At 63.4% G+C, this 57671-nt stretch carries 50 protein-coding genes, 1 tRNA gene and 5 pseudogenes (1 of these 56 running past the window's edge); 12 read left to right on the top strand and 44 right to left on the bottom strand.

Features of this window, described 5'->3' with window-relative positions; translation table 11 throughout:
• The 5 genes from rmuC to amaB form a co-directional block, all read right to left on the bottom strand.
• Positions 1–966, bottom strand: the 5' portion of a protein-coding gene (gene rmuC / locus JHD77_RS16835; protein WP_073647918.1) for a DNA recombination protein RmuC. The gene continues 396 nt to the left of window position 1, outside the view; only the first 966 of its 1362 coding nucleotides appear in the window; its start codon is at positions 964–966; its stop codon lies off the left edge, out of view.
• Between the two features lie 767 nt (positions 967–1733).
• Positions 1734–2489, bottom strand: a complete 756-nt coding sequence (locus JHD77_RS16830) for an RES family NAD+ phosphorylase (RefSeq protein ID WP_003112528.1) — start codon at positions 2487–2489, stop codon at positions 1734–1736.
• A 134-nt stretch (positions 2490–2623) separates the two neighbouring features.
• A complete protein-coding gene (locus JHD77_RS16825; protein ID WP_003086329.1) occupies positions 2624–2992 on the bottom strand; it encodes an antitoxin Xre/MbcA/ParS toxin-binding domain-containing protein in 369 nt (122 codons plus the stop codon).
• Between the two features lie 72 nt (positions 2993–3064).
• Positions 3065–4351, bottom strand: coding sequence for an L-pipecolate oxidase (gene amaA / locus JHD77_RS16820; RefSeq protein WP_003163134.1), 1287 nt, complete (start codon positions 4349–4351; stop codon positions 3065–3067).
• A 55-nt stretch (positions 4352–4406) separates the two neighbouring features.
• Positions 4407–5900, bottom strand: a complete 1494-nt coding sequence (amaB, locus tag JHD77_RS16815; protein ID WP_031755661.1) for an L-piperidine-6-carboxylate dehydrogenase — start codon at positions 5898–5900, stop codon at positions 4407–4409.
• Positions 5901–6074: 174 nt separating this feature from the next.
• Between amaB and JHD77_RS16810 the strand changes: the two genes are divergently transcribed.
• A complete protein-coding gene (locus JHD77_RS16810; protein WP_003112531.1) occupies positions 6075–6551 on the top strand; it encodes a GreA/GreB family elongation factor in 477 nt (158 codons plus the stop codon).
• A gap of 2 nt (positions 6552–6553) precedes the next feature.
• On the opposite strand, the gene JHD77_RS16805 is transcribed toward JHD77_RS16810, so the two are convergent.
• From JHD77_RS16805 to JHD77_RS16745, 13 genes are all read right to left on the bottom strand, one after another.
• Complete coding sequence (locus tag JHD77_RS16805; RefSeq protein WP_169057979.1) at positions 6554–6829, bottom strand: zinc ribbon domain-containing protein; 276 nt, start codon at positions 6827–6829, stop codon at positions 6554–6556.
• 98 nt (positions 6830–6927) lie between these two features.
• Positions 6928–8178 carry an OprD family porin gene (locus tag JHD77_RS16800; protein WP_031670667.1) on the bottom strand — a complete coding sequence of 417 codons (1251 nt, stop codon included), beginning with the start codon at positions 8176–8178 and terminating at the stop codon, positions 6928–6930.
• Positions 8179–8256: 78 nt separating this feature from the next.
• On the bottom strand, positions 8257–9243 hold the full coding sequence (locus JHD77_RS16795; protein ID WP_003120636.1) for an NADH:ubiquinone reductase: 987 nt from the start codon (positions 9241–9243) through the stop codon (positions 8257–8259).
• A 15-nt stretch (positions 9244–9258) separates the two neighbouring features.
• Positions 9259–10176, bottom strand: coding sequence for an SDR family NAD(P)-dependent oxidoreductase (locus tag JHD77_RS16790; RefSeq protein WP_003120637.1), 918 nt, complete (start codon positions 10174–10176; stop codon positions 9259–9261).
• A 40-nt stretch (positions 10177–10216) separates the two neighbouring features.
• Positions 10217–11362 (bottom strand): acyl-CoA dehydrogenase family protein, encoded by a 1146-nt coding sequence (locus JHD77_RS16785; RefSeq protein ID WP_003120638.1) that lies wholly within the window; start codon positions 11360–11362, stop codon positions 10217–10219.
• Position 11363: 1 nt separating this feature from the next.
• On the bottom strand, positions 11364–12125 hold the full coding sequence (locus JHD77_RS16780; protein WP_003086299.1) for an enoyl-CoA hydratase/isomerase family protein: 762 nt from the start codon (positions 12123–12125) through the stop codon (positions 11364–11366).
• Entirely contained in the window at positions 12125–13189 is a 1065-nt protein-coding gene (locus tag JHD77_RS16775; RefSeq protein ID WP_031755659.1) for an acyl-CoA dehydrogenase family protein, read from the bottom strand. The genes JHD77_RS16780 and JHD77_RS16775 overlap by 1 nt, the downstream gene beginning before the upstream one ends.
• Before the next feature lie 140 nt (positions 13190–13329).
• A complete protein-coding gene (locus JHD77_RS16770) occupies positions 13330–13737 on the bottom strand; it encodes a PaaI family thioesterase (protein ID WP_019725930.1) in 408 nt (135 codons plus the stop codon).
• Between the two features lie 23 nt (positions 13738–13760).
• Positions 13761–15116 carry an MFS transporter gene (locus JHD77_RS16765; RefSeq protein WP_004353325.1) on the bottom strand — a complete coding sequence of 452 codons (1356 nt, stop codon included), beginning with the start codon at positions 15114–15116 and terminating at the stop codon, positions 13761–13763.
• 81 nt (positions 15117–15197) lie between these two features.
• Positions 15198–16064 (bottom strand): MaoC/PaaZ C-terminal domain-containing protein, encoded by an 867-nt coding sequence (locus JHD77_RS16760; protein WP_003112540.1) that lies wholly within the window; start codon positions 16062–16064, stop codon positions 15198–15200.
• The gene (locus JHD77_RS16755) at positions 16048–18195 is read right to left on the bottom strand and encodes an acetate--CoA ligase family protein (RefSeq protein WP_015648316.1); all 2148 of its coding nucleotides are present in this window, start codon (positions 18193–18195) and stop codon (positions 16048–16050) included. Before JHD77_RS16755 ends, JHD77_RS16760 begins: the two co-directional genes overlap by 17 nt.
• Before the next feature lie 109 nt (positions 18196–18304).
• Positions 18305–19456, bottom strand: coding sequence for a thiolase (locus JHD77_RS16750; RefSeq protein WP_003112542.1), 1152 nt, complete (start codon positions 19454–19456; stop codon positions 18305–18307).
• Entirely contained in the window at positions 19453–19839 is a 387-nt protein-coding gene (locus JHD77_RS16745; RefSeq protein WP_011666727.1) for a Zn-ribbon domain-containing OB-fold protein, read from the bottom strand. The genes JHD77_RS16750 and JHD77_RS16745 overlap by 4 nt, the downstream gene beginning before the upstream one ends.
• Positions 19840–19996: 157 nt before the next feature.
• On the opposite strand from JHD77_RS16745, the gene JHD77_RS16740 reads away from it, so the two are divergent.
• Positions 19997–20797, top strand: a complete 801-nt coding sequence (locus JHD77_RS16740) for an IclR family transcriptional regulator (RefSeq protein WP_003112543.1) — start codon at positions 19997–19999, stop codon at positions 20795–20797.
• Positions 20798–20836: 39 nt separating this feature from the next.
• Here the strand turns inward: JHD77_RS16740 and wapB are convergent, their stop codons facing one another.
• From wapB to dapA, 6 genes are all read right to left on the bottom strand, one after another.
• Positions 20837–21829, bottom strand: coding sequence for a 1,2-glucosyltransferase WapB (gene wapB, locus JHD77_RS16735; RefSeq protein WP_004348414.1), 993 nt, complete (start codon positions 21827–21829; stop codon positions 20837–20839).
• Positions 21830–22179: 350 nt separating this feature from the next.
• Positions 22180–22269, bottom strand: a tRNA-Ser gene (locus JHD77_RS16730).
• Between the two features lie 93 nt (positions 22270–22362).
• Entirely contained in the window at positions 22363–23073 is a 711-nt protein-coding gene (gene purC, locus JHD77_RS16725) for a phosphoribosylaminoimidazolesuccinocarboxamide synthase (RefSeq protein ID WP_003123204.1), read from the bottom strand.
• 28 nt (positions 23074–23101) lie between these two features.
• The gene (locus JHD77_RS16720; RefSeq protein ID WP_003123205.1) at positions 23102–23860 is read right to left on the bottom strand and encodes an MBL fold metallo-hydrolase; all 759 of its coding nucleotides are present in this window, start codon (positions 23858–23860) and stop codon (positions 23102–23104) included.
• The gene (gene bamC / locus JHD77_RS16715) at positions 23799–24989 is read right to left on the bottom strand and encodes an outer membrane protein assembly factor BamC (RefSeq protein WP_003086271.1); all 1191 of its coding nucleotides are present in this window, start codon (positions 24987–24989) and stop codon (positions 23799–23801) included. The genes JHD77_RS16720 and bamC overlap by 62 nt, the downstream gene beginning before the upstream one ends.
• 17 nt (positions 24990–25006) lie before the next feature.
• Positions 25007–25885: a 4-hydroxy-tetrahydrodipicolinate synthase gene (dapA, locus tag JHD77_RS16710; RefSeq protein WP_003086270.1), complete on the bottom strand. Its 879-nt coding sequence runs from the start codon at positions 25883–25885 to the stop codon at positions 25007–25009.
• A 183-nt stretch (positions 25886–26068) separates the two neighbouring features.
• Between dapA and JHD77_RS16705 the strand changes: the two genes are divergently transcribed.
• Both JHD77_RS16705 and JHD77_RS16700 read left to right on the top strand, forming a co-directional pair.
• Complete coding sequence (locus tag JHD77_RS16705; RefSeq protein WP_003086267.1) at positions 26069–26626, top strand: glycine cleavage system protein R; 558 nt, start codon at positions 26069–26071, stop codon at positions 26624–26626.
• Positions 26627–26637: 11 nt separating this feature from the next.
• Complete coding sequence (locus JHD77_RS16700) at positions 26638–27111, top strand: peroxiredoxin (protein ID WP_019485402.1); 474 nt, start codon at positions 26638–26640, stop codon at positions 27109–27111.
• A 59-nt stretch (positions 27112–27170) separates the two neighbouring features.
• Here the strand turns inward: JHD77_RS16700 and JHD77_RS16695 are convergent, their stop codons facing one another.
• Together JHD77_RS16695 and JHD77_RS16690 are read right to left on the bottom strand one after the other, a co-directional pair.
• Positions 27171–28244: an AI-2E family transporter gene (locus JHD77_RS16695; protein WP_003108615.1), complete on the bottom strand. Its 1074-nt coding sequence runs from the start codon at positions 28242–28244 to the stop codon at positions 27171–27173.
• Between the two features lie 33 nt (positions 28245–28277).
• Positions 28278–28529 carry a sulfurtransferase TusA family protein gene (locus JHD77_RS16690; protein ID WP_003086258.1) on the bottom strand — a complete coding sequence of 84 codons (252 nt, stop codon included), beginning with the start codon at positions 28527–28529 and terminating at the stop codon, positions 28278–28280.
• Positions 28530–28691: 162 nt separating this feature from the next.
• Here JHD77_RS16690 and JHD77_RS16685 point away from each other — a divergent pair, with 162 nt between their 5' ends.
• Positions 28692–30125, top strand: a complete 1434-nt coding sequence (locus tag JHD77_RS16685; protein ID WP_003112546.1) for a tetratricopeptide repeat protein — start codon at positions 28692–28694, stop codon at positions 30123–30125.
• 108 nt (positions 30126–30233) lie between these two features.
• Here JHD77_RS16685 and nadA read toward each other — a convergent pair whose 3' ends face one another.
• The gene (nadA, locus tag JHD77_RS16680; protein ID WP_003112547.1) at positions 30234–31292 is read right to left on the bottom strand and encodes a quinolinate synthase NadA; all 1059 of its coding nucleotides are present in this window, start codon (positions 31290–31292) and stop codon (positions 30234–30236) included.
• A gap of 755 nt (positions 31293–32047) precedes the next feature.
• Here nadA and mvfR point away from each other — a divergent pair.
• A complete protein-coding gene (gene mvfR, locus JHD77_RS16675; RefSeq protein WP_003108614.1) occupies positions 32048–33046 on the top strand; it encodes a multiple virulence factor transcriptional regulator MvfR in 999 nt (332 codons plus the stop codon).
• Here the strand turns inward: mvfR and phnB are convergent.
• From phnB to pqsA, 7 genes are all read right to left on the bottom strand, one after another.
• A complete protein-coding gene (phnB, locus tag JHD77_RS16670) occupies positions 32999–33601 on the bottom strand; it encodes an anthranilate synthase component II (RefSeq protein WP_003112548.1) in 603 nt (200 codons plus the stop codon). The genes mvfR and phnB overlap by 48 nt on opposite strands.
• Entirely contained in the window at positions 33579–35171 is a 1593-nt protein-coding gene (locus JHD77_RS16665) for an anthranilate synthase component 1 (protein ID WP_003123211.1), read from the bottom strand. The genes phnB and JHD77_RS16665 overlap by 23 nt, the downstream gene beginning before the upstream one ends.
• A gap of 117 nt (positions 35172–35288) precedes the next feature.
• Positions 35289–36194: a 2-aminobenzoylacetyl-CoA thioesterase PqsE gene (gene pqsE, locus JHD77_RS16660; protein ID WP_003086247.1), complete on the bottom strand. Its 906-nt coding sequence runs from the start codon at positions 36192–36194 to the stop codon at positions 35289–35291.
• Positions 36188–37201, bottom strand: a complete 1014-nt coding sequence (gene pqsD, locus JHD77_RS16655) for an anthraniloyl-CoA anthraniloyltransferase (RefSeq protein WP_003117014.1) — start codon at positions 37199–37201, stop codon at positions 36188–36190. Before pqsD ends, pqsE begins: the two co-directional genes overlap by 7 nt.
• Before the next feature lie 42 nt (positions 37202–37243).
• A complete protein-coding gene (pqsC, locus tag JHD77_RS16650; RefSeq protein WP_003108612.1) occupies positions 37244–38290 on the bottom strand; it encodes a 2-heptyl-4(1H)-quinolone synthase subunit PqsC in 1047 nt (348 codons plus the stop codon).
• The gene (gene pqsB, locus JHD77_RS16645) at positions 38283–39134 is read right to left on the bottom strand and encodes a 2-heptyl-4(1H)-quinolone synthase subunit PqsB (RefSeq protein WP_003108611.1); all 852 of its coding nucleotides are present in this window, start codon (positions 39132–39134) and stop codon (positions 38283–38285) included. The genes pqsC and pqsB overlap by 8 nt, the downstream gene beginning before the upstream one ends.
• Positions 39128–40681: an anthranilate--CoA ligase gene (gene pqsA, locus JHD77_RS16640; protein WP_003112552.1), complete on the bottom strand. Its 1554-nt coding sequence runs from the start codon at positions 40679–40681 to the stop codon at positions 39128–39130. Before pqsA ends, pqsB begins: the two co-directional genes overlap by 7 nt.
• A 557-nt stretch (positions 40682–41238) precedes the next feature.
• Here pqsA and JHD77_RS16635 point away from each other — a divergent pair.
• Positions 41239–41760, top strand: coding sequence for a methylated-DNA--[protein]-cysteine S-methyltransferase (locus JHD77_RS16635; RefSeq protein WP_003086236.1), 522 nt, complete (start codon positions 41239–41241; stop codon positions 41758–41760).
• Between the two features lie 79 nt (positions 41761–41839).
• Here JHD77_RS16635 and JHD77_RS16630 read toward each other — a convergent pair whose 3' ends face one another.
• The 4 genes from JHD77_RS16630 to JHD77_RS16615 all read right to left on the bottom strand — a co-directional run bounded on the left by JHD77_RS16630 (position 41840) and on the right by JHD77_RS16615 (position 46663).
• Positions 41840–44359, bottom strand: a complete 2520-nt coding sequence (locus JHD77_RS16630) for a fimbria/pilus outer membrane usher protein (RefSeq protein WP_031755410.1) — start codon at positions 44357–44359, stop codon at positions 41840–41842.
• A 100-nt stretch (positions 44360–44459) separates the two neighbouring features.
• The gene (locus tag JHD77_RS16625; protein WP_003120653.1) at positions 44460–45173 is read right to left on the bottom strand and encodes a fimbrial biogenesis chaperone; all 714 of its coding nucleotides are present in this window, start codon (positions 45171–45173) and stop codon (positions 44460–44462) included.
• Between the two features lie 57 nt (positions 45174–45230).
• A complete protein-coding gene (locus tag JHD77_RS16620; RefSeq protein WP_003163144.1) occupies positions 45231–45842 on the bottom strand; it encodes a fimbrial protein in 612 nt (203 codons plus the stop codon).
• Positions 45843–46285: 443 nt separating this feature from the next.
• Positions 46286–46663, bottom strand: coding sequence for an Hpt domain-containing protein (locus JHD77_RS16615; RefSeq protein WP_025324792.1), 378 nt, complete (start codon positions 46661–46663; stop codon positions 46286–46288).
• 598 nt (positions 46664–47261) lie between these two features.
• On the opposite strand from JHD77_RS16615, the gene JHD77_RS16610 reads away from it, so the two are divergent.
• Together JHD77_RS16610 and JHD77_RS16605 are read left to right on the top strand one after the other, a co-directional pair.
• On the top strand, positions 47262–47900 hold the full coding sequence (locus tag JHD77_RS16610; protein WP_031755412.1) for an NUDIX hydrolase: 639 nt from the start codon (positions 47262–47264) through the stop codon (positions 47898–47900).
• Between the two features lie 386 nt (positions 47901–48286).
• Entirely contained in the window at positions 48287–48847 is a 561-nt protein-coding gene (locus tag JHD77_RS16605) for a hypothetical protein (RefSeq protein ID WP_003108605.1), read from the top strand.
• A gap of 120 nt (positions 48848–48967) precedes the next feature.
• Here JHD77_RS16605 and JHD77_RS16600 read toward each other — a convergent pair whose 3' ends face one another.
• The 4 genes and pseudogenes from JHD77_RS16600 to JHD77_RS16585 all read right to left on the bottom strand — a co-directional run.
• Positions 48968–49372 carry an acyl-CoA thioesterase gene (locus tag JHD77_RS16600; protein WP_003108604.1) on the bottom strand — a complete coding sequence of 135 codons (405 nt, stop codon included), beginning with the start codon at positions 49370–49372 and terminating at the stop codon, positions 48968–48970.
• Positions 49373–49764: 392 nt separating this feature from the next.
• The gene (gene spcU / locus JHD77_RS16595) at positions 49765–50178 is read right to left on the bottom strand and encodes a CesT family type III secretion system chaperone SpcU (protein ID WP_031755414.1); all 414 of its coding nucleotides are present in this window, start codon (positions 50176–50178) and stop codon (positions 49765–49767) included.
• A complete protein-coding gene (gene exoU, locus JHD77_RS16590) occupies positions 50175–52238 on the bottom strand; it encodes a type III secretion system effector cytotoxin ExoU (protein WP_003134060.1) in 2064 nt (687 codons plus the stop codon). Before exoU ends, spcU begins: the two co-directional genes overlap by 4 nt.
• A 136-nt stretch (positions 52239–52374) precedes the next feature.
• Positions 52375–52998, bottom strand: a pseudogene (locus tag JHD77_RS16585) (integrase core domain-containing protein); the annotation flags it as partial.
• Positions 52999–53197: 199 nt separating this feature from the next.
• Here JHD77_RS16585 and tnpC point away from each other — a divergent pair.
• Positions 53198–54205, top strand: a pseudogene (gene tnpC / locus JHD77_RS16580) (IS66 family transposase); the annotation flags it as partial.
• 2 nt (positions 54206–54207) lie between these two features.
• Here tnpC and JHD77_RS16575 read toward each other — a convergent pair.
• Positions 54208–54658 (bottom strand): annotated as a pseudogene (locus JHD77_RS16575) (GNAT family N-acetyltransferase).
• A 64-nt stretch (positions 54659–54722) separates the two neighbouring features.
• Between JHD77_RS16575 and JHD77_RS32380 the strand changes: the two are divergent.
• Positions 54723–54875: pseudogene (locus JHD77_RS32380) on the top strand (DsbA family protein); the annotation flags it as partial.
• Here JHD77_RS32380 and JHD77_RS16570 read toward each other — a convergent pair.
• Positions 54872–55090 (bottom strand): hypothetical protein, encoded by a 219-nt coding sequence (locus JHD77_RS16570; RefSeq protein ID WP_031755419.1) that lies wholly within the window; start codon positions 55088–55090, stop codon positions 54872–54874. The pseudogene JHD77_RS32380 and the gene JHD77_RS16570 sit on opposite strands and share 4 nt — an antisense overlap.
• A gap of 2001 nt (positions 55091–57091) precedes the next feature.
• Between JHD77_RS16570 and JHD77_RS16565 the strand changes: the two are divergent.
• A pseudogene (locus JHD77_RS16565) lies at positions 57092–57671 on the top strand (IS3-like element IS222 family transposase); the annotation flags it as partial.

The raw sequence follows: 57671 nt of genomic DNA, 5'->3' as shown, positions 1-57671 counted from the left end.
CGTCGAGAAAGCCGCCTCGATCGGCATGAACAGCAGGACGAAGTCGAGGCTGTGCAATCCTTCCAGGCGTCGATAGTCCTTGCCGGAGAGGCCTTTCACATGGTTGCGCAACGACGTTACGTGCTGCTTCAGCGCCTGCTGGCGCAGCAGATCGTCGTCAGCGGCGATGTACTGCTGGTAGGCCGTGAGACTGACCTTGGCATCCACCACCACCTGCTTGTCGCCGGGCAGGCGGATCAGCACGTCCGGCTGGAAGCGTTCGCCCTCGGCACCCTTCAGGCTGACCTGGGTCTCGTATTCCCGGCCTTTTTCCAGGCCTGCATGCTCGAGCACCCGCTCCAGCACCAGTTCGCCCCAGTTGCCCTGGGTCTTCTGGCCCTTGAGCGCGCGGGTCAGGTTGGTCGCTTCCTCGCCCAGGCGCAGGTTGAGCTGCTGCAGACGCTCCAGTTCCTTGCTCAGGGAGAAACGCTCGCGCGCTTCCTGCTGGTAGCTTTCCTCCACCCGCTTCTCGAACGCCTGGATGCGCTCCTTCAGTGGATCGAGCATCTGCCCCAGGCGCTGTTGGCTGGTCTCGGCGAAACGCTGTTCGCGCTCGTCGAAGATCTTTCCCGCCAGTTCGGCGAACTGTGCCCGCAACTCGTCGCGGGCCGACTGCAGGTCGGTCAGGCGCTGCTGGTGGCTTTCCTGCTGCTCGCGCAGTTCCGCAGCCAGCGCAGCCCGTTCGGAAGCCAGGCGACGCAATTCCTCTTCCCGGCCCTGGCGCTCGCTGGCCCAACGTGCCTCCGCCTGGGACGCCCGTTGCCGCTCCTCCCCCATCAACTCGGCTTCCCGACGCAGCGCGGCGACCTCACCGGCGAGCCTGGCATGGCGCTCGCCGAGTTGCTGGTAAGCCTCCCTGCTGGTCTCCAACTGCGCATTCAGCCCGTCCTGGGCCAGTTGCGCGGTCGCCAGTCGCTCGCCGAGCAAGGCTATCTCGCGCTCCGCCAGGCTGGCCCTTCTCTGTAGCTGCCATGCCAGGCCGGCCAGGGGAATCGCGGCAGCCAGCAGGCCAAGCAACAGGTTCGGTAGATCGACGGGCATGGGGCACTCCAGCGGAAAACGACGCAACACCCGCCTGGCAGGCGCGCGTGCAGCGGATTCTAGGTTCTTGGGAAAAGACCGTCGAGCGAATAGCGCCGCGCCGAACGAGCACTCCGCTTCCGAGCTGTGCGTACCCCATGCGCAGGACATCTCAGATACTTCCGTAACGGAAGCCATCGCCCTGCGCCCTTCGCCGCCAGGACATTTCTGCTTCCACGGCATTTTTGTCGCGGCTACAGGGCTTGCCTTGGAGCGTGCGATGTGCTGTCGAGCAAGCGCTTGGGAAATCCACAGATCCTGTGGATAACCCAGTGGAAAAGCCCCTAAAAAACTGCCGAACCCCCGATGGAGTGGGGCTATGGGACAGATTGACGATTTTTTCACCAACTATTTTTATCGTTATTTTTCAATAAGTTACGTTTCAAACATGAAAAATCAAGCGTTTAGAGCCTAACGCTCTCAACCCTTGACAAGCTGCTTTCCATTTGTGCACAAATTTTCGCCGAAGCCTCTTGCCGCCCCATTGCAGGGCAATGCCGTTCGAAATCCTCAGCCACTCTTTCCCTCGGGGCATGCAGGCCAGCCCTGCCCAACAGGCAGGTGGCGGCCTTCAGACGGTGCCCCCGGATCGCTGGCAACCGAGCCCCCTCCACTCACGCCGGATGCGGCAACTTTCCGTCCACCAGGAACAGCTCCCAGGAGAAGATTTTCGGCGACCCCGGCACATGCGCCGGCTTGAAGGCCACGTAACCGGCCGTGGTTTCGCACAGCCAGGGCGTCAGGTTGCGAGGACGCTTTTCGGTGAAGGCCGCGGGCGTGAACAGGGCGACATTGCAGCCGCGCTCCGGGCAACGCGCCGAACGGTATTCGAATGCCTGCACCCCGGCGCTGCGCATGGCACTTCCCAGTTCCTGGGGAGCGCGGTAGTCGGCGATGTCGGTCAGCGCAGCCTCGTGATCGGAGAAAGGCGGCGCCTGCAGACGGATTCCCCGCTCCACCTTCCAGCCCGCCTCGAACGAAGCGTGCTCGGACAGAATCCTCCCGCTCGGTGGCGGCACCACCATGCCACTCCACAGGACGCAACGGTAATACGCGCTTTCGGCCATGGCCGTTTCCAGCTTCAGCGCGGCGTAGAACAGGCTTGGCTCGTGGCGACGGCCAAACCGCGACCCCCAGCGCAAGGGCGGATAACGGAACGGGGTCTTCAACAGGTAATGCAATGGCTCGGCATCCGCCGGCACCGGCGGCTTGCTCGACTCGAGCAGTTCCTCGAGCAACGCCTGTTCTTCCAGGGTGTCGACCAATTGCAGGGTCGCCACCTGCTCCTGGCTCTCCACCAACCGCACCAGGCGCCCCTGGAGCGGTCGGATATGCCGCTCACCCTTGCACTGTCGCCAGATCTCGCTCACCTTCCGCCCCTCGCTTCCTGTGGTGTCGGATGCCAGCGTAGCGGCACCGCAGTCTCCATTCAGCCAGGCTTGTCGCCTCTGGCTGCCAGCCTTTTCCGTGACAGGCGTAGGCCCCCGTACAGGCGCGCCGGGTATCAGACCTTGCCGCGGATCGCATCGAGGTATTCCAGCACATGAACCAGGCCCTGCACCTGTCCCATCAGTGCCAGCGGCTCGCCCGCCAGGTGATGGTTGGGAGTGCGCAGGAAGTGGCGCATGTCCTCCTGCTGCCCGCCGAACAGGGCATACAGTGCGCGATAGACTCGCACCAGCAGCAGAGCCAGCTCGCCGGTCTTGCTGTCCACCCGCAGGCCCTGGGTCTTCCAGCGGCTGATGGCGCTGCGATCGACGCCGACGATGCCGGCCAGTTCGAGCTGCGTCAGCCCCAATTGCTCGCGCGCGGCCAGGACGGCCTTGGCCAGGACGGCATCGGCGCTGGGACGTTCCTTGATGAGAGCGCTCATGACGACCTCCTCATGTGTGTTTACAACAAACTATCATTATTTTGCTGAAAACACACCTTGATTCGGTCGAGCCTAGAGAACCACGCGCAAGCATTGACCGGCGTGATAGAGAGAAAAACCCATCTCGTAGGCGCAACTGCGCAGCCTGGCCGCGGGGACGGGCTTCATGTCACTGAACGGCAACGGCAATGTCGCTCGCTCGCCGCTCAGCAAGTAGTCGGCGAACGCCTTGCCCACTACCGTACCGGTGGTCACGCCGCGTCCGTTGTAGCCGGTCACCGCCAGCAAGCCTTCCGCAGGCTCGAACAGGCGCATCAGATGATCGGGGGTGAAGGCGATGCAACCCGTCCAGCTGTACTCCCAGTTGACCTGGCCCAGGTCGGGAAAGTAATGGCTCTGGATTCGATCGGCCCATTGCCGCAGGAACCAGGCGGGCTTGTTCGCGCCATTGCCGAGGCTTCCCAGCAACAGGCGACCCTGGGCATCGCGACGGATGCTGCTGAGCACCGTCCTGGTATCCCAGGAACCCTGGCCGTGAGGCAGGATGCGCTCGGCCGCGGCGCCGTGCAGCGGCGCCGAAGCCACCTGGTAGTAGTAGCCGGGAAAGAAGTGCCGCCTCAGGTTGGTCCACTCGCCCTCGGTATAGGCGTTGGAGGCGATCACCACCTGTTCCGCCAGTACCGCCCCCGCGGCGCTGCGCACCGCCCACAGCGCGCCCTGCCGCTCCAGGGCGAGCACCGGCGAGCGCTGGTACAGTTGCCCACCCCGCTGTACGACGGCGGTAGCCAGTCCACGCGAATAGGCCATGGGATTGAGAGTGCCGGCGCGTCGGTCGAGCAACGCCGCGCTGATTCGCCGGGTGCCGCAGGCCTCGTGGCAAGCCGCGCCGGTCAGCAACTCCAGCGGAGCGCCGCGGCGCGTCCACTGCGCGTGACGGCGTTGCAGATCGGCCACGCCGCTGGCGTTGTGCGACATGTGCAGGGTGCCCTCGCGGCGCAACTGGCAATCGATGCCGAGGCGTTCGATGGTCTCCATCACCAGCGCCGGCGCCCGCCCCAGCACGGCGTTGAGCTTTTCTCCCTGCTCGGCGCCGAGGGTGGCGACCACCTCGTCCGGGGGAATCCAGGTGCCGGCGTTGATCAATCCGACATTACGTCCCGACCCGCCGTGGCCGACCTCGTACGCTTCCAGCACGCACACCGAACGGCCGGCCTCCAGCAGGTGGAGCGCCGCCGAAAGCCCGGTGAAACCGGCGCCGATCACACATACGTCGGCGCGCTGCTCGCCGTTCAGGCTCGCCGCTCCGGACAGGCGAGGCGTAACCACTTCCCACAGACACCGTTGCTGCAAACCGCCCATGCGCGACTCCGCTGCCAGCCTAATTGCCATGCGGCGGGAGCCCGCCGCGCCCCGTTCAATCGAAGGTGATGCCCTGTGCCAGCGGCAGCTCGCGGGAATAGTTGACGGTGTTGGTCTGCCGTCGCATGTAGGCCTTCCAGGCGTCCGAGCCGGACTCGCGACCGCCGCCGGTCTCTTTCTCGCCGCCGAACGCCCCGCCGATTTCCGCCCCGCTGGTGCCGATGTTGACGTTGGCGATCCCGCAGTCACTGCCCGCCGCGCCCTGGAACAGTTCCGCCTCGCGCAGGTCGGTGGTGAAGATGCACGACGACAGTCCCTGGGGAACCTCGTTGTTCAGGCGCAGGGCCTCGTCGAAATCGCGGTAGCCGACCACGTACAGGATCGGTGCGAAGGTCTCCGTGCGCACCACTTCGGTCTGTCCCGGCATCTCGACGATGGCCGGCGACACGTAGTAGGCATCCGGATAGCGCTCCTGCAATTGCCGCTCGCCGCCGAACACCCGCCCCCCCTGCTCGCGGGCTCGCGCCAGGGCGTCCTGCATGGCCAGGTAGCTGCGTTCGTCGATCAGCGGCCCGACCAGGTTGCCCTCCAGCGGATGACCGATACGGACCCTGGAATAGGCTGCCTTGAGACGCTCGACTATCTCGTCCTTCACCGACTCATGGGCAATCAACCGGCGCAAGGTGGTGCAGCGCTGCCCGGCGGTGCCCACCGCGCCGAACAGGATGCCGCGCACCGCCAGGTCGAGGTCGGCGCTTGGCGCCAGGATCATCGCGTTGTTGCCGCCCAGTTCGAGGATGCAGCGAGCGAAACGCGCCGCCACCCGCGGCGCCACTTCGCGCCCCATGCGAGTGCTGCCGGTGGCGCTGACCAGGGCGACGCGACGGTCGTCCACCAGCGCTTCGCCGGCCTCGCGGTCGCCGGTCAGCAATTGGCTCAGGTGCGCCGGCGCATCGCCGCCGAAGGCCCGCGCGGCACGCTCGAACAGTGCCTGGCAGGCCAGTGCGGTGAGGGGGGTCTTCTCCGAAGGCTTCCAGACCACGGAATTACCGCAGACCAGCGCCAGCGCGGTATTCCACGACCACACCGCGACTGGGAAGTTGAACGCGCTGATCACGCCTACCACGCCCAGCGGGTGCCAGGTCTCGCGCATGTGGTGGCCGGGACGCTCGGATGCGATGGTAAGACCGTATAACTGGCGCGAGAGGCCCACCGCGAAGTCGCAGATATCGATCATTTCCTGGACTTCGCCGAGGCCTTCCTGGGTGATCTTGCCCGCCTCCCAGGACACCAGTTCGCCGAGTTCGGCCTTGTGCCGACGCAATTCCTCGCCGAACAGCCGCACCAGTTCACCACGGCGCGGCGCCGGCACCTGGCGCCAGGCGCGGAACGCCTGTTCGGCGCGCTCGACCTTGGCGGCAACGGCGGCGCGCCCCTCCAGTCGCACCGCAGCCAGGCGACTGCCGTCGATGGGGGTATGCACGGCAAGCTCGCCATCGCGAAAGGCATTGGGGTCGAGGCCAAGACTGCGCAGCAATCCGTCGATCATGTGAGGTTCTCCTGGCTGTTCGTTTCCGCTCGTTTTAGTCGGTTTGCCCGGTAGCAACAAACGACCTTTATTCGCCACGTCATTCCGAGTTTTCATACTGGCTCCGAGCTGTCGCGATCCGCCGTGTTTCCCGTACCATGCACGCCTTCGCCGGCCAGCCCCCGCCTACCCGACATGGACAAGAAAAAGCTGTTGCGCCTGATCACGGAAAAGCTCGCCGCGGACCTGGAAGTCGCCGTCCGCGCCGCGCAGACCGCCCATGAGACGGCAACCCACGAAGAGAACGTCGCCGAGAACAAGTACGACACCCTCGGCCTGGAAGCGGCCTACCTGGCCGCCGGGCAGTCGCGCCGGGTCGAGGAGATCCGCCAGGCGCTGGGCCTGTACCGCAACCTGGTGCTGCGCGATTTCGACGAGGAACAGGGCATCCAGCTCACCGCGCTGGTCACCCTGCTGAACGCCGACGGCAGCCGGCGAACAGTGTTCCTCGGCCCCGAGGCGGCCGGGCTGAAGATCGATTGCGAAGGTCGCGAGGTGTTGGTCATCACGCCTCGCTCGCCACTGGGCCAGAGCCTGATCGGCAGGCACCCGGGCGACGAGACCGGGGCGAAGGACTCCCCCCTTGCGGTGGAAATCCTCGCCGTCGACTGAGGCTACTGCTGCGGCGCACCGCAGGCGCCGCAGAACTTCGCGCCCGCCGCGAGATCGGCGCTGCAGGCGATACAGCGCAGCGGCGCCAGGGCGCCGCCGCAGCCCTGGCAGAATCGTGCCGTCGCCGCATTCGCGGTGCGGCAGGCGGGACAGGCCATTCCCGCCGCGACTGGCGCCGGCGGATAGCCGCCCTGACCGCGGTGATGACCGCCGCCGTGATGACCACCGCCCTGTCCATGATGACGCCCACCCATCAACAACCGTTCGAAGAACCCCATGGCACAACCCTCTCGTCTGGATCTGACGGCTTCCAGTGAAAAGGCTGTAGCCACTACAGGGTCAATGGCGCGGAAACATCGGGAAACTCAAGTCCGCTTCACCACAGCGGCAACGCGTAGCTGACGATCAGCCGGGTCTCGTCGATGTCGTTGCCGAAATCGCTGCGGAAGGTGCCGTTGCGCAACTTGATCCCCAGGTTCTTCAGCGGCCCCGATTGCACCAGGTAGGCGATATCGGTGTCCCGCTCCCATTCCTTGCCGCGCCCACCGCCGTCCAGAAGGTCGATGTGTTCGCCACGCAGGTAGCGGCTCATGAATGTCAGGCCGGGCAGGCCGATGGCGGCGAAGTCGTAGTCGTAGCGCAACTGCCAGGAGCGCTCGTCCTTGTTGGCGAAATCGCCGATCTGCACGAAGTTGACCAGATACGGATCGGTCCCGGCCAGGTAGGCGAAGCCGCTGTCGCCGGACATGCGCTGGTAGCCGAGGCCGAAGGCGTGGCCACCCAGGCGATAGGTGAACAGCGCATTCAGCGCGCGATTGTCGACGCGGCTGCCGCCCTCGTCGGTGGAACGCGCCCAGCGGATGTCGGACTTCAGCGACTGGTCATCGGCGAGCGGCAAGAGGTGCTGCACGCCGAGATAATGCTGACGGTAGAAATCCTCCAGGTTGGCGTAGTGGTAGCTGCTGCTCAGGCGCTCGCTCCAGCGGTAGGTACCGCCGGCGAAGTCGAAGCGGTCGCTGCCGGGGTGCCGGCCCGCCAGTACGTTGCGCTTGTTGCCGCGGGTGATGCCGAGGTCTTCGGCGTTGGTCGAGTCGCGCTGCTTGACCTGGCGCAACTGGCCGAACTGCAGCGCCAGCCCGTCGATCTCGTTCACTTCCAGCAGTCCACCCTGGAAGGTTTGCGGGTGCAGGCGCGTGTCGTTGAACTGCACCACCGGCAGCCTGGGCATCAGGCTGCCGATCTTCAGCGTACTGTGCGAGACCCGTAGCTTGGCGGTCAGGCCCAGGCTGGAATAGTCGTGGGCGGCGCGCCGGTCGCTCGTCGAATACGGCAACAGACCACTACCGGATCGCTCTGGCGAGGAGTCCAGCCTGACGCCCAGCAGGCCCAGCGCATCGCCGCCCAGGCCGAAGAGCCCCTCGGTGTAGCCGGACTCGTAGCGCAACAGGAAACCCTGCGCCCACTCCTCCGAATAGGACTGGCTGGCGCCGGGCTGGCGATAGTCGCGATTGAAATAGAAATTGCGCAGTTCGAGGCCGGCCTTGCCGTCGGCGAAAAACTCCGCCTGGGCGAACGACGGCAGCAACGCCAGCCCCGCGGCCAGCATCGGAACGGGAAGAATTTTCATTGTTGTTGTCTCTTCGTCGTCAGTGGATAGACACGGCGCCGCGACCACTCCCTGCCGCGACCGCCGTGGCGGAGCGGATCAGACCCCGGCGAGCATGCCCTCCAGGCGTTGACGCACCAGTTGGCGCGCCTGCTCGACGATGTCCCTGAGCAACTCGGCGCAGGCCGGTTCGTCGTCGATCAGGCCCTGGACCATGCCGGCCGACCAGATCCCCAGGTCGGCATCGCCCTGCTGGTACACCTGGCGACCGCGCTGGCCGCTGACCAGCGCGGCGATATCGGCGTAGCCGGCGCCGCCGCGTGCCTCGATCGCCAGTACTTCCTGGCTGATCGCGTTGCGCGCCACCCGCGCGGTATTGCGCAGGGAACGCATGATCAGGTCGGTGGAACGCTCGTCGGCCGCACGGATCGCCGCCTTCACCGCAGGGTGTATCGGACATTCGCGAGTGGCCAGGAAGCGCGTGCCCATGTTGATCGCGTCGGCGCCCAGCGCCAGCGCCGCGACCAGGCCACGTCCATCGGCGAAACCGCCGGAGGCGATGATCGGCACGCGTAGCCGGTTGGCCGCGGCCGGCAGCAACACCAGGCCGGGGATGTCGTCCTCGCCCGGGTGGCCGGCACACTCGAAGCCGTCGATGGAGACGGCGTCCACGCCCAGTCGCTCGGCCTTGAGCGCATGGCGCACGGCGGTGCACTTGTGGATCACCTTGACGCCGTGTCGACGGAATTCGGCGATGTGCTCGCCGGGGTCGTTGCCGGCGGTTTCGACGACGGGGATTCCCGTCTCGATGATGGCTGCGCGATATTCGGCATAGGGCACCGGCTTCTGCGTCGGCAGCAAGGTCAGGTTGACCCCGAACGGCCGATCGGTCAGCTCGCGGCAGCGGGCAATCTCCGCAGCCAGTGCCTCCGGGCTCGGCTGGGTCAACGCCGACAGCGTCGCCAGGCCACCGGCGTTGGCCACCGCCGCAGCCATCTCGGCACGGCCGACCCACTGCATGCCGCCCTGCATGATCGGGTGTTCGACGCCGAAGGTCTCGGTGAAACGGGTCCTGAACACGCCCATGGATTGCCTCCTCGGTCAGATCGGGTCCCAGGAGAACACGTCCGGGCTGCGCGCCAGGTCCATGAAGCTGCCGCGCAACGCCGGCATGCCGTGCTCGGCGATGCTCTCCGGGGTCCAGCCGTGCTCGCTATGCACACTGCGCAGCGGCCGGCTCTGGCTCATCAGGAAGAGTTCGTGGTGACGCGCGGCGAACACCTGGCCGGTGACCTCGCGGGCGGCGTCGGACGCCAGGTAGACGGCCAGCGGCGCGTTCTTCTCGGGGGTCATGCGCTGCAGCTTGTCGACGCGGGCCTTCTGCTCCGGGGTTGCGGCCGGGATCGAGTCGGTCATCCGGCTCCAGGCGAACGGCGCGATGCAATTCGAACGCACGTTGTAGCGCTGCATATCGAGGGCGATGGATTTGCTCAAGGCGACGATGCCCAGCTTGGCCGCGGAATAATTGGCCTGGCCGAAGTTGCCGATCAGCCCGGAAGTGCTGGTCATGTGTACGAAGGCGCCGGCCTGCTGGGTACGGAAGCGTTCGGCGGCGGCCCGGCTGACGAAGAAGCTGCCGTTGAGATGGACATTGATCACCGACAGCCAGTCGTCGGCGCTCATCTTGTGGAAGATCGCATCGCGCAGGATGCCAGCGTTGTTCACCACGATATCCAGACGCCCGAAACCGTCCATGGCGCATTCGACGATACGCCGCGCGCTGTCCCAGTCGGCGACGCTGTCGGTGTTGATCAGACCTTCGCCGCCTCGCTGGCGGATCAGGCCAAGGGTCTCTTCGGCCGGCGAGGCCGACCCGCCCTCGCCCTGTAGCGATACGCCGATATCGTTGATCACCACCCGTGCCCCGGAATCGGCCAGGGCCAGGGCGATCTCGCGGCCGATGCCGCCGCCCGCGCCGGTAACGATCGCGACCTTGCCTTCATTGAGTCTGCTGCTCATGGGTAATCCTCTTCGTCCCGTGGATGTCGTTCGGTTGCGCTCAGCCCGACAGGCCGAGGACGCTCTTGGCCAGGATGTTGCGCTGGATTTCGTTGCTGCCGCCGTAGATGGTGGTCGGCCGCGACTGGATGAAGATCCCCGCCGGATGCAACTCGGGGTCTTCGGCGAAGGGCTGCAGCAGGGCCGAATCCTCCCCGGCGACCTCCAGGCCCAGCTCGCTGATGCGCTGGAACAGTTCGGACTGGAAGATCTTCAGCATGGATACCTCCGGGCCGAGGCTCTCCCCACGCCGCAGGCGTTCGGCGAAACGCTCGTAGAGCGCCTTGTGGCTGTCCAGGTCCATGCTCAGCGCGGCGAAGCGGCGCACGAACAGAGGGTCGTGCCACAGTCCCAGGTGCCGGGCCAGGCGCTCCAGGCGCTGGAGAGCGAAGGTGGACTGCTTGGGCGAACCGAGGAAGATCCGCTCGAAACCAAGCAGCGCCTTGGCCATGCTCCAACCCTGGTTGATTCCGCCGACCAGGCTGTCGTAGGGCACCCGCACGTCGTTGAAAAACACTTCGCAGAACTCGCCGTGCAGCTCCAGGTTGAGGATCGGCCGCACCTCGATGCCCGGGCTGTCCATCGGCACCAGCAGGAAGCTGATGCCGTGCTGCGCCTTGGCGCTGCGCTCGGTGCGGACCAGCAGGAAGATCCAGTTGGCCTCCGAGCCCATGGTGGTCCAGGTCTTCTGTCCGTTGATCACCCACTCGCCGTTTTCCAGGCGCGCCTCGGTGCGCAGGCTGGCCAGGTCGGAGCCGGCGTTAGGCTCGCTGTAGCCCTGGCACCAGATGTCTTCGCCGCTGAGAATGCGCGGCAGGAAGCGCGCCCGTTGCGCCTCGTCGCCATAGCGGATCAACAATGGGCCGAGCATGGTCACGCCGCTGTCGGGCAGGCGCGCGCAGCCGTACTCCTCCATTTCCTCCATCATGATCAGTTGCTTGCCGGCGCTCAGCCCCATGCCGCCGTACTCCCTGGGCCAGCCGGGACACAGCCAGCCCTGGCGCGACAACAGCAGGTACCACTCGCGGGTTTCCTCGCGCCCCAGGCGACGGGGCGGATTGCGGATGCGCTGCGGATAGTTGGCGGCGATCCACTCACGGACCATCAGGCGAAAGGCGTTGTCATCGAGACTGTCGTAGTCGCTCATCTCAGTTTCCTCTGAATACGGGGGGACGCTTGGCGAGAAAGGCCGCCTTGCCCTCGGCGTGGTCGGCGCTGAGAAACAACTGGCTCTGCAACTCGCCCTCCCGCTCCAGCAATAGGTCAAGGCCCTCGGCGAGCAACGCCTTGGTCATCGCCAGGGGCAGCGGCGCCTGCTGCTCCACCCGCCCGGCCAGCTCCAGCGCCATCGCCAAGGCGCCGCCAGCGGCGCAGAGGCGGTCGGCCAGGCCGATGCGCAGTGCCTCCTCGGCCTCTACCACCTGGCCGAACATCAGGATCTGCCGTGCCCGCCCCCAACCGATGCGCGCCGGCAAGGTATGCAACTGGCCGAGGTCGGCGAGCAGCCCGACCTTGCCGAAGCCGGCGGCGAAGCGGGCGCCGGCGCCGCAAACGATGCTGTCGCAGGCCAGCGCCACGGACAGCCCGGCCCCCACCGCCCAGCCCTCGACCGCGGCGATCAGCGGCTTGCCCATGCGCACCATCTGCCGCACCAGCCGCGCGTTGTCCTGCATTCGCGCCCTGCCGGCGGCCAACTCGGTCACCCGCATGTCGCCCAGGTCGCCGCCGGCGCAGAACACCTCTTCGCCACCGGTCAGCAGCACGCTGCGGATCGATGGGTCGCATTCGGCCGCCTCCAGGGCCCGCAGCAATTCCATGCGCAGCGCCGGCGACAGTGCGTTGCGCCGGGCCGGGTTGTCGAAGCGCAGCAGGCGCACCGTGCCGCGCGTTTCCTGCAACAAACCGCTCATCAAGCCACCTCCCGCTGTAGCAGCGCGGCGTAGCGCGCCTTGTGGAACGCCAGCGAGCCGTGGGCATTGAGCAGTACCATGGCGCGGCGCAGGAACAGGCCGATGTCCGCCTCGTCGGTGTAGCCGATGCCGCCGTGCAACTGGATGGCCTGGCGGGTCACCAGCAGAGCCGCTTCCGAGGCCCGTACCCGTGCGCTGGAAATCTGCCGCTGGCGCTCGCTTTCCGACGCCCCGGCGTCGATCGCGGCGGCGGCCTGCTCGACCATGGCGCGCGACAGTTCGATCTGGATCCTCAGGTCGACCATGCGGTGCTGCAGCGCCTGGAAACTGCCGATCTCGCGGCCGAACTGGCGACGTACCTTGAGGTACTCCAGGGTTCGCTCGAAGGCGCCATCCATCAGTCCGACCAGATAGGCCGCGCAGGCCAGCGCTGCCTCGTCCAGAACCTGTTCCGCCACCTCGCCGGACAACCACCGTGCCGGCGCATCGCGGAAACGCAGGCGAGCCAGGTGAGCGCCATCCTGGGTCGCCTCGCAGAGCAGTTCCACGCCATCGGCATCGCGCTCGACCAGCGCCAGGCCCTGCTCGCAGGCCACCAGCCAGGCATCGGCGGCGCCAGCCAGATGTACGTGAGCGACTTCGCCGTGCAACCGCCCTTGCTGCATACGAGGGCGTCGCCGCCCATCGCGGTAGGCGATGCCCACCGGCAGGACCAGCCGCTCAGCGGCCAGCAACGCAACGCGCTCGTCTTCCGGCAGCAGCGGCGCCACCAGCCCGGCCTCGATCAGCGGCTCGGGCAGCAGGCCGCGCCCCAGCGCCTCCAGCAACGCCGCGTATTCGCTCATGCCCAGGCCGCTGCCGCCCAACGCTTCATCCAGGCGCAGCGCCGGCCAGCCCATGGCGCAGACCTCGCGCCAGGCCTGGCGGTCCACCCCGCTACCGGTGAAACGACCGCGGCGCACGCGGGTCAGGTCGCCGTCGCGCGGCACCAGCGAAGCCGCGCTGTCGCGGATCATCCGCAGACGCTGCTCGCGCTCGCCGGCCCACTCGTCTTGCTCACTCATCTGTTCGCCCTCCTGTCGATACGCCGTCCGCCCGTCCGTCATCTGCACGGGCGGCGCCGGCTTGTCCGCGCGGAGCGACCGCGCAGGCCGTGGTCCGGACGCGCGACGGATGGCTCCGCTGCCGCGCCGCCGGAACTCCGCTACGGCTTAGCCGCGCGGTACCTGAAGCTGCCCGAGGCCATGGCGATGACCTCGCCGTCCTCGTTGCAGATTTCCGCCGTGCAGAAGCAGATCGTGCGGGTCCGTCGCACCACCCTGCCAACCGCACGAAGCTCGCCGCGGGCGCTCCCCATGAAGTGGGTAGCCATGTCGATGGTCACCATCGAGCAGTCCGGCAGGCAGGCACGGATCGCCTGGGCCATGGCGGCGTCCAGCACCGACATCAACACCCCGCCATGGAACTGTTGCAGGTAGTTCATCAGTTCCGGGCGATGCCCCAGGCGCACCCGCGCCACCCCGCCGGCATCGGTCCAGCGCTCGAGGCCGATGAACTCCTGGAAGCTGGCGGGCCGTTGCTCCGCCGCTGGCTGTCGTGGAAAAGAACTCATGGATGTGCACTCCTTCCGCAGGATCAGGCCTTGGCCGCGCGCCGCTCGGCGGTATCCCCGGCACTGCCCGGCGCTTGCCGTCGGGAAGCGCTCTCGGCATCGCGGGACTCGCGGTTCGGGTCGTAGAGCCGGTCCGCAATGAACAGCGCCGGGATCAGTCCGGTGAGCACGTAGGTGATGCCCATCACCAGGAAACCCGCGCCGATCGACACGTGGGTGGCCAGCAGGCCGATGCCGGCGGGCGCCACCGCCGCGCCGATACGCCCCAGGTTGTAGGCGGTGCCCACCGCCGAGCCGCGGACGCGGGTGGAGAAGCTCTCGGTCATGTAGGTGGCCAGCACCCCGACCGGAACGCCGTAGATGAAGCCGAAGGTGATGAGGATCCAGAGGATGTTGGAGGGCGAGTGGTAGAACACGATCAACGGCATGAAGGCGGCGCTGCCGATGGCCCCGGCGGCGAAGGTCAGGCGCCGGCCGAAGAGATCGGCGCAGACGCCGGCGGCGACCTTGCCGAGGATCATCGCACTGTAGGTGCCGACCATGTAGCCGGTCATCGACTTGAAGTTCATCCCCAACTCGCTCTCCAGGTAGGACGGCATCCAGTTGTTGGTGCCGTAGTAGCCGAACAGCAGGAAGCAGGAGGTGAGGCTCCAGAGCAGGAACATGCCGCGCGTTTCCGGATCGCCCAGCATCCGTCCCAGCGGGCCGGCGCCGCCAGCCTCGGCGTGGCTCTGCGGAGCCGCGCCGGGACGCTGGCGCCCGGCCTGGGCCGCGAGCCAGGACGGCGACTCCGGCACCCAGGGCCGCAGGGCCAGGCAGACCAGCGCCGGCGCCACGGCGGTGAAGAACAAGACGCGCCAGCCGAACTCGGGGATGATCTGCCCCGCCAGCAGGGTCGCCACCAGGTAGCCCACGGTCCAGCCGGCCTGCATGGCGGCGAGGATGGTGGTGCGGTACCTGGTTCCGACGCACTCGGACATCAGGATGTTGCAGGCGACGAACAGCGAGCCGAGGCCGAGCGAGGCGACGAAGCGGATCAGCGCGAACTGCCAGTAGTTCTGGGTCAGCCCCAGCAACGCGGTACCGATGGAGAACAGCACGATGGTCCAGGTCACCACTCGCACCCGGCCGAAGCGGTCGCAGCACCAGCCGCCATAGATGCCGCCGACGGCCATGCCGGCGAGAGTCAGGCTGCCGAGGGAGCCGGCTTCGAAGTTGCTCAGGCCGAATTCGGCCTTCAGGCTGTTGAGGCTGTAGGCCAGGAACATCAGGTCGACGCCGTCGGCGAGCAGGCCGAGGAAGCAGAAGACGAAGGCGATCAGCATGGTGCGCCGGGAAATGGCCGGCGCCGGGTTCGGGGAAAGCGCGGTTGCATTCATTATTCTTGTTCTCGCAAGCAGGATTTCGGTTGATCTTCACGGCAGCCCGACGGTCGTTCCCTCGCGCCGCCGCCCTTCGCTTCAGTCCGGCCGCTCTGGCGGCGGACCTACCCGGCCGTTGTCCAGCACCACCACATCGCGCTCGACGACGCGAGTGCGGAACGAGCCGTCGCTCCACATCTCGGTACGCAAGGTCTCGCCGGGAAACACCGGAGCCGAGAAACGCACCTGCAGATGTCCCAGTTGCCCCGCGCGGTAGTCGGCGAGCCCGCGCAACACCGCGTGGAATGCCACGCCGAGGGTGCACAGGCCATGCAGGATCGGCCGCGGGAAGCCGGCCCGCAGCGCTGCCGCGGGCTCCGCGTGGAGCGGGTTGTCGTCGCCGTTGAGGCGGTAGTACAGGGCCTGCTCCGGACGGGTCGGCAGGTCGAGTCGCAGGTCGGGTGTCCGTTCAGGCAAGCGATGCGGCGTTTCCGGCACCTGCCGGGAACCACCGAAGCCGCCGTCGCCGCGAAGGAAGGTGGTGCTGCGGGCGACAGCCAGCACCTCGCCGCTGAGCGCGTCGCTGAGCACCTTCTCGCTGTAGAGCAGCGCGCCCTTGTCGGCGCCCTTGTCTACCAGACCGGTGACCCGGGTCCGGCCGATCACCTCGCCTTCCGCCGGCAACGGCCGCCGCCACTCCAGGCGCTGCTCGCCGTGAACCAGGCGCAGCGCGTCCACGCCAGTCGCCGGATTGCCCAGCCAGAAGCCCGGATGACCGAGCACCAGGGCCATGCACGGCAATGCCTGGAGATCGCGGCACGGATCGACGTAGGCCAGTTGGCGCTCGTCCAGCGGGTCGCCGCCCAGACCGAGGCTCAATGCGTAGAAGGCGCTGTCGCGCCGGCTGTAGCGCTGGCGTACTTCGGGGATCGGGTAGTTCAGGAGCACCTCAGGATCGAGCGCCATCGGCCACCTCCTCGACTTCCAACACCGCATCCACCGCCCAGGCGCCCTGGCCCTCCGGCAAGGCGATGACCGGGTTGAGGTCCACCGAGCGCAAGCGCTCTCCCGCCTCCCAGGCGAACCGCGAGAGATTCGACAGCAGCCGTGCCAGCGCCGCGACGTCGGCCCGCGGCCGGCCACGCGCGCCGAGCAGGAGCGGCGCGCCTCTGATGCTACGGATCATCGCCTCGGCTTCGTCGACCTCGAACGGGCAGCGGCGGAACACCACGTCCTGCAGCACCTCGACGAAGATCCCGCCCAGGCCGAACAGCGCCACCGGGCCGAACAGCGGATCGCGCTGGATCCCCATGAAGCACTCCACCCCACCCTGCAGCTGACGCGCCACCAGGACGCCATCGAGACGCGCCTGCGGCGCCTTCTCGGCGGCCCGGCGCAGGAGCAGTTGGAAACCGGCGCGTACCGCGTCCGCATCGCTTACGCCAAGCAGCACGCCGCCGATTTCCGACTTGTGCTGGATGTCCGCCGAGGCGAGCTTCAGCACCACCGGGTATCCGATGCCCTCGGCGAAGGCAACCGCCTCTTCGGCACTGCCCAGCACCGCCTCGGCGGCGGACTCGATACCGGCGCGCGCCAGCAGGCGCTTGGCCTCGGCTTCGCCGGGCGTGGAGGCGGGCAACTGTAGCCCGCCGGCAGGCCGGCGCAGGCGCAACGGCCGAGCGAAGGCTTCGCCGAGCCGCCCCATGGCCTGGATCGCCACTACCGCCCGGGTGGGGTCTTCGAACAGTGCGAAGCCGGCCTCCTCGTAGGGTGCCAGCTCCTCCCCCTCGCCCATCACCGAGACCACGAACAGACGCTCGGGATGAGCCTCCTTGATCCGCCGGAACTGCTCGGCCAGACGCGCGCCGATGGAGGCGGCGGTGCCGGCCTGGGTGAAGAAGGCGAGCAGCGAACGGTAGCCACCGTCGACCACCATCGACTCGGTAAAGTCGCGCACCAGCGTCAGGTCGTTCAGGGCCTGCGCGGTGCAGTCCACCGGGTTGATCGGCGAAGCGAAGGACAGCCGTGCCTTCAGCCGCTCCTGGGCCATGTCCGGCATCGGCGGCATCGGCAGGCCGACTTCCTCGGCGACATCGCTGACGATGATCCCGGCGCCGCCGCTGACGGTGATCATGCCGAGGCTGTTGCCCACCGGATAGATACGCCGGGTGGCGAGGTAGGCGATGTCCATCAGTTCCTCGGTGGTCCTGGCGCGGATCACCGCATAGTCGCCCAGCACGGCGTCCAGCACCTTGTCGTCGCCGGCCAGCGAAGCGGTGTGGGACAGCGCCGCGCGGCTACCCAGGGCGCTGCGCCCGACCTTGTGCAGGATCACCGGCTTGCCGGCGCGATGCGCGGCCTCCAGGGCGGCGAGGAAGCTGTCGACGTTGCGGATGGATTCGGCGTAGGCCATCACCACGTCGATCTCCGGCGACTCCACCAGCCAACCGATGCTGTCGCCCAGGGTGACGTCGGCCTCGTTACCGGTGGCCACGCAGATAGGGGTTCCCAGGCGCCGCTGGCGCGCCATGCCGAGCAGGTGCGCGCCGTAGGCACCGGACTGGGTGGCGATGCCTACCCGGCCGGGCAGCGGTACGCCACGTTCCAGGCTGGTGGAGAAGAACGCGTAATAACCCAGGTTACTGTTGAACGCACCGAGCGCATTCGGACCGAGCAGGCGCATACCGTGCTCGCGGGCAGCGGCTACCACCGCATCCTGCATCGCCGCGCCGGCCTCGCCGACCTCGCTGAATCCGGAAGAGAACACGATGGCACTGCGCGCCCCCTGGCGGCCCAGCGCCCGGACGGTCTCCAGCACCTGAGGCGCAGGCACCGCGACAATGGCCACGTCCGGTGCCTGCGGCAGCTCCGCAACGCTGGCGAAGGCCGGCAGCCCCTGGATTTCAGCACGATTCGGATTGACCGGGAGGATTTGCCCGGCATAGCCATGGCGCAGCATGTAGGCGATGGGACGGCCACCGATGCGGGTCGGGTCGCTGGAAGCGCCGATCACCGCGACCGAGCGTGGTTCGATCAATGGAGTAAGACTGGCGAAACGGGGAGCGTCGATGAGCTGTTGCGAGTGGTTCGCTGACATGGGTTCACCTCATCCGTTTGTCTGTGGCCGGCACGACAACCTTCTCGCGGGCGAGCGCGCCCGCGGGACGCCGCCACGGCAGCGCCCGGAAGACCTGTCGGCCAGGGGTCTAGAGCGTGTCGCCGGTGCCGAGCAACGCGGTTACCTGGCTGGACAGCGTGCCGCCGTTGCCGTGCAGCAACGCCACGTCGGCCTTGGCCAACTGCCGCTCGCCGGCCTGGCGGCGGAGCTGGGTCACCGCCTCGATGATCAGGAACATCCCGTACATCCCCGGATGCACGCAGGACAGCCCGCCACCGTTGGTGTTCACCGCCAGCTCGCCGCCGGGCGCGATGCGTCCGCCCTGGACGAATGGGCCGCCCTCGCCCTTGGCGCAGAAACCCAGGTCCTCGAGGAACAGCAGGGTGTTGATGGTAAAGGCGTCGTAGAGCATCACCAGGTCGATGTCGGCGTGCCGCACACCGGCCATCTGCATGGCTCGCGGAGCGCTTTCCGAGGCCGCCGTCACGGTGAGGTCGGGCATCGACACGATCGAGCGATGCCACTGCGCTCCGGCCGCGCCAAGGAAGTACACCGGCGCATTGGGCAAGTCGCGGGCGCGCTCGGCGCGCACTACCACGCAGGCGCCACCGCCGTCGGTGACCAGGCAGCAGTCGGCGGCACTCAGCGGGTCGCTGACCATCCGCGCGGCAAGGACGTCATCGACGCTCAACGGTCCGCGGGCGAACGCCTCGGGATTCAGGTTGGCCCATTGCCGGGCAGAGACCGCCACCTCGGCGAGCTGCTCGCGTGTGGTGCCGTACTGGTGCATGTGCCGGCTGGCCGCCAGGGCATAGGCGGTGATCGGGTGGCGCGGCTTGTAGGGCGTCTCGTGCCATTGTGGCTCGCTCATCGATACCAGGCGGCCGCCGGCGGTTCGCTGGTTGGAGCCGTAGCAGATCAGCGCAGCGTCGCAGAGACCGGCCTCCAGTGCCAAAGTGGCCTGCAGCAGGTGCAGCTCGAAACTGGAGCCGCCGATATTGGTGCCATCCACGAATTTCGGGCGGATGCCGAGGTATTCGGCGACCGACAAGGTGGGAAAGGCATGGGAGCTGGTGGCGGCGAAGATCGCGTCGATGTCGGAAAGCTTCAGGCCGGCATCGGCAATGGCCTTGAGCGACGCCTGGCCGAGCAGTTCGATGGCGCTGTAGCCCGGCGCCTCGCCGACGCCGGCGCTACCGATGCCGACGATGGCGGTCTTGCCACGGATGGCCGCGCTCATGGTCGTCCCTCCTGGTGGGGAACGAACACCACGACATTGGCACCGTCCTGCTCGACGATGCGCGCCTGCACACGGGTGCCGATCGGCAGGCTCTCGTGCCCGTCGATCCGCGACATCATGCGCACGCCCTCGTCCAGGTCGACCAGCGCGACATTGTGATTGCCGCCGCGGGAGCGATTGACAGTGATCGCGTAGAGCGTACCCAGGCCGCTGGCGGGAACCCACTCGAGATCAGTCTCGCCGCTACCCGGCACCAACTGGCGCGGGTAGAACACATGGCGACCGCTGGAACGGCTGCGCTGCAACATGAAACGGCCCTGGGCGAGAAACGCAAGGTACTGCGCCTCAGGTCCCGGAGTACTGCCATCGGGAAGATCTGCCACGAGGTTTCTCCTTTGTTCTTGTCGACCTTTGCTGCAAAGTGCATCGCGCTGGACGCCGAACCGGATACTGCTTCCGTCCCCGGTTGTACGTTCCGGAAGGCCAGAATATATTCACTATCGTGAATGTCAATCACAATACTGAATGAAAAGAGGAAAAATGACCAAGGACGCCACAACCAAAGGCACCAGCAGCAAAGATGTCGGCGCGGTAGTGAACGCCATTCAGATACTTCGCCACCTGGCCCACGCCGACGGACCGCAAGGCGTGGCCGCCATAGCTCGCGCCACCGGCATCAGTCCGAGCAGCGCCTTCAATATCCTGCGCACCCTGAGCAACGAACGGCTGACCTCCTTCGACGATGCGGGCAAGACCTACCAACTGGGCCTTGGCCTGTCGGAACTGGCCGTAGGATTCGTCGGACGCAGCTATGCCGACCTGATCCAGCCAGAGCTGGAGCGACTGAGCCTTGCCCACCACATCCTCATCGCCCTGTGGCAAGTCACCGACGATGCGCACATCCGCGTCATCGCCCTTGCCGCACCGCCCGTCGCCCACGTCAACGTCGCCGTCGGCACGCGCCTGCCGGAACTGGTCGGCGCCGCCGGGCGTTGCATTGCCGGCCTGCGCGAACTGCCGGAGGACGAACTGCGCCGCCGACTGACCCGCGTGCGCTGGGAAAATCCGCCGAGCTTCGAGCGCTACCAGGCCGAAGCGACCGAGGCCGTCGAGCGCGGCTGGGCTATCGACCAGGAACACCTCTACCGCGGCGTGAGCATGGTCGCCAGCGCCATCACCGACCGCGACGGACAACCGCGCTTCGCCATCTCCGCGATCGGCATCAGCGCCCAGCACCAGCCCGACGACCTGGAACGGATCGGCACCAGCCTGCGGGATACCGCGCGCTTCGTGAGCCGCGCGCTATTTCCCCAGGGCGAGGCACTGAAGGAGAAATCCTGAAATGGCATTCAACCCATTGAAAGATTAGCCGGCCAGCCGTCATCGACCCTCGACGCCGGTACCACCTTTCAACCCGAGGACCGGCAGATAACGGAGAAAGCGCCAGAATCGCTTCAGCGTCACCCGGTCCCACGCCCTCAGCGGCACCGAGCGGAACAACTGCCAGGCATATCGCCCATCCTGGACAACAGCCTTCTTCAGCGCCTTGTTCAGGATCAGTTGCCGGGCCCGGCGATAATTCGGGTGAGCCCGATAAGGCTCGATGGCTTGCATATCCGCCTCGTAATTGAGCTTGTACCTGCCGGACAGACCGCTTCCATGCCGGCGATAACGCCCCATGTAGGCCGGCAGTCGATGAATTTCATAGCCCTGCGCCGCGATCCTTAGGGTGATCTGGAAATCCTGCACGCGAATCGACGGGTCGAAGAAATCCGCCCGCTTCATCGCTTCCATGCGGTAGAGCGCCGTCAGCGGCATGACCACCAGGGTCTCGGCCAATGCTGCATCGAACCCCCAACGCTCCACACACCCCTCGCTGAAACCGTCTCGCGCCACTTCGTTACCGGCACTGTCGATACAGATATTGAAACCGCCCACGCACCCGACCTCGGGGTGCGCAAGCAAGTAGTCGACGCGCGTGTCGAGCGCTCCAGGCAGGAGAATGTCGTCCAGGTCGGGAGTCATCACGAACTCGCCCCGCGCATGACGCAAACCGTGATTGAGCGCGTCGCTCACCCCTCGGTTAGCCTGGCGGTAGAGCTGGAAGCCGTGACGCTCGCGGAGCATGGCGAGACGCTCATAGGTGTCGTCCGTGGATCCGTCATCCACCACGATCAACTCGAGATTGGGATAGCCCTGCGCGTAGATGCTGGCAATCGCCTCGTCCAGATACTTCGAGATATTGAAACAGGCGCAAACGACGGAAACGAGCGGTCGCATTTCTTCCTCCCCAGCCCCAGCTCCGGGACTCGGCACAAACCGATAACCTGGCTGTCCGCTGGAAGGAAACCGTGCCATGCAGCTCGGCCACACATCCGCGGCGCCTTCAAGCGCCGGGATACTAAGAAGAACCGCCCCGACCATCGAAACCGGCAGGTCGCCCGACCCGGCGCTCGAAGGACAGAAAATCGGAAGCAATGGAGAAATGCGCGCTCAGCGCACCCACGAAACCCAGACAGAGCGGGACGACCACCCAGAGGAGAAGGAAGGACAGAACGAAGGAAGGGCCCGCAGCATTCCTAGGAGAACTGCACGACCTGGCCAATACCCGAAACCATGGCACGGCTTTCTCGCCCGCCCCGCAGAGGGGACGCCCGAACGCTCGCCAGAAAAGACAAAGCCCCTGGAACGCCAGGCATTCCAGGGGCTTTGCTCATATGTAATGGCGGAGAGATAGGGATTTGAACCCTAGGAGCCATTGCTGACTCAACGGATTTCGAATCCGTCCCGTTCGACCACTCCGGCATCTCTCCGTGCGGCGCGCATGATACCAGCTTGTACGAAGAACGCGAAGCTTTCTTGAAGATTTTTTCGCGTTCTTTCAGATGGTTGCGCGCATTTTGAGGTTAAAGCGGCACGCCCAGGCGCTTGGCTACCTCTTCGTAGGCTTCGATCACATCGCCGAGGCCCTGGCGGAAGCGGTCCTTGTCCATCTTCTTGCGGGTTTCCTTGTCCCACAGACGGCAGCCGTCCGGGCTGAACTCGTCGCCGAGGACGATCTGGCCATGGAACAGGCCGAACTCCAGCTTGAAGTCCACCAGCAGCAGACCGGCATCGTCGAACAGCTTGTTCAGCACTTCATTGACCTTGAAGGAATAGGTCTTCATCTGCGCCAGCTGCTCGGGAGTGGCCCAGCCGAAGGCCTGGACGTGGGATTCGTTGATGAACGGATCGCCCAGGGCGTCGTTCTTCAGGAACAACTCGAAGGTGGGAGGAGTCAGGGCGATGCCCTCTTCCACGCCGAGGCGACGCACCAGGCTGCCGGCGGCGAAATTGCGCACCACGCACTCGACCGGGATCATGTTGAGCTTCTTCACCAGGCACTCGGTATCCGACAGCAGCTTGTCGAACTGGGTCGGAATGCCGGCAGCTTCCAGCTTCTGCATGATGAAGGCGTTGAACTTGTTGTTCACCGCGCCCTTGCGATCGAGCTGTTCGATGCGCTTGCCGTCGAAGGCGGAGGTGTCGTTGCGGAACAGCAGGATGAGACGATCGGCATCGTCGGTCTGGTAAACCGACTTGGCTTTGCCGCGGTAGAGTTCTTCGCGTTTTTCCATGATGGGCTCCGCTTACGGGTAATAGGGCCTAGGCGATCTCGCGCCAATCCAGGCCTGAATGCTGATCGGCCACCTGCAGCCAGCCCGGATCGCACCCGAGGGTGTCGACGAAGGTTTGCCGGGCCAGCTGCGGCGAGTTGTTCTTTTCGCTGAGATGGGCCAGCACCAGGTGCTGCATGCGACCCCAATCCAGCTGCTTCACCAGTTCTGCGGACTGATGGTTGTTCAAGTGCCCTCGCGAACCGCCTACGCGGGCCTTGAGAAAATAGGGATACGGGCCACCGGCAAGCATCGTGCTGTCGTGGTTGGCCTCGACCACCAGAGCATCCACCGCACGATAGCACTCCAGCACCTCGGCCGTGGCCATTCCCAGATCGGTGAGCATGCCGAAGCGCCGCTGCCCATCGGACAGCACGAACTGGGTAGGCTCGCGGGCGTCGTGCGAGACGCCAACCACCTGCACTTCCAGCCCGCGGATCGCCAGGCGCTGGCCGGCCCTCAACAGCTCGGCGGGGTGCACCGGGCGGCGCATGCCGCTCAGGGTACCCGCACTGAGATAGACCGGGATTTGGTAATGCCGCGCCAGCAGTTCGACGCCATGGATGTGATCGGCGTGTTCGTGCGTGACCAGGATCGCGTCCAGCTGCGCGGGGCTCAGCCCCAGGCGCGCCAGACGCTTGATGATTTCACGCAGCGGGAAGCCGCAATCGATCAGTATCCGGGTGTCAGAACTGCTCACCAAGGCCGAATTGCCCCGGCTTCCGCTGCCCAGAACCGCGAACCGCATTGCGCATGCTCTCCTGGAGTTTTTCCAGTACGTTTTGCGCGACATCGGCCGGCGCAGAGGTGTTGATGTCCTTGTCGACGGTGACCTGCACGGCGTCGCTGACGGTGGTCAGGCGGACCTGGTAGCGCTGCGCCTTGGCGTCTTCCTCTTCCTTGGTCTTCTCGCCGCCGCCGAACAGGCGACTGAAGAACCCGGGCTTGTCTTCGTCGGGCTTCTTCGCCCCTTCGGCGATGTTCACGTAGTACACGCCAAGGCTGCGGTTGAGGTCGTCGACGCGGATATCGGCGTTATCCAGGGCACGCCCGACACTGACCCAGGAGCGGTCGAAGTCGGATTGCAAGGTCAGCACCGGGTTGCCGCTGCCGTCCTTGCTCAACTCGAAGGTGCCGGGCGTGTCGTAGATCGAGTTGGCTGCCAGCAGGGAGACCGAGCCGCCCTGCTCGGCGCTGCGCGCCATGCTCGCGACCATCTCGTCGAGCAGCGCCGCGTCGAGGCTCGGCGCCACCGACTTGCTCGGCCAGCTCGGGCTGCTGGTGTCACCGGCGGCGCGGGTCTGGCTGAGCACGTAGACCTCGCTGGTATTGCTTTGCACGCCGGGCTCGATACGCACCCGAACCCGTGCCTGGCCGTCCGGCTCGACACCGCTCACGCGGCTGCTAAGGCGGCGTGCCAGCGGCGCGGAAAGCTGCGACAGCGATTGCCAGTCGGAACTGAACTCGCCGGTCTGCGGGCGCTCGTCGGCGATGCGGAAACCGTTCTCCTCGAAGAACTGCCGGGCCACCGGCCAGACTTCCGCCGGCGGACGCTGGGCCACGACCCAGCGGCTATCACCGCTGCGCTGCAGGCTGTAGTCGCTGATGTCGCCGGCGTTGGCCAGCGGCTGCGGACGCGGAACCTCGTACTCACCCTCTTTTTCGTGGGTGGTGGCGACGTTCAGCGGAATCGGCAGCAGCGGATCGAGCGGCTTGCTGTGCACCCCTTCGGGCAATTGCATGGGAGGCGTTTCGCGGGCGCCGAGGTAGTCGTCACCGCGGTCGCGGAAATAGCCCTCCGGCCCCCACAGCCAGCCGCAGCCGGAAGTGTTGCCGATAACCAGGGCGAGGGCGGTCAGTCCAGCCAGTCGCTTCATTGCGTGGAGCTCCTTGATCAAGCCAATACGCCGGTCTGGCGCATGGCCTGACGCAGCGGCTCGTGGCAACGCGGGCTGAGCCAGGTCAGGGGCAGGCGGATGCCCTCGGGGATCAGACCCATCTCATGCAGGGCCCACTTCACCGGAATGGGGTTGGATTCGATGAACAGCGCCTTGTGCAGCGGCATCAGGCGATCGTTGATGGCGCGCGCGGCTGCGGCGTCGCCGCGCATGGCGGCGGCGCACAGGTCGCTCATGGCGCGCGGCGCGACGTTGGCGGTCACGGAGATGTTGCCCTTGCCACCCAGCAGCATCAGCTCGACGGCCGTGGCGTCGTCGCCGGAATAGACGAGGAAGTCCTTGCCGACGCGCTCGATGACTTCCTTGGCGCGTTGCAGGTCGCCGGTGGCCTCCTTGATGCCGATGATGTTCGGCACCTTGGACAGGCGCTCGACGGTCTCCGGAAGCATGTCGCAGGAGGTGCGGCCCGGTACGTTGTAGAGGATCTGCGGGATCGCAACGGCTTCGGCGATATGGCGGAAGTGCTGGTACATGCCTTCCTGGGTCGGCTTGTTGTAGTACGGCGTCACCAGCAGGCAGGCGTCGGCGCCGCCGCTTTTCGCGGCCTCGGTCAGCGCCACCGCCTCGCGGGTGGAGTTGGCGCCGGTGCCGGCGATCACCGGGATGCGGCCCTTGACCTGGTCGACCACGCGACGGATCACCTGGATGTGCTCTTCCACGTCCAGCGTGGCCGATTCACCGGTGGTGCCGACGGCGACGATGGCGTTGGTGCCTTCCTGCAAGTGGAAGTCCACCAGCTTGGCGAGGCTGTCCCAGTCCAGTCGACCCTGAGCATCGAAGGGGGTGACCAGTGCCACCATACTGCCCGCAATCATGCAACCGCTCCTGCCGCGAAATTAAAGCGGTAATGGTACTGTCGGCGGCAGGCCTTGCACAAGACGAGCGCCACCTCGTCGGAAGCCGCTGACAGGCGGCAGACGTTTCCCTCGGCGGCGCTTTTCGCTACCCTTCCCGCTTTAGGTACGGCCCGTGCCGCCAGCGTATTCCAGGAAAGTTGAATGTCCACCAGCCAACCCCGCGAACAATTCCTTCTGATCAGCGCCCTCGGCCCCAATCCGATGGAGCTGACCACCCTGCTCTGCCGCGCCTGCGTCGAGAGCCGCTGCGCCGTGGTCAGCAGCCGCCTGACCCGCCACGGAGAGTTCAGCGCCCTGGTGCTGCAGATCTCCGGAAGCTGGGATGCCCTCGCCCGCCTCGAGGGCAGCCTGCCGGCCCTCACCAAGCGCGGCGACATCACCCTCAGCATGACCCGCAGCAACGCTCACGTGACCCGCGCCCAGGCGTTGCCTTACGTGGCCTATGTCAGCGCGGTGTATCGCCCGGACATCCTCAACGAACTCTGCCAGTTCTTCATCGACCACAACATCGAGCTGGAGAACCTGACCTGCGACACCTACCAGGCGCCGCACACCAACACCACCATGCTCAACGCCACGATTACCGTGACGCTGCCCGCCGGCACCCAGATCAGTTGGCTGCGCGACCAGTTCCTGGACTTCGCCGACGCCCTGAACCTGGATGCCCTGATCGAACCCTGGCGCCCCCAACACCCCTGAGGAGCCGAGCCATGCCGGTCGCAATCGACAAACCCGTACCCGACTTCACCGCCCCCGCAACCAGCGGCAAGGAGGTGACCCTGTCCGCGCTGAAGGGCAAGCAGGTCGTCCTGTACTTCTACCCGAAGGACAGCACCCCCGGTTGCACCACCGAGGGCCAGGGCTTCCGCGACCAGTACGCGGCGTTCCAGAAGGCCAATACCGAGGTCTTCGGCATCTCCCGCGACGGCCTGAAGTCCCACGAGAACTTCAAGTGCAAACAGGAATTCCCCTTCGAGCTGATCAGCGACAAGGATGAAGCGGTCTGCCAACTGTTCGACGTGATCAAGCTGAAGAAGCTCTACGGCAAGGAATACATGGGCGTCGACCGCAGCACCTTCCTGATCGACAGGGACGGCGTACTGCGCCAGGAGTGGCGCGGCGTGAAGGTGCCCGGGCATGTCGACGCGGTTCTCGCCGCCGCCCAAGCGCTCAGCGGCACCTGAGCCCCGCCCCGAAAAAAAGGCCGCATCCGCGGCCTTTTGCATTTTTCATGCGGCCGATGCTATCGCGTGGCTGCCGGAGTCTCGGGAAGGTCCTTGGGCCAGGCATCCAGCACCGCTTTCACCAGGGTCGCCAGGGGGATCGCGAAGAACACGCCCCAGAAGCCCCAGAGCCCGCCGAACAGCAACACCGCGCAGATGATCGCCACCGGGTGCAGGTTCACCGCCTCGGAGAACAGCAGCGGCACCAGCACGTTGCCATCCAGCGCCTGGATGATCGCGTGGGCCACCATCAGGTAGATGAACTGGTCGCTCCAGCCCCACTGGAAGAAGGCGATCATCGCCACCGGTACGCTCACCACCACCGCGCCGATGTACGGCACCACCACCGACAGGCCGACCAGCAGGGCCAGCAGCGCTGCGTAGTTGAGCCCCAGGTAGGCGAAGGCGATGTAGGTCACCGCGCCGGTAATGACGATCTCGATGACCTTGCCGCGAATGTAATTGGCGATCTGCTGGTTCATCTCGGCCCAGACCTGTTTCATCAGCCCGCGCTCGCGCGGCAGGTAGCGGTGGAACCAGGTATGGAAGCGCTTCTTGTCCTTGAGGAAGAAGAACACCAGGATCGGCACCAGCACCAGGTAGATCATGACGTTCACCACCACCGGCAGGCTGGCCAGCGACGAGGTCAGCGCCCACTGGCCGATCTGGCCGAATTCGCCGCGCGCGGTCTCGATGGCCTTGAGCACCTGCTCCTCGCTGATCAGGCTGGGATAGCGCTCGGGCAGCATCAGCAGCACGCTCTGCCATTCGCCGAGCATCCGCGGCAGTTCGTTGAACAGGGTGAACAATTGCTGCCAGAGCAGCGGCAGCAGGACCACCAGGAACAGCGCCAGCAAGCCGAGGAACAGGCTGTAGACCAGCCACACGGCGAACAGGTGCGGCACCCGGAAGCGTTCCAGCATGCCGACCACGCCCTGGATCAGGAAGGCGATCACCATCGCCGCCAGTACCGGCGCGAGCATCCCGCCGAAGGCGAGGATGACGCTGAAGCCGAGCACCAGCATGATCGCCAGCACCACTGCCTCCTCGTCGGAGAAGTAGCGCTGCATCCAGTCGCGTAACACCTTGATCATCGGAAATCCTGAATCGGAACGGCGAAGGCTCCGCTAACGCTTGCGCAGCCAGTATCGATAGACGCCTTCGGCGGCCTCTTCGCGCAGCAGTTCATGGCCGGCGAGCTGGGCGAAGGCCCGGAAGTCTCGCTGCGACCCGGCATCGGTGGCGATCACCTTGAGCACCCCGCCGCTGGGCAGGCGGTTCAGCTCCAGCTTGGCCTTTAGCAGGGGCAGCGGACAATTGAGACCACTGGCATCCAGCTCCGCGTCACATACCAGGGGGGATGAATCGTTATCCGTCATGACAGCCTCTCCCGAAGGGCCGACAAGCATACCCAAGCCTATCCGCCGCTGGCCAGTTGAAACGGCGCTCGAAGTCCAACAGCTTCGGGTCTCGGGCAGATACCTAGGCAGTGCCGATAACCAACGGCTAAAGTAAGGCCTTTGCCAACCTGAGCCTCCTGCATGAATGTACTGCGCCCTGCCCTGTTGACGCTCGCCTGCATGCTCGCTTCGCCGGTCATGTCGGACGATCTGCCCTCCCTGGGCGACGCATCTTCCTCGATCGTTTCGCCGGAGCAGGAGTTCCAGCTGGGCCGCGCCTGGCTGAGCATGCTGCGCAACCAGGTCGATGCGATCTCCGACCCGCAGCTCAAGGACTTCGTCGAAAGCAGCGTCTACCGGCTGGCCGAAACCAGCGACCTGCAGGACCACCGGCTGGCCTTCATCCTCATCCGCGACGCACAGATCAACGCCTTCGCCGCGCCCGGCGGCGTGATCGGGGTCAACGGCGGGCTACTGCTCAACGCCCAGACCGAAGGCGAGTATGCCGCGGTGCTGGCCCACGAACTCGGCCACCTGATCCAGCGCCACTTCGCCCGCGGCATCGAGGCACAGCAGCGCATGCAACTGCCGGTGATGGCAGCGATGCTCGCCGGCATCGTCGCCGCGGCCGCCGGCGCAGGGGATGCGGGTATCGCGGCGATCGCCGGGACCCAGGCGGCGGCGATCCAGAACCAGTTGCGCTTTTCCCGGCAGAACGAGCAGGAAGCCGACCGCGTCGGCGTCACCAACATGGTTCGCGCCGGTTACGATCCGCGCTCGATGCCGAACATGTTCGAGCGCCTGGCGCGGCAGTACCGCTACGACGGCAAGCCGCCGGAGTTCCTCCTCACCCACCCGGTCACCGAATCGCGTATCGCCGACACCCGCAACCGCGCCGAACAGTATCCCCAGGGCGGCAAGGAAGACAGCCTGCGCTACCAGCAGATGCGCGCGCGCACCCAGTTGCTCTTCGAGGAAACCCCGGGGATGGCCGGCAAGCGCTTCCGCGCCATGCTCAACGACAATCCCAAGCTGGATGCCGCGCGCTACGGACTGGCCATCTCGCAGACGCGCATCGGCCAGCTCAACGATGCCCGTGACAACCTCAGGCAATTGCTGGCGAAGGCACCCAACGACGTGGCCTACAACCTGGCCCAGGTCGAGCTGGACATCACCGCCAACCGCCTTCCGGATGCCGATCAGCGGTTGAAGAAGATGCTCGCCCAGTTCCCCAGCAGCTACCCGCTGAAACAGGTGCGCGCCGACCTGATGCTGAAGATGGGCAAGCCGCAGGAATCGGAGAAGATCCTCGACGACCTGAGCAAGGCGCGGCCGCTGGACCCGGATGTCTGGAACCGCCTGGCCGAGGTGCGCAGCCTGACCAACAACGCCATCGGCGTGCACCAGGCCCGTGCCGAGTACCTGTCTCTGACCGGCGACTACCAGGCCGCCATCGAGCAGCTCGATTTCGCCAAGCGCCGCGCTGGCGGCAACTTCCAACTGGCTGCGCGACTCGACGCTCGCCAGCAGGAAATTCGCCAACAGGAAAAGATGGTCAAGGAAATGTTCCGCTGAGCGGCATATCCGAGGAAAAACACCCGGCGAAGCTCATCGAAACAGGGGGTTGGGCGAACAACCGCACCGCGCTTACTCGCCCTACGCAGCGGCACGCCCTCGCCAGGATCAGGCGTTCCCGGCCTGGCGCAGGCGCGCGGCCTGGGTGAAGTCGAGCATGCGCTTGAGCGGACGGACCGCCCTCGGGATCAACGCCGGGTCGACGAAGATTTCCCCGCTGCCTTCGCGCAGGCAGGCCAGGGTCCGCTCGAGCGTGTTCATCGCCATCCACGGGCAGTGCGCGCAGCTGCGGCAGGCGGCGCCGTTGCCGGCGGTGGGGGCCTCGATGAAATCCTTGTCCGGGCACAACTGCTGCATCTTGTAGAAGATGCCGCGATCGGTGGCGACGATGAAGGTCTTGTTCGGCAGGGTCTGCGCGGCCTTGATCAACTGGCTGGTCGAGCCCACGGCATCGGCCAGCGCGACCACGCTTTCCGGCGATTCGGGGTGGACCAGGATGGCGGCGTCCGGGTAGAGCGCCTTCATGTCTTCCAGCTGCTTGGCCTTGAACTCCTCGTGGACGATGCAGGCGCCATCCCAGAGCAGCATGTCGGCCCCCGTCTCGCGCTGGATGTAGCGTCCCAGGTGCTGGTCCGGCGCCCAGAGGATGGGCTCGCCGTTGTCCATCAGGTGTTCGACGATCTCCACCGCGCAACTGGAGGTCACGACCCAGTCGGCGCGTGCCTTCACCGCCGCGGAGGTGTTCGCATAGACCACCACGGTCCGTTCCGGGTGCTGGTCGCAGAATGCCGAGAATTCATCCACCGGGCAGCCCAGGTCGAGCGAGCAGGTCGCTTCGAGGGTCGGCATCAGCACACGCTTCTCAGGGTTGAGGATCTTCGCCGTCTCGCCCATGAAGCGCACCCCGGCCACGACCACCGTCTGCGCCGGATGCTGGTTGCCGAAACGGGCCATCTCCAGCGAATCGGATACGCAACCGCCGGTCTCCTCGGCCAACGCCTGGATCACCGGGTCGCAGTAGTAATGCGCCACCAGTACAGCATTTTGCGCCTTCAGTTCGGCCGCGATCGCCGCGCGATGCTCGGCGCTCTCCTGCTCGCTCAACACACGGGGTTGCTTGGCGGCCAGGTGGGCCTGTACCAGGAGTCGTTCGGAAATGTGCGTCATAGTCGCTACACCTGAAGGCGCAACAGCGCGTCTCTCGATTTTATACCCGGCGGCAGGCTGGACCGCAGGGAACTGACGATTGCAGGTTTCGGGCACGGCACCCGTGTCCCCTTGAGCAAACCCCGGGGATCCGCCTGCAAGGCCGCGGATTCTAACCGCATAGGTCGCGCCAGGGCCATCCCGGCATCCGTACCGGCCTGGCCGGTGGCTACGCTAACAAAAGACATAGGTTTCGGTCGTTAGACCTACGCGACATAATTTTTTCGTTTCTTAGAACCGTCCCTGGCTCGGCTCGCTCCACGACCGAACACGACATGCCGGCATGCCAGCATGCCAGCGTTAATACTTTGGTATTAGGCCCTTGGTATTAACGTTAAATAACCGGTAAATATCCGGATTTTCTTTTCGTCGAATTTACGAGCAATATGAAACATATTTCGTTGAAATAAGCTCTTCTTTCACATAATTATAAAAATATCCTGAAACAGAGCCGTCATCCCTCACCTCCAAAACGACGACTCCCCGTGCCGTGCGCCCGCCGCGCAGAAAGCGAGCCGGCGGCCGATTCCACCCTCGCACGCCAGCCCTTGCGCTTCACTGACCGACGGGAGGTTTCCCCGATGAAAACGTCATCCAGAAGACAAGTTGAAACACTCGGGCGCTATCTATCGAGTCCTCGACGCTTCTTCCACAGTAGCGGCAACCTGACCCGATCAAGGGAAGCGGCACGCGCCACCCAATAAAAGGAATAAGGGATGCCTATTCATAACCTGAATCACGTGAACATGTTCCTCCAGGTCATCGCCTCCGGTTCGATTTCCTCCGCTGCGCGGATCCTGCGCAAGTCGCACACCGCGGTCAGCTCGGCGGTCAGCAACCTGGAAATCGACCTGTGCGTGGAGCTGGTCCGTCGGGACGGCTACAAGGTCGAACCCACCGAGCAGGCGCTTCGCCTGATCCCTTACATGCGCAGCCTGCTGAACTACCAGCAGCTGATCGGCGACATCGCCTTCAATCTCAACAAGGGTCCGCGCAATCTCCGGGTGTTGCTGGACACCGCCATCCCGCCGTCGTTCTGCGATACGGTGAGCAGCGTACTGCTCGACGATTTCAACATGGTCAGCCTGATACGCACCTCGCCCGCCGATAGCCTGGCGACGATCAAGCAGGACAACGCGGAAATCGATATCGCCATCACCATCGACGAGGAACTGAAGATCTCCCGCTTCAACCAGTGCGTGCTCGGCTACACCAAGGCGTTCGTCGTCGCCCATCCGCAGCACCCGTTGTGCAATGCCTCCCTGCACAGCATCGCGAGCCTGGCCAATTACCGGCAGATCAGCCTCGGCAGCCGCTCCGGGCAGCATTCGAACCTGCTGCGGCCGGTCAGCGACAAGGTGCTCTTCGTGGAAAACTTCGACGACATGCTGCGTCTGGTGGAAGCCGGCGTCGGATGGGGCATCGCGCCGCATTATTTCGTCGAGGAACGCCTGCGCAACGGTACCCTGGCAGTCCTCAGCGAACTCTACGAACCGGGCGGCATCGACACCAAGGTGTATTGCTACTACAACACCGCGCTGGAATCCGAGCGCAGCTTCCTGCGCTTTCTCGAAAGCGCCCGCCAGCGCCTGCGCGAACTCGGCCGCCAGCGTTTCGACGATGCGCCGGCCTGGCAACCGAGCATCGTCGAAACGGCGCAGCGCCGCTCAGGCCCGAAGGCGCTCGCGTACCGCCAGCGCGCCGCACCAGAGTAGAGCGTTCTCCAGCAGACGCTGGCCGTGGGTGGTGAGAATCGACTCGGGATGGAACTGCAAGCCCAGCTGTCGATTGCGCGGATCGGCCATCGCCATGATCTCGCCATCGGCATCGGCCAGGCAGTCGAAACCTTCCGGCAGGCGACTGACCACCAGCGAGTGGTAGCGCGCGACGCGCAGGTCAGCGATGCCGTCGAACAGCGGGTGACGCTGATCGAAACGCAGGGACGTGCTCTTGCCGTGCAGCGGCTTCCTCGCCTCGCCCACCGCGCCACCGGCGGCCAGCGCCAGCGCCTGGTGGCCGAGGCAGACGCCGAGCACCGGCAAGCGCCCGCGGGCCCAGGCGAGCAATTCCAGCATGCAGCCGGCGTCTTCCGGCCGACCGGGCCCCGGCGACAGCACCAGCAGTTCGCAACCGTCGGCCAGCAATGCCGCCTGGATCGTCGGCAACGGCGTATCGTTGCGCATCACCCGGACCTCCGCGCCGAGCAGGCAGAACTGCTCGACCAGGTTGTAGGTGAAGGAATCGAAGTTATCCAACAGCGTGATGCGCATCGCGCTCTCCCCTTTCGCGTTCGGCAGCGGCCACGGCGGTCAGCACCGCCAGCGCCTTGTTGCGGGTTTCCTCGGCCTCCAGCCGTGGATCCGAATCCAGCACCACGCCGGCGCCTGCCCGGACCCGGGCGATACCTTCGCGGACCTCGGCGGAGCGGATGACGATGCTGGTATCGAGGTTGCCGGCGCTGTCGAGAATGCCGATCGCGCCACCGTAGCTGCCGCGATAGCCATCCTCGTACTGCCGCAGCAACTGCATGGCACGGACCTTCGGCGCACCGACCAGGGTGCCCATGTTCAGGCAGGCACGGTAGGCATGCAGCGCATCCAGTTCGCCATGCAGTTCGCCAGCCACGCGCGAGACCAGGTGCATCACGTGGCTGTAGCGATCGACCTTGAGCATGTCGCGCACCTGCCGCGTACCGCTGCGGCAGACCCGCGCCAGATCGTTGCGCGCCAGGTCGACCAGCATCATGTGCTCGGCGATCTCCTTGGCGTCCAGGCGCAACTCCGCTTCCAGGCGATTGTCCAGTTCCGCATCGATGGCGCCCCGGGCATCGCGTCCGCGCGGGCGGGTGCCGGCGATGGGATAGAGTTCCACCTCGCGACTCTCCGCGTCGTACTTCAATGCCGACTCCGGCGAAGCGCCGAACAGGCAGAAGTCCCCCGCATCGAGGAAGAAGCGGTACGGGCTGGGGTTGCGCAGGCACAACTGGCGATAGGCCCGCCAGGGGTCCGCACACGGCATGCTGAAGCTGCGCGACGGTACGATCTGGAACACGTCGCCGGCCCTCACGTGGGCCTGCAGGCGCTCTACCTGGCGGGCAAAGCTCGCATCGTCCAGGTCGACCTGGTAGTTGCCGGCCCGTACGCCTGCCACCGGCGACTCGGAAGCCTCCTCCACGGCGCCATGGAATTCGTCGGCACACTGGCGCAGGCTGGCGGCCAACCGGTCGTGCCCGGCCGGATCGTGGACGAACGCCTGCAGCGAAGTCCGGCGCGCCAGGTGATCGATGTCCAGCAGCAACTCCGGCACCAGGAACAGGTAGTCCGGGCAATGCCGCGCAGGTTCGGCCGGCGCCGGCAAGGGTTCGAACTGCTCGGCCAGGTCGAAGCTGAACAGGCCGCCCAGCAGCGCGGGCCCCTCCGCGTCGCCCAGCGTTCCGAGCACGCGGCGCAGCGCCTCCAGGCTGGACAGGCCATGCAGGCGTCGCCACTCGTCCGCATGCGACTCTTCCTGGGGGAAGCGCCAGTGCAGGGTGTCGCCGTCACGCAAGCAGGTGACCTGGGCCGGACAGGCCTCGCTCAACGGCGCCAGCAAGGCGCGTCCGTTGGAGTTCAACGCCCGCAGCACCACATCGCGCCCCCAGCACTCGATGCGCAGGCAGCTGGAAAGGATCGCCACGCTACGCCGCGCAGCCTTGCTGTCCACGTCGAAGCAGTCGAACAGCATCCGGTTGGCGCCGGCCATGCGCCAGATCGACAGCGCCTCCGGCACCAGCGTGCGGTACTCCAGACTTTCTTCCAGTCGATAGCCAACCCCGCTCACGAGCCACCTCCTCGCGCCCATGGGCGACTGGCCTGCGCGACGCTAGCGCGCAACGGCATGTTCATCATCGGTAACCCCCCTTTTCCCCCAATTGCGACCGCTGCCGTCGGCGGCGATCGCCGCAATGGATGTCCCGTCTCAGTCCAGAGGCAGCGCCTGGCGGGAGAGAATCTCCAGCATCCGGCGCATGCTCCCCAGGTGCAGTTCGCCGGGCAGGAAGTCGACGCTCTGCCCACCCCAGGCGCGGTGCAGCTCCTCGCTCAGTTCGTCGAGGGATTCGCCCATGGACTGGCGCCAGAGCAACCGCCGGCACAGGCGCAGACACTCGGTATAGGCCGACTCGGCCCCATCCGCGGCCAGCCGCCCCCGCAGCAGGCCGCCGTGTCCCGGGATCAGTTGCAGCAGGGTCGGCAGACGCTGCAGACGTTCCAGGGACTCCAGGTAAGCCTCCATGTCGTCGAACACCAGCGGCCGCCACACCCCCTCTGCCTCGTCGAACTCGCCCAGGGCATCGCCGCAGAACAGGCGTCGGCGTCGCACGTCGTAGAAAACCACGTGATCGTCGCTGTGGCCGTGGGCCTCTATGACCTGCAGGCGATGCCGCGGTCCCAGCTCCAGCCACTCGCCGTCGGCCACCGCGCGAACCGGCAGAGCGTCCCAGGCACAGGCCTCGGGCAACCGCTGCTCCGCACGCAACAGTTGCCGGTTCAAGCGCTCGACCACCCGCACCGCGCTTTCCGACTTCCAGGCCTGGCAGGTCCGCTCGGACGCCAGGACCTGTACGTTCGGCAGCCGCGGACACAGGTAGGGCAGCAGGCCGCAGTGGTCGTAGTGCTTGTGGGTGATCAGCCAGTAGTGCACCTGGGACGGGTCGGCGACCCAGCGGCACAGGTCCGCCCAAACCAATTCGGCATCCCGGCTGATCCCTCCTTCAACCAGCGCCCAGCTCGCCTCACCGAGACGCAGCAGGAACACCGGCACCTGGACGTCCCCCAACAGGCACAGGTCATCATCCAGTTGACCGGGAGCCGAAAGCCTCAACATGGCCGGTTCACCTCCTCAGGTTTGCGGTACAGCGCCGCGCCCCAGGTCGCGCCGGAGCCGTAGGTCAGGACCAGCACCCGCTGTCCCGGCTGGATGTCCGGCCAGAACATCGCCAGCGTGACCGGGGTCGAGGCCGAAGCCATGTTGCCCAGACGATCCACGGTCACCGCGAACTTGTGCTGGGGAATGCCCAGTTGCTCCTGCACCGCATCGAGGATGCGCAGGTTCGGTTGATGGCAGATCACATGGTCGATGTCGTCCAGGGTCAGCTCATGGGCCGCGAGCATTTCGCCGGCGATCCGTACCAGGGTCTGGCTGGCATGCTCGAACATCGGCCGGCCGCGCATGAGGAACTCGCCCCCGCCCTCGCGCAGGACATTCTCGTCGAGGAAGGTCGGCGAGGCACTGCCCGGCGCCGCAGTCATCAGCAGGTCGAAGTAGTTGCCGTCGGCGCCCAGGCGCAGGTCCAGCAGGCCGTCGTCGAGGCTCTCGCCGGCGCTCACCACCACTGCGCCGGCACCGTCGCCGAGCAGGATCGACAGGTTGCGGCCGCGGTCCGAACAGTCCATGCGCTTGGACAGCACCTCGCCGCAGACCACCAGGACATGCCGTGCCAGCCCGGCGAGGATCTGCCCGCGAGCCATCTGCAAGCCGTACAGCAACCCGCTGCACTGTGCCCGGATATCCAGTACCGGGATGTGCCGCAGGCCCAGCAGCGGCTGGATCAGGCAGGCCTGGGACGGGTCGTGGTGGTCCGGCGACAGGGTGTTCACCAGCAACAGGTCGATGTCCTCCGGCAGCAGCCCGGCAGCCTCGATGGCCTGGCGCGCCGCCGGCACCATCAGCGCGCTGACCGCCTGTTCCGGCTCGACGTGATAGCGGGTGCGCACGCCGGTACGTTCGACGATGAACTCGTCCGACGTATTGATGCGCCCTACCAGGTCATGATTGCTGACCTGGCGTTTCGGCAGGCTGAAACCCAGCCCGGCCAGGATCGGATTACCCATGTGCAGCCCTCCTCGGACACCGTGGTTCAACATGGCGATGCCTCAGCACACCAGCACCTCGCCCAATTGCCAGACCTGGGCGGCGAACCCCCAGCCAGTGGCTGCGCCGGCCATGACGATACGATCGCCGGGGCGGATCTTGCCCTCGCGCAGGCCGGTCATCAGGGTGTACGGGATGGAAACGGAGATCATCACGCCGGTATCGCCCATCGTCAGTTGGTACTGCTCAGGACGGGCACCGATGCCCTCGGCCCAGGCCTTGACCAGGAACGGCGCTGGCTGGTGGAAGACGAAATAATCGATGTCATCGCTGCCCAGGCCGGCCTTTTCCAACGCCCGGCGCATCGCGATCGGCACGTTGGTCGGAACGAAGCTGGCCATCTTGTTCTGGCCGTCGCTGAACAACGAGAAATACAGCCGCGGCTTGGCCTCGCCGGTCGGGTTTTCCGGCAGGCGCCAGCGACCGGTGGCCACTTCATAGAACGTAGCGTCGCTGTGTTCGGCCGAAGCCAGCAGGTCGCAGCTGTCATCGTCGCCGCGGGTCAGCAGGGCCACCGCGCAGCCATCGGCGAACAGGGTCGAGGTACGCGAGGTGAAGTCGAGCAGGTTGGAGATGTACTCGCTGCACACCACCAGCACTTTCTCGGCCTTACCCTGGCGGATCATGCTCGCTGCCAGGCGCAGGTTGAGCAGGAAGCTGGCGCACTCCATCTGCGAATCCAATGGCAGCGCCCGACTCAGGCCGAGCTGCTTGGACAGCACGTTGGCCATGCGCGGGTAGAGACGTCCGCGCAGGTCCGGCAGGACATCGCCGGCGTCGGTCATGATCGGCGAGGAAGCCGAACAGATCAGCATGTCCACGCTATCCGGCGCGGTATCGCTGCTGCGCAGCAGGCGCTCGGCGGCCCGGACCACCAGGCTGAACTCGTTCTCGCCGTTCCGCGGGTCGAAATAGCCCCGCCGATTGACGCCCCAGAATTGCCACCAGGACTCGCTGAGGTCCGGTACCGCAGCGAACACCGGATCGTCGTTTTCGTAGCTGCGAGCCGGAAGTTCACAGGTGATCGCTGCCAGTTTGACCTTATGCATGAGCTTCTCCCGCCAGTTCCAGGGTCACGCCCTCCACCACCATGCCGAACGGATCGAAGCTGATCAGCAGCAGTTCATCCAGACGGTCGCGCTGTGCCGCGCGCAGTTGCGACGCCAGTTCGAACGGCCCCAGGCAACGACCATCGGGCCGTCCCTGGCCGAACCATTCCTCGCGCACCCAGTTCAGTTGCGGAAAGTCCCCGGCCAGACGGGTGAATCCGGCGCGTACCGCTTCGGGCAATCCAGGTTGGGCCGGCAGGTTGAGGTGTCCCTTGACGTCGCCTACCTGGCGAATATCGGTATTCAGCGGAATGCTCAGCGGCAGCCATTCCTGCGCCGGATCACCGCCCAGCGCACCGCGACGGAACGCGGCCTTGCCGGTCGGCCGGCAGAGCAGCGCCAGGGCGCCGTCGGCAAGGGCGAAGCCGGACTCGCTGTCCACTTCCAATCCCTGGCTGGATTCGCCGCGCACGACCAGGACGTTGCGATAGCCCTGGTCGCTGGCGAGGGTATCGACCACGTAGAGGGCGCGGGCCAGGCTCGAGTCGGTGAGGTCGAAGACATGCGCGCGATTCGCGCCGAGGACCTTCTGCAACGGATGGCCGATCTTCGGCGCCATGATGTCGCGGTTCTCGATCAGATGGTCGGGAGACAGGGCGAGGCCGACGATCAGGTCGATCTCCTCGGGCTTGACCGCCGCCTCGTCCAGGGCTTCGCGAACCGCCGGCAGCAAGCGCTGCATCAGCATCTCGTCGCCCTGGGCGCGAGGGCGTTCGCCTCCCAGCGGCCCCTCCAGACACACATAGGATGGGGGCAGGTTCACCCCCACAGCCTGAATCAACATGCCCGTTCCTCCGGAAGGTTGTCGTGATAAAGGGTGTCGGCCAGGTGGCGCAGCTCGGCGCGCGCCAACTTGCCGTTGTCGTTGCGCGGCAAGGCCGGCAGCACATGCAATTGGCTGGGCAGCATGTGCGAGGGAATCTGTTCGGCGAGATGCTGGTCGATGCGCTGCGCCAGCAGGATCTGGTTGTCGTCCAGCGGAGTGGCCAGGGTGACGAACAGGGTCGGACGCAAGCCGTCGTGCAGCCGGCAGGTAGGAACCAGAACCGCCTCGCTCACTTCCGGCAGATGACGGCAGATCGCCTGCTCGACCTGGGTCGGCACCACCCAGCGGCCATTCACCTTGAACAGATCGTCTTCCCGCCCACAGTGACGGTAGGCACCCGACTCGTCGCGCTCGAACAGGTCGCCGGTGCGGTACCAGCCACCTGCGAAGCGCGCCTGCTGCTCTTCGCTGGCCCGCCAGTAACCCGGACTCAGCCCAGGGCCACGCACCAACAGCACGCCTTGCCGGCCCGCTTCCTCGATAGTGTGTCCTTCGCGGTCCACCAGCCGGCACTCATAGCCAGGCAACGGCAGCCCGGTGCTGTCGGCACGCGCCTGGCCCGGGCGGTTGGCGAGGAACACATGGCCGACCTCGGTAGCCCCGATGCCGTCGCAGATCTCCAGCCCGTGCGCGGCCCAGAATTCGAACTCGCCGCGCGGCAGCGGCGAGCCGGCGGAAAACGCCAGGCGCACGCTGCTCAACAGCTCCCTGGCCTGCGGACGCAGCGAGGCATAGATGGCCGGCACCCCAAACAGGACCCGGGGGCGGAAGGCGACCAGGTTCTCCAGAACCCGCTCCGGGCTCGGCCAGGTATCGTCGAGCAGCGCCGAGGCTCCGCTGAACCAGGGAAAGAACAGGCTGTTGCCCATGCCATAGCCGAAGAACATCTTGGGAATCGAATACAGCCGGTCTCCCGCCTGCAATGCCAGCAACTCCGTAGCGAACGCCCGGCAGAAACCGAGCGTGTTGCGCAGGCTGTGCATCACCCCCTTGGGCGCCCCGGTGGAACCCGAGGTGTATTGCAGGAAACAGGCTGCCGCCGGGTCCTGGCGATGGAAGGCACTCCAATCGAGGTCCGCAGGACCGACCAGCGCGTCCAGCGAGAAATCGTCGAGCAAAGGGCGTCCGGCGGCCGCACGCAGGGTCAACGGCGCCAAAGGACCGCTCAGCGACGGTGCATCGGCTTCACGCACCACCAGGCTGGCCTGGCAGTCGGCAGCGATATCGGCCAGGGCCTGCTCGCGGGACTTGGGATTGATCACGGCGGGAATGGCGCCGACCGCGATGCAGGCCAGGAACAGGCAGGCCAGCGAAGGCGAGTCGTTCAACGCCAGCACCACGCGATCGCCGGGCTTGAGCAGGCGGGCCAGTTGGCTGGCCTGGGAGAGAATGTAGGTCCGGCATTGCAGCCGGCTGAGAGTCTGGCCCCGATAGTGATAAACGGCGGTATCGGGATCGAAATCGAGGCGGAACAGAACCTCGGTCAGGTTGGCCAATGTGGACATGACAGAACGTTCCCTCTTCAGCGATATGCATCCGGATCAGGAGATACCTGAGCCAGAGCGCTTGCTTTGTCAGGAACGGGAAACTAGCGGCGCTGGGCGAAGCGCGATATTCGGAGTCCGAACGAAAAAGTTTCGGGGAGAAGAACCACGGGCTTCGTAGGCCGCGGCAATCGGCGCGATCCAAACCGCGAGAAATTTGGCACACCCACCGGGCTGCGCGGGATCCGAGAACGGCAACCAAGCAAGAAGGGCGGCAGCCTTTTTACGCAAGAGCCCATTGGACAGACAAAAACCGTTACAACCCTTGCTCGAGGCCTCGTCCGAACCCATGAGATGGCAAACCAATGACAACCCACTTTGCTCGGCAAATCGCCTCCCAGATCTCACAGTTCGAGGCGCTCGGCCTGGGCTCCAAGGGGGCGACGGCATGCCTGGAAGCAGGCGGCCATCCATCGGGCCGATAGCGCTCCGCCCCGCCTCGCCTGCCATTTGCAGGCTTCCCTGTTGAAATCCCATTGCGTAGTACACTGGGCGAACCTGCCGAAGAGGACACCTACATGCCCCATAGCTACAGGAAAATGGAATCGCCGGTCGGGACACTGACCCTGGTAGCCAGGGACGATGCCTTTCTGGTCGCGATTCTTTGGCAGCATGAGCGTCCCAACCGAGTACCGCTGGACGAGATGCGGCTCTCCGAGGACAGCTCCCTCCTGGCGGAAACCGAACGCCAGTTGCGGGAATATTTTTCCGGCAAACGTTCCCGGTTCGAACTCCCGCTCGACTTCCAAGGTACCGAATTTCAGAAAAAGGTCTGGTCCGCCCTGCTCACCATTCCATTCGGCGAGACCCGCAGCTATACGGAAATAGCCGTGCAGATCGGCAGCCCCAACGCAGTACGGGCGGTTGGAGCCGCCAACGGACGGAACCCACTGTCCATTGTTGCACCTTGCCATAGGGTGATCGGAGCCTCTGGCGGCCTCACCGGTTTCGCCGGTGGGTTGGCCGCCAAGCAGTGGTTGCTGCGTTTGGAAACCCGAGGCAGGACACCAGACCTGTTGAGCATGATCGAGGACGAGTGAGCTGCCGCTTGCCCTCGCGCCCGGTGTTCACCGGAAAAATCCTCGCCTTTTGACTTGACCCGACTGCAGCGGTGACATTTCAGATCGAGGACCGACGGCAACTGAGCGCAACTCGTTCGTAAGTCAGGTCCTTGTTCCTGGGCGGCAACTGATAGTCGACGGAACAGGAGCCATCGCTCCAGCGAATGGACAGGCGCCCCTGGTCCTCGATACCGAACACCAGCAAACGGGACAGGTTGTCGACCATTCCCACGACCCGCTCTTCCTTGTCGTATGCCTGTGCACCGAAGGGAATCTTTCCTCCAGAGTCCATGCTCAGGTCGAACTGCACCCGCCGACCGGACTCCGCGGAGAAACGCTTGGCGATCACGGCGCCCCGGGTCGGCACGGCCATTTGCGTGCTGTCGCTGATCTCGGTATCGCTTCCAAGGGTATTGGTATCCAGGTTCACCCAGTTGTAACGATAGGGTTGCATGTAGGGGAGCACGGCATAGCCACGGCCGTCGGTGCGAACCGAAGAGTAGCCGTCGAGGCCGACGCCGCCGACCTCCGGAACCTCCACCAGGCCGAACGTTTCCCCCACCGGCTGGCCGAAGGTCACTCCCCCCGAATGCACCACTACCGAACCGCTTGCTCCCAGGTTGATCTGCTTGTTGTCGCGCCCCTGGCTGTAATTGGCGGACAACTTGGCCTTGGACGTGTCCCAACCCAGGCCGACGCTGCCGGAGTTGCCGCCGTCCTTGCTGTAGTTGGCCTGTGCGCTGTAGTTGAACGCATTGGCTTCATCCAGGTATCCGGAGATACCGGTGTTCAGACTCGAATCACCATGCTGTGAACTCACGGCATTGGCATATACCTGACTGGAGCGTGCGCTACCGCCCAAGGGGATGCTGACGGAGGCCGTGAACTGGGTATCGGAGCGCCCGAACGAACCCGTCTCCTGGGTACGGGAAACCGCCAGGCTATAGCTCGCGCGCTTGATGCCGCTGCTGAAGCCGAACTGCACGCGACGGCTGCTGCCGGGGCGATTCCAATATGTGGTTTCGCCCGCCGTGAGATAGAGCGAACTGCGTCGGAACAGCGTCTGGTTCACCGTCAGGTCTATGCGGCTCTTCTGCCGACTGGAACTTGAGCCATAGAGGTAGCTCTCTTCGGACATGTCGTCGATATGCTGGCTGAGAGTACGGTAGCCTTCCGTGGAATAGCGATAGCCCACCACGGTAAAGCTGGTTTCGGTGGCGTTGATGGTCTTGGAATAGAGAAGCCGCAGACTCTGTCCCTGGTTGCGCCCACCCCGCCGCGTGCGGGACTGGCTATGGGTCACGTCCGCAGAAAAACCGCCCAGGGGCGTGTTGAAGCCGAGGCCCAGGTTGGTGGCATTGTACTTCTCCGCAGCGAGCAGGCCGCCAAAGCCGGTAACCCTGTCGGACAAGCCATACACAGCCGACCCCTGGAGCAGGTTGACCGACGGCTGGCCATCATTATGGTACTCACCGGCGGCCAGGCCATAGCGCAGGTTCCCCTTGCGGGTCATGACCGGCAGGTAGGAATAGGACTGCTTGAAGGACCGCTGGCGTCCGTCCGCCTCGATGATCTTGACCTCCAGGTCGCCATTGGAGCCGCTGGGATAGATGTCGGTGATCTCGAACGCACCGGGCGGTACGTTGGTGGAATAGATCACGAAGCCATTCTGGCTCACCTCGACCGTCGCATTGGTTTCAGCGATACCGCGCACCACCGGGGTATAGCTGATCTCGTTGTCGGGCAGCATGCCGATATCGGATTGCAGTTGCACGCCGCGCATACGCACGCTCTCGAAAGCATCCCCCTGAGCGGAGGTATACAACTCGCCGAGGGACAAGGTCCCCTTCAGGGCACGAATGTCACGTTCCACATAGGTACGGCTGCTACTGAACTTGTTGCGCATGCCGGTACCTCCGCTCAGGGAGGAGTCGTTGCGCAGACGCCAGCCAAACAGGTTGAAGCCGTTGCGCAGGCCCAGGTAGCGATAATCGCTGTTCTGGCCAAAGTTGGTGTTGCGCGTGAAGTTGGCCTGGTAGTTGGAAAACAACGCGGTGACACCGTCATCCCAAAGAGAGGGATCCACATAGCCACGCGAGTGCCGCTGTACATACAGCTGTGGAATGCTGACCAGCAGGGAAAGGCTGTTGACGTCGAACTCGATGGATGCACCGGGGATGAGTTCGGCGACATTCAGGGGCGTATTGTTTTCCAGATTATCCGGAATGAGTTTGTCTCGCGTCAGCCGGGCTATATCGACCCCGATCTCCTTGAGCAGCCCTACCCGGACGACCGGACGAACGCTTCCGGTTTCGGGATCGGCACTGAACACGACATCTTCGCGCCGGATCATGATCTGGTTCAAATGAATGTCGACGCTGTAAGTGCCGGGCGACACCGAGTTGCCGTTCTCGAAATACTTCAGTTCAACGGGCGCCCCGCCCTCGTTGTTCAGGAACTCGGCGTTGAATTCCACCGCGAAAGTTACGGCAGGCAAAGCCAATCCCAAGGCCATGAGACAGGAAGACCTGGAATAGACGGACAACTCGAAGTCGAACTTTTTCCTAAATATGGCCACGCGAATATTCCTTGGACTAATTTCCGACAAAACGGAAACACCCATCCATAGGGGAAGTTAAGAGCAGTTCTTCTGCTCTTCTACTCTGCTCTTCTGAGCTTCAGTCGGATAAGGAGCTGGAATGTTTATCGAGTCCGCCATAGTCATTTACGCTCTGGAACTCGACATTTCCAGAAACGCCGGATGGAGTTCCCTTGATTTCGAATCGGCGACTCGACTTCGGCGCGACCATGTCGGCATCAACAACATAGTAGGCATTGCCAGCTTTTAATTTCACGCTGGCCAAAGAGACATGAAACGCAGTATCGTTGGAAACTTCGACAACCGACTTTCCACCCTGACGGACAAGACGCCAGTTCAACTTTCCAGGCGCTTCGGCGGAAGTTCCCGACAAGTTATCGGGGCGGTAGAAGACCTTGATACGCTGGCGCAAAGCTATCTGCAACGTATTAGCCGAGGCAGATTTTTGCGGAATTTCCTGGACGTTCAGGCGGAATACGGATTCCCTGTCGCTCGGCAAGCCTTCCCCTTGAAACAGGATACGCAGGGTTTGCTGCTTGTTGCCTCCCAAACGACTGAGGGCAGGCGTGATGACAAACGGAACCTCACGTTTATCTGCCCCATTATCAGCCTCTACCCAGGATTGAATCATCACGTCCTTGGAAGCCTGGTTCCTGACCAGGATCGCAGCCTCCTTGGCAGGCGCCTGCAGAACGACCCGGGTTCCTCCCAGTGTGATTCCCGCATTGGCCAGGGTGGAAAAAAGCAAAAGGATGCCACCCCAGATAACTCTGGAAGAAAATGGATATTTCATGATGAACTCGCACCTCATGGAACGGGGTATATACATACCCCGCCCACGTAGCAGAACTTAGTTGTATTCCAGGGTGAACGGCAGGGAGCCGTTGGCACTACCAGCCGTAGGAGCTACGGAGCCGGATTTGACATAAGCGGCACGCAGATTCAGCTTGGCACTGTAGACAGTGATGTCATTGCCTTCGCCATCTTTTTGTACCTTGGAATCCAGGGGAGCATCGATGGTCTCGTTCGCCGACAGGTTCAGCAGCTTGCCATCGGATCCATAGATACCGATGCCGACACCGGTGGCGGTGCCGACGGTTTTCAGCAGGCTCTCATTGTTCGGGTCAATAGTGCTCCCAGACATCGGGTTGAACTTCAGCTTGACGGTGGTCAGGCCGGTACCGGTCTTGCCACAGTCCAGGTTCAGGTTCAGGCTGGTACCACCGGCGATGCTGCCGCCCGCGGTGCCGCCCAGCGAGTCGATGCTGATCTTGCCAAGGTTTACGTCGATGGTCTGGTTGCCCGCAGCACCGCCAACGGTGGTGCCGGCACCACCAGTGATGCTGCAAGCGGCCGCGGTGATTTCACCTTTGAAATTGATGGTGCCGTCTGCCGCCATGGCATTGCCGACGACCAGGCTGGCTACTGCGGCAGCCAGAATGCTTTTCATGGAAATGGACACGATTGAGCTTCCTTTTGACAGTGAAAGTGTTGCGATTTTTGAACTCTATAAGAGCCAGCAACATTCTCCGAAAAGCCGAATAGAACGACAACGAAGCACTTCCCAGGCAATCGTGTGAAATCTCCCCAGTGCTTGTATGAAGTTTCCTACAAGCGGAAAAAACCTCGTAGTTAAAAACTCTCCGACACCATAAGCCCGCTACCACTAATAGCCAAACAAAATGAACGATCCGAAAGAAGCGCATCAGCTTCGATAGCGCCTCTTATATAGAAAAATGAAAAACCAAGACAAACCAAAGCAAACCCAGCAGGCTCCCAATTATCCCATTACCCCAGCAGCAGGCGCGGAGCTTACGGGAACGGGAAATCCATGCTGGTGAATAGATGCGATTCAGGTTATGGAGAAACCTGAACAGCTTCTGAAACCTCTACCTGGTCCGATCTCTAGAGCTTTGCCAATTCGGTTGAGATACTGATTTCGAACGCACTTAGTCTGCCTTCCAATGAAGAGGCCAGATTGGCTATCCGCTCGGAAGACTCCGATGGGTTCTGGCAAGCCTTTTCAAGGCAGGAACAAGACTCGACCAATAGGCTGCTGCCCACCACCCTCGCAGCCCCTTTTATCCTGTGCGCAAGTTCGGCCACTCCTTGCAGGTCTGCGAGTTCAAGCAATTCCGCCAACCGAGTACGATCATCCCGACTGCTGGCCAATAAAGTTTCCAGCAACCGCTGCAATGCAGCCGGCTCGCCGCCGGTAATGGCCTCCAGCGAACGAATGTCGAAAAGACTTTCCATCGGCGATTCCGAACCAAGCTCTTTCATACAGACTCCATCGATATGCTTAAAGGAAGGTCACTGCGCGTTGCGCTGTCCCGCCTGCGGGACTCCAGGCATCCGTAGAACGACAAGGCCGTACATGCCGTCCGGGCCAGTTATCCGCAAGCAGCATAAGGGAATTGCCTCCGCCTCTGCCGTCCAAACAGGGGAGCATCGCTTGTTGCGTCTCCTCGAACGGACCCAAACGGCCCTGGAAACGCTCATGGCCGGCACGGAGTCTACCTTTGCCAGCCGACCGCAGCCGGCCCGACCGCTCGTTTCGGGGAGGGAAACTCCTACGGTAAGTCTGTGCGAAGAGGCGTCATCGGTTGCGACCGCCTGACGGTTCGAAGCGAACCTGGCAGTGGAGCCATCGCTGCGACACGCGAACCTGGGTTACGCGCATGTGTTGGAAAGCGACGGTCGCAACCAGGGTTTGATGGACCACTATTGGCGTGCACAGGCATACGAGGAAGACGCAGGGAACACCTGGTTGAAAACCAGTTCTACAGATCATCGAGCAGCGAGGGGTCTATCTATGGCACAACCATTGGACGGCTCGCACGACGCGGACCACCCGAAGGCCGAAAAAACGGAAGGAAAGGTGCCATCGGTCAGCGATCCCAGGGCGCTTGCCCATCTTCTGGAATTGATACTGTCCACCGCCCAGGCCGGTCTCGCCTTCTCCAAGGACCGCTTCGACATCGGACGCTTTCGCGCGCTCCAGCATGCCGTCGCCGAATTCATCGCCAGCGACCAGGGGGTAGCGTACGAACGGGTCGAGAACTGGATCGCCCTGGACAGCCACTACCCGACCCCGAAACTGGACGTCCGTGCGTTGATCCTCGACTCGCAACAGCGGGTCCTGCTGGTCCGCGAGGCCTCGGATGGTTGCCGGACCCTACCAGGCGGCTGGTGCGACGTAAACGAGTCGCCGGCAGATGCGGTAGTTCGCGAAACCCAGGAAGAAAGCGGACTGGAAGTTCGAGCGATACGCCTGTTGGCATTGCTGGACAAGCACAAGCATCCCCACCCTCCCCAACTGCCGCATGCGTTGAAAGCCTTCTTCTTCTGCCACGTCACCGGTGGCAGGCTTCAGCAACAAACGGACGAAACGTCGGCGGCCGAGTACTTCCCGGTGGACGCCTTGCCGCCGCTTTCCGAGCACCGGGTACTGGCCTCGCAGATCCAGATGTTATGGCAGCGAATCCGCGCAGGAACACCAGAGGCGCTTTTCGACTAGGCCACAGACCTCATGGAATCATCGCGCGGCAGACGGCCTTCCCCCAACGGCGTCCAGCAGGCGCACCCGGCAGATCGACCGACCAGCCGATGAGCGCCTGCCGCCCTCCCCCATCGCCGGCAGCTTGACGCCGCCAACAGCGGTGCAGCGTGCCTTCCGAGCAGTAAAGCCAGCCCGTCGTTCTCGCTCGAATGCGTGCCGGAGCGCACCCGAGGCGTCAGCCGCCCGACCATCCCGAACGTGCCGATAGAGCAAGCTCCGAGCGAGTTTCCCCCGCTTCGTCCATAGCTCATCCGTGCTAGTCGACCCTCACCTTGGGATGCACCTATGATTCGTCCCTTGGATGACCCTCCGCGGTCGGGAACAAGACATTCAAGGACGAACTCATGGGCAAACCATTCCTTCATGCTCGGCGCTGGCTGCTGCCGCTCGCCTTCATCTGCACGGCAACGACTGCGGTCGCCGAAAGCACCGGCGACTACTGGATCGTCTACGGCAAGGGCGAACGCTACAACAACGAGGTATTCGTCGCCAACGCCACCGGCATCTTGCAGCAACCCAAAGGTATCCAGTCGGCGCAGATCATCCAGCTATTCGAAGACCGGTCGATGCCGACGCTGACGGCCTACGAGGTCCAGTTCAAGTGCAAGGAGCGCAGGGTTCGCTTCGACAACGCGCGCGCCATGCGCCGCATCGACAACGTCATCACCAACGTGAAAACCGTCGACGGCTGGATCGACCCGGAGAAATACGATTATTGGCTGCAACGCTCGTTCGCCTTCGTCTGCGCCCCGGCCATCCGCGACAACAACCAGATGTTGCCGCTGGGCAAGATGCCCATTGCGCGCATGGTGCAGACCGTCCAGGCAATGTTCGTCGAACTGCAGGGCGTCCAGGCCAAGAAACAGACCATGCGCGATCTGGATGCGATGCTCGGCAACGAGTAGAAATGAAGGAAGGCGGCTTGCCGCCCTCCTCCGGAGCGCCACGGAGCAGGTCAGCGGCATGCCGCTCGCAGCGTCCTGCCGGCCGTAGCCAGCGCCGCGACGAATAGCCAGAATGTGTCTCTATGCGAGGAGCGCGCGGAGCTGCGCGGGGACTTCCATGACTTCGCGGGTATCCGGGGAGACACAGACCTGCGTCAGACTCGCAGTGAACGCCACCACGTCCGGCGAAAGACGTCCTTCGACTGAAAACGAGAAAGAATGCGTCCCCACGTTCGACACACCCACTCGCAGCGTGAGTTCGTCGTCCCAGGTGACCGGATGCAGGAATTCCAGGGAGAACGCTCTCGCCGGGGGAAGAATCCTGAAACCCAGGAGGGTTCTGAGCCCCGGGCCTCCCAGCCAGACCCCGAGCGCCTCCTGCACCGCTTCCAGCACGAAGTATGAAAAACGTGGCGTATAGACGATCCCTTCGGGATCACAGTCGCCAAACAGTACCGTTCTTTTTATGAAAACCGGGGTCGGCATCGCGTCACTAATCCAGTCGCGAGGAAAGGAGCTTCACTCTATGAAAGTCCAGGCCCACTGACAAATCCTCGGATAGCCATGCACCTGTTCACCAGGCTGCATGGAAACAGACTGGCAGGCACACGAATGTGGGCCAGTGCCGATATAACTGGCGAAAGCACGAAACCAGCCGCTCGTTCTGGCGCGCTGTGGATCAGATATCCGGACTCCAGAAACAGAAAAGCCCACCTCGAGGGCCTCGGCTCGTTGAACCAGGATGGGGCTCGGTAGAAATGGTGTTGGCACGACAACTCATTGCAGCATGAACAGATAGGCCACCTTCGGGTGGCCCATCTATTAGAGAAATTACCAACTGCGGATTTTATTGGCAGTATCGCTCCTTCCCCTTGCGTTCAAACGAACACTAACGCGCTGGTTTGTATCTGAGCTGGAACCAACTCACCCGTGGGCTCTAGCAATGGCACTAATCGTGAATGTCCTTCCCGCAGCCTATCGTGCAAGCGGTTCAGTGCATCCACATCGTCAAAGCCATCACGTGCCTCAGCCCAGAGCACAAGTCTACCGGCATCGTCCGCCGCAAGTTTCACCGGTGCCAAGGATGAGAATGGAGAGTTCACTTGTAACAATTGCAAGATCACACCCAGCGGTAACCCTGAAGGCACAAGTCCCAACTCGACGACGAAAAGCCAACCGCCCTCGAGGCGCTCCATAACCAGTTCCGGTCCCTCTGCCGGTTGCAGCCGCAACGTGGCATCGTTGCTCGAGGGAAGTCTCAAGCCCCACTGTGCCAGCCATGTATCAATCATGTGAACTCCTTATTCCGCCAAGCCTTAGCCATCTCAACGGTAGTCGAACTCAAGGGTTTGCCGAAACGCAGGAAGCCTCGTGCCGAGTAGTTGTCGACGATATCGTTCAGCGCTTGATTGATTTCCGCCGGACTGGTGGCATGCCGTAGCTGCTCCTCCGCCCGACGTAACAGAGCTACGTTGGAATCCGGCTGGCCAGGGCGATACAGAGAGGGGAAGATAACTTCCTTACGAATGTTCTCGGCAATAACCGCCACTTTGCGGCGCTGCGCCTCTGCTAACGCAGCGGCGAGCACCGGCGACTGCACCGTCTGCCCGCGCATGGCATCGAGTAACTGCTGATGATCAACGTTATCAGCATGGTTCAACTCAGCTGCCAACCATGCTAGGCGTTCCGGAGTATCTGCCAGCGCATCGAGTCGCTGAAGAGCGGAGCGCATAGCCTCGTCCAACTTGAGCCTACCCGCCAAGCCATTGGCGCTAACGATAGCGACAGTCAGCTCGGTGAACGCATCCCGCGCCTTCTGGCGAAAAGCCACCGCCCCGTCTGTGATCTCCGGGTTCTGTTGAGCAACACTGGTGAGCATACTGTCATCAAGTGCCAGCAGCGCCTCGTCGAGAGAAGCGAAGGTATGACGCTCTGAAGCCTGAAGACGTTTCTCCAGATGTTCACCGACTCGCTCCTGGAGGCGCTCCTGAAGATGCGCCTTGATCTCGTCCGGCATGGTGAAGTTCAAGGTGCCACCGAGCATGCCACTGAAATCACCGCGCTCGCTCTTCAACGGCACCACAACGGTTTGCTCGCGCAATTCCTCCAGGCCCTCGAGCTGCAGCATTTCGCGCGCCTGCAGGGCAGGCACCCCGACGACCCAGCCCTTGAGCGCGCCGCCCCTAGTACCTCGGTCGGGCGCTACCTCCCCAGCTTCGCCCTCGAACTCAAGGATCAGGTTGTCGTTGCGCCGCAGTGGCCCGCTGTCAAAATTCTTGTCGATCATCTCAGGGACCGGCACGTTAATCATCACCCCGCCATCCTGGAATTCTGTCCACTCTACGCCGGCCTGGTACGGCTGATCACTCAAGCTGACCTTCTGGAACACTCCTGGGAAGGAACCGGAGATATGTGCCGCCTGGGCGACCTCCAGATCCGGTGTGTGGCTGGCATTGAACACCACTAATTGCGGACGCCCCTCGAACATGGCCGTACCTGTGATGTTCAGCGTCTTAATCTGGGGAATGTAAGCACTCAACCGATCTAGATCGCCAAAGGTGACTCCGGAGCCGGACTGCAATCTGCTGGCGATGGCGGCAACGGTCGGCTGGCGTGCAACCTCTGGATGCGTAGCGATCTGTCCGAGCACGGCCTTGCGTGTCTCGTCGCGCAATAGGCGTTCTAGGGGCTCAGCCCGCGAATCTATGCGTGGGAGTACATTGAGCAGCAACTCAGAGAAGCCGCCGATCTTGTTGCCCAAGCCCTTTTTCAGCGATGCGCCGATCTCGCTGCTAATGTGTTGGAACAGCTTCAGCTTCTTGTTCGAGCTGTCGAGCAGCGAAATAAGATCCATCTTGTCGGAAAGGGTCTTGAACGCCGCCGGGCTCATACCTGAGGCCAAAAGGGCGGCGGTGATGCCGCCAGCGGACGAACCGGACATGCTGCGGATGCCATCGAGCATGCCTTTCTCTTCTAGCGCCAGCATTGCTCCCGGGTATGCCGCACCTTTGGCACCACCGCCGCTTAGGACCAGACTGGTCAATGGTGGCCGACTGAGCTGTAGCTCGGTGACTCCGTTCTCAAACTGGCGCAGAGTGATCTGCCGCGGCCCTGCCGAGTCAGTCAGAGTACGGGACTCCCCTTGCCCTTGGGGACTGCTGAAACGCACGTCGCTAACGCTTTCCGGCAACTTCCCGGAAAGTATTCCCGGCGTGCTCTTTAGGGCAACCCCGAGACCTTGCCCTGAAGGTTCCTGACGCAAGCTGGCGGACTTATGCGCTGCCTGCGACGGGGTTTCGACAGGCTCCTGATTCAGCGAGGAGGCAGTAGCCCCCAACGATTGGATATGCATGTTCGCTCCTTGAAATACCGAGGGTTCGGAGCAAATATTAGGAAAACCGGCCATAAGGTTTTGCCAGTTTCGGACGTTTTTTTATCAGTTCGGACTGGCCTGCCCCCAGTTTTAGTACCGCTGCCTAGTTAGTAGGCTATGGGGTTGATATCAACTTTTCCCGCTTCAGCTGCTGCTGGTTGGTTCGCCACTTCGCAGCAAGCTCTGCCGGGGAGAGATTGCCAATGGCGCTGTGTGGTCGGTGCTCGTTGTAATCCCGCCAAGCCGCGATACGGATTCTGGCTTCGACCAGCGAGCAGTGCTCATTGAGGCATTCGCCCCGGAACTTGCCGTTGAATGACTCGATGAAGGCGCTCTGCGTGGGCTGGCCAGGCTGAATCAGCTTCAACTTGATGTCACGCTGACAGGCCCACTGATCAAGCGCCTTGCCGGTGAACTCGGGGCCCTGGTCGGTGCGGATCGCCTGCGGGTAGCCACGAAACCGCGCCATCTCGTCCAGCGCCCGCGTGACACGAAAACCGCTGATACCGTACTCCACCAAGATGTCGACCGACACCTTGGTGAAGTCATCGACCACCGTCAGGCATTTGATCCGTCGCCCAGTGCTGAGCGCGTCGAAGACGAAATCCATCGACAAGACCTGGTTCGGTGCGCTCGACAGGCTCAGGCGTTCGCGCGCCACCGCGACCCTCCGCCGCCTCACCATCAAGCCGGCGGCTCGGTACAGCCGGTAAATCCGCTTGTGGTTGACCTGCACGCCACAGCAGGATGTGCAGGCGGCGTTAGCTACAGCGTCGATACTCCTGGGCCAGTTCCACCAGTTGGGCGTGCAGCTCGGTCGGTACACTAGCCTCGACCCGCTTGAGGAAGTCGAGAAGAACGCTTCTGCACTGCCGTCTCCTGCTTGGAAAACGGACTCTACTAAGTTCAGCGTGGTACTGAAATCGGGGGGCAGGTCAATCGACAAAGGTATCCCGACCGCAGGTTTGTTGGCCCACGTGATGGTGGCCAAGTTTGCCGATCACTTGCCGCTGTACCGGCAGGAGAAAATCTTTGGCCGCGCCGGGCTGGCAATTGCTCGCTCGACCCTGGCGCAGTGGGTCGGACAAACCGGCGTGCGGCTTCAGCCACTGGTCGATGCACTGCGTGAAGCCGTGCTGAACCAGGGCGTGATCCACGCTGATGAAACACCGGTGCAAATGCTTGCGCCAGGCGAGAAGAAAACCCACCGGGCCTATGTCTGGGCGTACAGCACGACGCCGTTTTCAGGGCTCAAAGCGGTGGTTTACGACTTCAGCCCAAGCCGTGCTGGCGAACATGCGCGCAACTTCCTGGGTGACTGGAACGGCAAGCTGGTCTGCGACGACTTCGCTGGCTACAAAGCCGGTTTCGAACAAGGCATCACTGAAATCGGCTGCATGGCCCACGCCCGGCGCAAGTTCTTTGATTTGCACGTGGCGAACAAAAGTCAGCTGGCTGAACAGGCCCTGCACTCGATCAGCGGCTTGTACGAGGTCGAACGTCAGGCGCGGGACATGAGTGATGAAGAGCGCTGGCGAATACGACAAGAATTGGCGGTGCCGATCCTCAAAAAACTGCATGACTGGATGTTGGCTCAGCGAGACCTGGTGCCCAATGGATCAGCCACGGCCAAAGCCCTCGATTACAGCCTGAAACGCTGGGTAGCGCTGACGCGCTACCTGGACGATGGGGCTGTGCCCATCGATAACAATCAGGTCGAGAACCAAATACGGCCATGGGCGCTCGGGCGTTCGAACTGGCTGTTTGCCGGGTCGCTGCGCAGTGGTAAACGGGCGGCTGCAATCATGAGCCTGATCCAGTCGGCGCGTATGAATGGGCATGATCCGTATGCCTATCTCAAAGATGTGCTGACGCGGCTGCCCACGCAGCGGGCCAGTGAGATCACTGATTTGTTGCCGCATAAGTGGGTAAATAGTCTGGAATAATCCTACAGCCGCTTCTCCATAACGATGGTGCGCTCCGCCCCATGAAACTCGTCGCGGATTTTCTGATAACCCAATGCGGTATAAAACCTTTCAGCTGTAATCGACGATGGCACACGTACAGCTCCAACTCCTGCGCTGGCAGCAGTTGTATGAATGACATCCATCAAATGCCGCCCGATACCGCCTTTCTGGTGAGCTGGGTCAACGAAAACACTTCTGACGACGTCACCGTCGAGACCGGCAGTGCCAATAATTGTTTTCGCCCAATAAGGCTACGAAGACCCTACGCTTCGTAAGCTGTGTGGTGATGGCTTCAGGAGAAAAGCTCTGCTCAACCTGAGCGATCACATCAGGCGGATAGTCCTGTGAATTTGACTCACGCAGGGCGGCTATAACTACGCGGCTTATCGCTGCTGCATCTCTGCTCGTGGCGGGACGAACGTGGCATTCCATGCTGAGACCTCAATCCTAAAGGATTACAGCTTAGCGCATCGCAATGTGCCTTCCCCGGACGCTTACGAACATCGACACCGCACAGTCGAAGGGCATTACAGCGACCCCGACCCTCGTCACCCGGGACAACCAGACGGGACGAAGCGTGAAGCTTGAAGGCATGGCCGACGAGACCACGTTGCTGTCGGCGATAGACTGGCTAGCCAAGGATCTCTAGCGTCGCGCCAAGAGACTCTTGGCTAAGAAATCGGCGAGGATTCCAACATCCCTCTTTTGGGCCTCCAGGATGCCCTGCACTTCACCTGGCAGAACCTCGACCTCCTCCCCATCCACAATCTTTACCATTCTCTTGCGGCCGGAGCTGGTGAGGCTAAACCTCAACTCCATCGCCGGCCGGGCATTGATGTAAATGCTCTCGAGCAAGCGTTCCATGACTTCGACCACTCCTTAATATCAGTTAGCCATCTCCATACAGGGATTATGCCCTCTAGGGCATGAGGGAGTCACCCCTAACGCTGCAAGCAGCAGTTCTGGATACGGCCGGGCTGATGGTTTCCTGCTGCCCCATCGCAAGCGATCCTGTCTGCTGTCTATTCCTTCCTCGAACCGGTACAAGCCCGCACCTCTTCATCACTTCCCCAAATGGGCCACCACGCCCCCTGGCTATCGGCTTACTCTTAGTACTACTCACTAGCGTGTGCCTGACCTAACCAAGACTACAAAACGATAGGCGGTTCATCTTTCCTCATAACTTGAGGTTACTATTGAGTCTCATCCAACCCTCAGGGTTAAGGAGATTGGAATGCTTATTAAAATTCTTCGAATTATATTCTTGTTGCCTATAGTTGGTTTGGCACAGCAGGCTGCTGCCTCCCCGCCCGCAGAGTCACACTCGGATGAACAATCTGAATCTTCGTGTATCGATGTCCAAGTCAATGGAGCACGTAGCCTGTCTTATAACTGCATGGCTCAGCAAATGACTCCACCCAAAGAGGATCCTCGGCGTCGGAACCCTACCTTGAACTCCACATTAGCGTCTGAACGCGCCACTCGCCTGCCACCCACACAGACAGGACTTTTTACCAGCCTTCATCAACGTGCCATATCGAACTCGAAAGACTAGCCCTCAGCCAAACGACTTCCAGCCTATGCAGGGCACTCTATAGAGTGCCCTGCAGCACATTCACAAGCTGAACACCTTGAAATAAAATCCTACTAAGGCGCACCCTTAGTTCAAAACCACATTTATTATTCCTGACACATTCTGGACCTCGCCATACACTGCCCGCCCATCACGATAACTGTAGCTCATTATCACTGGAATCGTTGTTTTGAATGCAGTGCAACTGTAGTTTACAACAACAGATCCGCCATATGGCTCAACACCCAATTGAATGTCGGTCGGGCCGACCCATGACACATTACACCCTTGAGATGAATTCCCGGGGGTATTGTAACCAACACATCGTAGATCTGATGTTCCCCTGCTAACACCGTCTGGATAGAAATTGGCATAACGTGGAGCATAAAGATTTGCCCGGCAAGATGTTGTAAACTTCCTATCTCCGCTGGCGGAAACAGTGACCGCTCCTGGTGAAGGCATTGCCGAAATGATCATCCTTTGCAGAGGAGGGAGTGTAGGCGCTCTTTGACTCGACTTCATATTACTTGGAAGAATCGAACAAACTACAACATCTTCAACATCCACACCCTTTGAGACTTCCCCTAGACTTGTTATTTCAACTCCACCCTGCGCCCGACATATCTCACTTCCATCATTTGAGCCCTCATCAGCACACGCGAAATTGCTAGCCACCAAAAGCACAATCGACATAACAAGTGATTTTTTCATTTTCAAAAAGACCTCTCCAGGCTAAAAATTATTCATTCAGTGAATACCCAGCTCATTGGGCGGCTTTCGTATCAGCTTCTCTGATTCAAGAACACGACCTTCAATTGGATCGCAGTTCAGCCGATTCAACCTCACACTCCCCTCTTCATTATCATTAACTCCGGAAAGCTTTTGCTCTCTCTCAAAGCAGTGCTGCCCAATCTCATCCGATCCACCTCCACCACCGACACACCCATAGATAAGAGCAATTAAAGAAAATAGAGAGAAGTACCTATATCCGACCCAACCACCCATCTTCATACCGCAAGAAAAATACAACATTTGCGTCACACCTTTGTAATTCTAAATAGTTACCCTTCACCTAGAAAAACCCTACCCCCAATTTCGCTTCAATTCTGTTTCAGAAGACAACAACTATCTAATTTACTAGCAGGAATCTCAGCGCAGCCTTCCTGCCTCTTAGCAACAAAAATAACTGTTTCGGCAGCGACTGCTCAGTCCGCGCAAACACCTGAGTGTAGTGGTCTACTGATCCCGGACACCGATTTAGGCGAGAATCCTCGCCCTGAGAGAGGTGTCTGATGAGCAAGCAACGACGTACATTTTCCGCCGAGTTCAAGCGAGAGGCCGCCGCCCTGGTGCTGGACCAGGGCTACAGCCATATCGAGGCCTGCCGTTCGCTGGGGGTGGTGGATTCGGCCTTGCGCCGTTGGGTGAAACAGCTCCAGGCGGAACGCCAAGGCGTGACCCCGAAGAGCAAGGCGCTGACGCCCGAACAGCAGAAGATCCAGGAACTGGAAGCCCGGATCAACCGGCTGGAGCGGGAGAAAGCGATCCTAAAAAAGGCTACCGCTCTCTTGATGTCGGACGAACTCGATCGTACGCGCTGATAGACCAGTTGAGTGAGCAGGAATCGGTGGAAGTGGTCTGTTCAGCTTTCGATGTGGCGCGGTCTTGCTACTACGTCCACCGTCTTCGACGTCGTCGGGTCGATGCTCGTCGCATTGTGCTACGCAGCCAGGTCAACCAGTTGTTCAGCCAGAGTCGGGGCTCGGCCGGCAGCCGCAGCATTCTGGGCATGCTGCGCGAAGAGGGCGTGACCATCGGCCGTTTCCGAGTGCGTAGGTTGATGCGTGAGCTGGGCCTGGTCAGCAAGCAACC

Origin of the sequence: Pseudomonas sp. P20, from assembly GCF_016463925.1 — a bacterium.
Classification (GTDB): Bacteria; Pseudomonadota; Gammaproteobacteria; order Pseudomonadales; family Pseudomonadaceae; genus Pseudomonas; species Pseudomonas aeruginosa.
This window is presented reverse-complemented; position numbering and strand designations above follow the sequence as displayed.

Coding starts and splice junctions, on each gene's coding strand:
- JHD77_RS16810 (WP_003112531.1), top strand. CDS start 6,075: ATGGACAAGAAAAAGCTGTTGCGCCTGATCACGGAAAAGCTCGCCGCG.
- nadA (WP_003112547.1), bottom strand. CDS start 31,292: ATGACGCACATTTCCGAACGACTCCTGGTACAGGCCCACCTGGCCGCC.
- pqsC (WP_003108612.1), bottom strand. CDS start 38,290: ATGCATAAGGTCAAACTGGCAGCGATCACCTGTGAACTTCCGGCTCGC.
- JHD77_RS16665 (WP_003123211.1), bottom strand. CDS start 35,171: ATGGGCGCGAGGAGGTGGCTCGTGAGCGGGGTTGGCTATCGACTGGAA.
- JHD77_RS16705 (WP_003086267.1), top strand. CDS start 26,069: ATGTCCACCAGCCAACCCCGCGAACAATTCCTTCTGATCAGCGCCCTC.
- JHD77_RS16615 (WP_025324792.1), bottom strand. CDS start 46,663: ATGAAAGAGCTTGGTTCGGAATCGCCGATGGAAAGTCTTTTCGACATT.
- JHD77_RS16635 (WP_003086236.1), top strand. CDS start 41,239: ATGCCCCATAGCTACAGGAAAATGGAATCGCCGGTCGGGACACTGACC.
- JHD77_RS16685 (WP_003112546.1), top strand. CDS start 28,692: ATGAATGTACTGCGCCCTGCCCTGTTGACGCTCGCCTGCATGCTCGCT.
- JHD77_RS16740 (WP_003112543.1), top strand. CDS start 19,997: ATGACCAAGGACGCCACAACCAAAGGCACCAGCAGCAAAGATGTCGGC.
- mvfR (WP_003108614.1), top strand. CDS start 32,048: ATGCCTATTCATAACCTGAATCACGTGAACATGTTCCTCCAGGTCATC.
- JHD77_RS16780 (WP_003086299.1), bottom strand. CDS start 12,125: ATGAGCGGTTTGTTGCAGGAAACGCGCGGCACGGTGCGCCTGCTGCGC.
- JHD77_RS16795 (WP_003120636.1), bottom strand. CDS start 9,243: ATGGGCGTGTTCAGGACCCGTTTCACCGAGACCTTCGGCGTCGAACAC.
- JHD77_RS16785 (WP_003120638.1), bottom strand. CDS start 11,362: ATGAGCGACTACGACAGTCTCGATGACAACGCCTTTCGCCTGATGGTC.
- bamC (WP_003086271.1), bottom strand. CDS start 24,989: ATGAAGCGACTGGCTGGACTGACCGCCCTCGCCCTGGTTATCGGCAAC.
- JHD77_RS16605 (WP_003108605.1), top strand. CDS start 48,287: ATGGGCAAACCATTCCTTCATGCTCGGCGCTGGCTGCTGCCGCTCGCC.
- JHD77_RS16800 (WP_031670667.1), bottom strand. CDS start 8,178: ATGAAAATTCTTCCCGTTCCGATGCTGGCCGCGGGGCTGGCGTTGCTG.
- JHD77_RS16765 (WP_004353325.1), bottom strand. CDS start 15,116: ATGAATGCAACCGCGCTTTCCCCGAACCCGGCGCCGGCCATTTCCCGG.
- JHD77_RS16760 (WP_003112540.1), bottom strand. CDS start 16,064: ATGGCGCTCGATCCTGAGGTGCTCCTGAACTACCCGATCCCCGAAGTA.
- amaA (WP_003163134.1), bottom strand. CDS start 4,351: ATGGGCGGTTTGCAGCAACGGTGTCTGTGGGAAGTGGTTACGCCTCGC.
- amaB (WP_031755661.1), bottom strand. CDS start 5,900: ATGATCGACGGATTGCTGCGCAGTCTTGGCCTCGACCCCAATGCCTTT.
- JHD77_RS16625 (WP_003120653.1), bottom strand. CDS start 45,173: ATGAAATATCCATTTTCTTCCAGAGTTATCTGGGGTGGCATCCTTTTG.
- JHD77_RS16775 (WP_031755659.1), bottom strand. CDS start 13,189: ATGAGTGAGCAAGACGAGTGGGCCGGCGAGCGCGAGCAGCGTCTGCGG.
- JHD77_RS16790 (WP_003120637.1), bottom strand. CDS start 10,176: ATGAGCAGCAGACTCAATGAAGGCAAGGTCGCGATCGTTACCGGCGCG.
- JHD77_RS16825 (WP_003086329.1), bottom strand. CDS start 2,992: ATGAGCGCTCTCATCAAGGAACGTCCCAGCGCCGATGCCGTCCTGGCC.
- JHD77_RS16600 (WP_003108604.1), bottom strand. CDS start 49,372: ATGCCGACCCCGGTTTTCATAAAAAGAACGGTACTGTTTGGCGACTGT.
- exoU (WP_003134060.1), bottom strand. CDS start 52,238: ATGCATATCCAATCGTTGGGGGCTACTGCCTCCTCGCTGAATCAGGAG.
- JHD77_RS16805 (WP_169057979.1), bottom strand. CDS start 6,829: ATGGGGTTCTTCGAACGGTTGTTGATGGGTGGGCGTCATCATGGACAG.
- JHD77_RS16755 (WP_015648316.1), bottom strand. CDS start 18,195: ATGTCAGCGAACCACTCGCAACAGCTCATCGACGCTCCCCGTTTCGCC.
- JHD77_RS16750 (WP_003112542.1), bottom strand. CDS start 19,456: ATGAGCGCGGCCATCCGTGGCAAGACCGCCATCGTCGGCATCGGTAGC.
- JHD77_RS16695 (WP_003108615.1), bottom strand. CDS start 28,244: ATGATCAAGGTGTTACGCGACTGGATGCAGCGCTACTTCTCCGACGAG.
- pqsE (WP_003086247.1), bottom strand. CDS start 36,194: ATGTTGAGGCTTTCGGCTCCCGGTCAACTGGATGATGACCTGTGCCTG.
- dapA (WP_003086270.1), bottom strand. CDS start 25,885: ATGATTGCGGGCAGTATGGTGGCACTGGTCACCCCCTTCGATGCTCAG.
- pqsB (WP_003108611.1), bottom strand. CDS start 39,134: ATGTTGATTCAGGCTGTGGGGGTGAACCTGCCCCCATCCTATGTGTGT.
- pqsD (WP_003117014.1), bottom strand. CDS start 37,201: ATGGGTAATCCGATCCTGGCCGGGCTGGGTTTCAGCCTGCCGAAACGC.
- phnB (WP_003112548.1), bottom strand. CDS start 33,601: ATGCGCATCACGCTGTTGGATAACTTCGATTCCTTCACCTACAACCTG.
- pqsA (WP_003112552.1), bottom strand. CDS start 40,681: ATGTCCACATTGGCCAACCTGACCGAGGTTCTGTTCCGCCTCGATTTC.
- purC (WP_003123204.1), bottom strand. CDS start 23,073: ATGGAAAAACGCGAAGAACTCTACCGCGGCAAAGCCAAGTCGGTTTAC.
- JHD77_RS16770 (WP_019725930.1), bottom strand. CDS start 13,737: ATGAGTTCTTTTCCACGACAGCCAGCGGCGGAGCAACGGCCCGCCAGC.
- JHD77_RS16570 (WP_031755419.1), bottom strand. CDS start 55,090: ATGGAACGCTTGCTCGAGAGCATTTACATCAATGCCCGGCCGGCGATG.
- JHD77_RS16720 (WP_003123205.1), bottom strand. CDS start 23,860: ATGCGGTTCGCGGTTCTGGGCAGCGGAAGCCGGGGCAATTCGGCCTTG.
- spcU (WP_031755414.1), bottom strand. CDS start 50,178: ATGATTGATACATGGCTGGCACAGTGGGGCTTGAGACTTCCCTCGAGC.
- JHD77_RS16690 (WP_003086258.1), bottom strand. CDS start 28,529: ATGACGGATAACGATTCATCCCCCCTGGTATGTGACGCGGAGCTGGAT.
- JHD77_RS16700 (WP_019485402.1), top strand. CDS start 26,638: ATGCCGGTCGCAATCGACAAACCCGTACCCGACTTCACCGCCCCCGCA.